Raw genomic sequence first — 57671 nt, forward strand, 5'->3', positions numbered from 1 at the left:
CGTTTGAGGACACCGTGCGCAGCGCGGTGCTGCGAACCGGCGCGCCCGCGCCCGGCCCCCGCGCCCGGGCCGGGCCGGTCCCGGGCCGAGGCCGCCCGAGCCCCGGAACCCGTGCCCGCGCCCACCCCCGGTGGGCCCTCACACTGACCCCCATGAGACTCTTCACCGCCCTCCTCCCCCCACCCCCCGCCGTCCACGAGCTCTCCCTCGCCGTCGAGCGGCTGCGTGACCTCCCGGGCGCCGGGCGGTTGCGGTGGACGGGGCGGCCCGGGTGGCACTTCACGCTGGCGTTCATGGGCGAGGTGGACGACTCCCTCGTACCCGAGCTGCGTGAGCGCCTCGCCCGCGCCGCCCACCGGACGACCGCGTTCCCGCTGCGTCTGCGCGGCGGCGGGCGGTTCGGGCGGCGGGCGCTCTGGGTCGGCGCGGCCGGCGGCCTCGACGAGATGCGGCGGCTGGCCGACCGCGCCGACGCCGCCGCCCGCCGGGCCGGCATCGCCATGGACGAGCACCGCCGCTACGTCGCCCATCTCACGATCGCCCGTGCCCGCGAGGACACCGACCTGCGCCCCTGCGTCGAGGCGCTCGCCGCGTTCGAGGGCACCGTCTGGCAGGCGGACCGCCTCTCGCTGGTGCGCAGCAACCTGCCCGTGCGCGGTGTGCCCGGCGAGCGTCCGCGCTACGAGGTGGCCGATTCCTGGCCGCTGAACCCCGCGGGTTAACCTCGGCGGGTGAACCCGAAGACCCGTAACCAGATCATGGCCGCCGTGCTGGTGCTGCTGTTCGCGATCATCGCCATCGCCTCCGCCGTCGGCTGACCCTCCCGCGAGCGCCCCCGGCACCCTCTCCCACGCCCCCGGCACCCCCCGCGCTGCGAGCGACCCTCCCGCGCTCCGAGCGCCCCACCCGCGCCGCTCCCGGCGCACGCGTGCCCACCGGCGCCCACTCCACCCGCCCCCGGCCCCCCGCCCCGGCACTCTCCGCAACGGTCCTCCGCACTCCCCGCCCCGGCGCGGGCGCGCACATCACCCCCCTGGGGTATTGAGTTGACTACGCAGAGTTGCGATCTTGGTGCCGAGGGTCGCGACCTGGGTGCCTCCGGGGGGTGGTCGCGGTCTGCCGTGCCCCGGACCACCTCAGGGAGAGATCCGTGTCACGTCTCCGTTTCCGCAGGGGCATCGCCGTGCTCGGCGCCGCCGTCGCCCTGGCCGCCACCGCCGTCGCCCCGACGCAGGCCGCCCCCGGCGGCTCCGGCGCCCCGGGCAGCCCCGGCGCCCGTGCGCAGGCATCCCTGGAGTGGGTCGCCCTGGGCGACTCGTACACCGCGGGCGTCATCCAGGCGTCCGGCGACGAGTTCGAGACCCCGCGCGACGGCTGCGCCCGCACCACCGGCTCGTACCCGGAGGTCGTCCGCCGCGACCTCGGCTCCCTGGTCGACCTGCGCAACGTGAGCTGCGGAGCCGCCCAGATCCAGCACATCGCGCTGGAGGAGCAGGAGCCGCTGGGCCGCCCGCAGCCGCTCCTCGGCCCCGACCCGGACGCGCCCTTCCCCAAGGTCGCCCCGCAGCTCGACGCCGTCTCCCCGGCGACGGACCTGATCACCGTCGGCATCGGCGGCAACTCCGCGGGCTTCGGTCCCGTCCTGAAGCGCTGCGTCGAACTCGGCCTCGCCGTCGGCAACAACGGCGCCCCCTGCGAGGAGGAGCTGGGCGCAACGCTGCCGGCCACGCTGGCGAAGGTGCGCCGCGACTACGACGCCATGCTGACGGCGATCCACGCCAGGGCGCCCTTCGCCCGGGTGCTCACCGTCGGTTACCCGCACGTCGTCCCCGAGGACTCCACCCGCTGCACCTGGGGCGACCTCCGCGAGTTCGCCAGCATCACCCACGGTGACCTGACCTGGGCCCGCACCGACCTCCTGGAGCCGCTGAACCGCATCATCAGCGAGGTCACCGCCGCCCACGGGGACACCTTCGTGGACGTGTACGCGGGCGGCGAGGACCACAGCGTGTGCGACCGCACCGGCGGCCGGAACTGGGTGGACGGCGTCTACACCAGCCTCGTCCCTGCGGTGCCGGCCCTGGTGCACCCCAACGCCAGGGGCCACGAGCACGTGGCGCAGCGCCTCGAGGACGCCATCCTCGCGGGCTGACGCGCCCCGCACCGGCCGCCCGGGGCACGCCCCCGGGCGGCCGGGCCCACGACGCACCGACGCCCTTGCTTCGAGCGTGCTCGAAGGCGTTGGCTAGGGACTCATGAAGTACACGCAGCTCGGACGCACAGGACTCAAGGTCAGCCGGCTCGTCCTCGGCACGATGAACTTCGGGCCCCAGACGGACGAGGCCACCAGTCACGAGATCATGGACTCCGCGCTCGGCGCGGGCGTCAACTTCTTCGACACGGCCAACGTCTACGGCTGGGGCGAGAACAAGGGCCGCACCGAGGAGATCATCGGCTCCTGGTTCGCCAAGGGCGGCGACCGCCGGGACAAGGTCGTGCTCGCCACCAAGGTGTACGGCAACATGGCCGCCGACGGCGACCCGTGGCCCAACCACGACCGCCTCTCCGCCCTCAACATCCGCCGCGCGGTGGACGCTTCGCTGAAGCGGCTCCAGACGGACTACATCGACCTCTACCAGTTCCACCACATCGACCGCCGGACCCCGGTCGAGGAGATCTGGCAGGCCATCGACGTCCTGGTGAAGCAGGGCAAGATCCTCTACGCCGGCTCGTCCAACTTCCCCGGCTGGAAGATCGCCCAGGCCAACGAGGCGGCGCGGCGCGTCGGTTCGTACGGCCTGGTGAGCGAGCAGTGCCTCTACAACCTCGCCGAGCGCCGCGCGGAGATGGAGGTCCTCCCGGCCGCGCAGGAGTACGGGCTCGGCGTGATCCCCTGGTCGCCGCTGCACGGCGGGCTCCTCGGCGGTGTCCTCAAGAAGGAGAACGAGGGCTCCCGGCGGGCGAGCGGCCGCAGCGCGGACGCGCTGGCGAACACCGCCGTCCGCGACAAGGTGCAGGCGTACGAGGACCTGCTCGACAAGCACGGCCTGGAGCCCGGCGAGGCGGCCCTGGCATGGCTGCTCACCCGCCCTGCCGTGACGGGCCCGATCGTCGGCCCGCGCACCCAGGAGCAGCTCGACTCCGCCCTGCGGGCCGTCGAACTGGAACTGGGCGACGAGGTCCTCACCGCCCTCGACGAGATCTTCCCGGGCCCTGGCCCCTCCCCGGAGGCCTTCGCCTGGTGACCCACCCCGCCGCCGCCCCGTCACCACCGCCCCGGTGGCGGCGGGGCGGCGGCGTGTTGTTCGGGTATCTGCGGTCGGGTGGCGGCGGGGCGGCGGCGCGCTGTTCCGGCACCCGCGGCCGGGAAGCCCGCACCCACGGCCCTCAGCAGGCGCGCGGCCGGGAACACATGGCCCGCGTGCGCGACGCGGGTCTCCCCGCGGGCGCACGCCCGCGCGGAGACCCGTCCGCGCTCCCGGGGCCGTCAGGCCCCACCCCCCAGCCACCCCGCCGCGTCCAGACGGAAGCTCTCCGGCGGGGTCACGGTGCGCAGGGCGGCCTCGATGTCGTCGAGGCGCCCGGGGCCCAGCACCCGGGCCCACTCCGCGCGGAGTTCGTCGAAGACCGCGGCGGACCGGGCGAGCGCGTCCAGGCCGTGCGGCGTGAGCCGGATCAGCTTGCGGCGCGCGTCGGCGGGGTCGTCCGCGCGCTCCGCGTAACCCAGCGCGACCAGGCGGTCGACGGTCTTGCCCGCCGCCTGCTTCGACACCCCGAGCCGCCGCCCGATGTCACTGGCGCTCGCCCCGCGCACGCCGATCGCCTGCATGGCGAACCCGTGTGCCGGGCGTACGCCGGGATGTCCCTCCTCGGCCAGGCGCGCGTGCAGCGCGTCGATCAGCGACCGGAAGCCCGCGAACAGCAGCAGCGGCAGCTCATAGCCCGGCGTCGCCCCACCGTGAGCCCCCGCGTCGCGAGCCCCGCTCCCGGAAGCCCTCGCGCCGGAGGGATCCCCGGAACCACCCGCCCCGGTAGGCGCCCCACCGGAAGTCCCGCTCCCGGGCCCCGCCCCGGAAACCTCCTTGCGGCGTTCGACAACCTGGTTTACCTTTTTGGAGTCGTCAACCATGTTGTCCATTCTAGGAGCATGCCGTGTTCGTGACCCACACCCTGGACACCGCCCCGGCCGACTCGCGCCCCGCCATGGAGACCACCGCCCGCCGCCTCGGCGGACTGCCGCCCGCGGTCGCCAGGCTCGCCACCTCCCCGCATCTGCTGAACGGATTCCTCCAGCTCAGCGCGGCCTTCGAGCAGACCACCCTCGACCCCCTGGCCAGGGAGACGGTCGTGATGACGGTCGCCGTCCGCAACGGCTGCCATGTCTGCGTCGAGATGCACACCGCGAAACTGCGGCGGCTCGGTGCCGACGCGGGTCTCGTGGACGCGCTCCACGAGCAGCGCCCGCTCCCCGATCCCCGTCTGGAGGCGGTGCGCTCGTTCGCGCTGGACGTGCTGCGCACCGCGGGCGCCGTCGAGGACGAGCGGATCCACGCCTTCCTGGAGCACGGGTTCACCGAGCAGAACGCCCTGGAGGTGGTCATGGGCATCGGCACGTACACGATGTCCACGCTGGCCAACCGGCTCGTGCGGGCGTGAGACGGCCGCGCCGCGCGGCACGGGGCCGTCCGGGTCCGTCACCGGCCCGCGGCCCCCGGCGCGCGCGACGCGGCCGGTGGTCCTGCCGGTCTACGCCTCCGCGTAGACCCGGGTCGCGAACTCGGCGATCTGCGCGTCGCTGAGGTTCTTGGCGACGTTCGCCTCCGTGATCATGCCGACCAGGCGGTGCCCGCCCTGGACGTCGATCACCGGCAGGCGCTTGACGTGGTTGCTCTCCATGATCTCCAGGACGTCCGAGGCGCTCGCCTCCGCGTCCACCCAGTGCAGCTCGCCGGAGAGCGTCCCCGCCTGCACGGAGGCCGGGTCCACCCCGTCGGCGCAGCAGCGCACGACGATGTCCCGGTCGGTGATCAGCCCGGTGAGGCGGTTGTTGTCGCCGCAGATGGGCAGCGCGCCCACGTCGAGGTCCCGCATCATCCTGGCGGCGTCGTGCAGCGACTGGTGGGCGCCCACACATGCGGCGCCGCTCGTCATGATGTCCTTGGCACGCAGCTCGTGGGTCATCGGACACCCCTTTCTCGGCAGTGCTTTCGGTCGGCCCGCGACGGGTGCCCGCGCGGCGCGGATTCAAAAGCGCGTGCCCGGAATGCGGGGACCGACCGCGCCGTTGCGCTGGTCATGACCTTCTTCACGGACGTGACGGTGCGCGGCTACGAACTCGACACCCAGGGGCACCTCAACCAGGCCGTCTACCTCCAGTATGCCGAGCACGCGCGCTGGGAACTCCTGCGCGCGGCCGGGCTCTCCCAGGAGAAGCTGCTGGCCGGCGGCGTGGGGCCGGTCGCCCTCGAAGTGAACGTGAAGTACGCGCGCGAACTGCGCGGCGGCGACCGGGTGCGGGTGAGCTGCCGGTTCGTCTACGGCGAGGGGAAGACCTTCCGGGTGGAGCAGCGCATCGTCAAGGAGGACGGCACGACCGCGGCGGAGATCACCGGCGTGGCGGGGATGCTCGACCTGTCGAGCCGCAGGCTGATCGCCGACCCGGCGGGCCATCTCGCCCAACTCGCCGACCACCCCGAGCTGCTGGAGGGCTGAGCGGCCCCGCCGGCCCCGGGGGGCGTCAGGCGTGTCGGGCGGGCGCCCCGGCGGATGCCGGGCGGACGACGCCGGGCGGGCATCTTGGTGGATGCCGGGCGCGCCGGGCGGGCGTCAGGCGGACGTCGGGCGGGCGTCAGGCGGACGTCAGGCGGCGACTTCGTAAGCCCGCCCCAGGGCCCACGCCCGGTGCATGGTGTCGGCGAAGGCGCCCGCCAGCTTGATCTCGCCGGTGGGGCCGGGGTGGGTGCCGTCGTAGGTGTCCGTGTGGATGTCGTACGCGGCCGGGCGCGCGGCGAGCAGCAGGGGCGACGCGGGAGTGTCCAGGTCCGCCACCGCCTCGGCGAGCAGCGTGTTGAACCGGGCGCACTCCTCGGCGAACGGGGCGTCCGACTCGGCCCGGACATTGGGTATGACGGGGAGCAGCACCATCCGGATGCCCGGATTCGCCGCCCGCGCGCCCTGGACGAACGCGCGCACGTTGGCGGCGGTCTGGGCGCTGTCCGTGTAGAAGCCGAGGTCGATCAGCCCGAGCGAGACCAGCAGGACGTCGGGCCGGTGGGCGGTGACGGCGTCGCCGATGACGGGCGCCATGTGCAGCCAGCCCTCGCCCCAGCCCGCGAGATGGCGCCGGGCGTCGGCCGGGAAGGCGGGGTCCGCGTAGCGCGTGGAGACGGGCGCGTCCGCCGCGGTGTCGTAGAGGGTGTGGCGCGGTCCGACGATCGCGAACGGCTCACCCGTGGCCGCGAGGTGCTGCCACATCCGGTAGCGCCAGCTGTAGTCGCCGGCCCGTCCGATGGTCATGGAGTCGCCGACGAACATGAAGCGCATGGCCGTCATCATCCCCGAACCCGCCGGTAACCCGGCAGTGATCGTCGATGTGAGGCTGAACACGGCGCCGCCGGCCCCGCGCTCCTCTCCTCGGCCCGGCCCGCGCCCTCTTCCGCGGCCGGCCCCGTGCACCCTCTTCCGTGGCCCGGCCCGCACCCTCTTCCGCGCCCGGCCCGCACCCTCTTCCGCAGCCCGGCCCGCACCTTTGCCTCGGCCCGCCCCGCACCCCCGGGGTGCCCATCCGTCACCCCCTTCCTGTCGTTCCCGTCGCTCCCTTTCACCCCTTCCATCCCTTCATTCCCTTCATTCCCTTCATTCCCGCGTCAGCGTCGTCACCAGGCGCTCCATCTGGGCGGCCGGGTCCGGGGTGGCCGGGTCGGCGGTCATCAGCAGGTGGTGGGCGGTGGCCACCAGGGCGAGCGCGGTGGACCTCGCGTCCAGTGAGGCCGGGACGCGGCCCAGCGGCTGCTCGGCCCGCAGATAGGCGGCGATCGCGTCCTCGATCGCGGTGAAGCCGGGAGCGCCGGTGGTCATCGCCTCGCGGAAGCGCTCGGTCGCCCCCGGCCGGGTGATCACCAGGGCCGACAGCGCGGGGCCGCCCGAGGCGAGCAGCGCCGACGTCACCTCGGTGAGGTTGCCGCTCACGGTGTCCTGCCCGGCCCGGGAGGGGAGCGCCGCCGCGAGCGCCGATGCGCGGGAGAAGCGGTCGAGGACGAGCTCGGCCACGAACTCGTCGAGCCCGCCCGCGAAATGGGCGTGCAGCAGGCCCTTGGAGCAGCCGGCCTCGTCGGTGACCGCCCGGCTGGTCAGGGCGCCCGGGCCGCCCTTCGCCACGACGCGCTCGGCGGCGGCGAACAGCATTTCGCGGGCGTTGGGTACGGCCACTCCACGGGGTGACATCAGGGACCTTCCGGACAGGGGGTGGACAGGTATGGGCGCTTGCCCATACTCTTTGGGCATACGCCCATTCTAGACGGGGGACGTCTCGTGCACATCGTCGACCACATCAGCAGTCGCACCGGCAACCACATCGCCAACACCGAGCAGGCCCAGGCGTGGAACGGCTACGAGGGCGCCCACTGGGCGCGGCAGCAGGCCCGCTGGGACGAGATCAACGCGGGGTTCACCGCCCCTCTGCTCGACGCCGCGCACATCCGCTCCGATGACGCGGTCCTCGACATCGGCTGCGGCGCCGGAGCGACCACCCGCGCCGCCGCCCGCAGAGCGGTGGATGGGCGGGTCACGGGCGTCGATCTGTCCGGCCCGATGCTGGAGCGCGCCCGGGCCTCGGCCAGGGCGGAGCGGCTCGGCAACACGACCTTCGAGCACGGCGACGCCCAGGTCCACCCGCTCGCCGGGCGGGGCTTCGACGCGGTGATCAGCCGCTACGGCGTGATGTTCTTCGCCGATCCGGTGGCCGCCTTCGCCAACATCCGCAGCGGGCTGCGGCCCGGCGGCCGTGCCGCCTTCGTCGTCGCCGCCGACGGCGCGGGCAATGAATGGCTCCGGGCGCTCGGCGCCCTCGGCTCCGATCTGCCGCTGGGCGGATTCGGCGCCACGGGCGGGCCCGGCATGTTCTCCCTGGCCGATCCGGCCCGCGTCGAGGAGGTCCTGGCCGCCGCCGGTTTCGCGCGGATTCGGGTCACCCGTGCCGAGGCCCCCGGCCGATGGGGCGACGACGCGGAGGACGCGGCGGCCTTCCTGATGGACACGGGCCCGGCGCAGCACCGCTTGAGCCTGCTCGGTGAGGGGGCGGGCATACGGGCGCGGCGGGCGCTCGTCGAACTGCTGCGCCCCGCCGAGCGCCCCGGTGGTGTGCTGCTGCGCGGCACCGCCTGGCTGGTCACCGCCGTGCGTCCCTGACGGGGATGGCAGGCTTGGGGCATGCGCCCGCTCCCCAGCCTCGCCGGCCTCGCCGCCGCCGTCGTCCTGATCGTCTCCGCGTCCGCGGCGCCCGCCGCGGCCGACGACGGCTCCGGGTTCACTCTCAAGGACCCGCGGATCACCGAGTCCAGCGGTCTCGCCGCCAGCCGGGCGCACCCGGGGATCTACTGGACGCACAACGACCAGGACAAGCCAAGGGTGTTCGCCGTCGACTCGGAGACGGGGGAGACCGTCGCCACGATCACCCTGCGCGGCGTGGGCACCCCGCGCGACATGGAGGCCATTTCCGTCGGCGCCGACGGTCACGTCTACGTGGGCGACATCGGTGACAACCTCGACGGCGGCTGGGACCATGTGTGGATCTACCGCTTCCCCGAGCCCGAGCGCCTGCGCGACCAGACGGTCGACGCCACGCAGTTCGACGTCGAGTACGCCGACGGCCCGCGCAACGCCGAGGCGATGATGGTGCATCCGGTGACGGGCCGCGTCTACATCGCCTCCAAGAACGAGGACGGCGGCGGCCTCTACGAGGGCCCCGAGAAGCTGACGGCCAAGGGCACCAACGTCTTCCGGCGGATCGGCGAGGTGCCGTGGGTGACGGACGGCGCCTTCTCGCCCGACGGCGGGGAGCTGACGCTCCGCTCGTACTTCAGCGCCCGCGCGTGGGTGTGGGAGAACGGCCGCCTCGGAGCCGACCGCCGGGTGCGGGCGCCGATCCAGGGGCAGTCCGAATCGGTCACGTACACGCCCGACGGGAAGACGCTCCTGTTCGGCACGGAGGGGGAGCAGAGCGAGGTCGTCGCGGTGGAGGTCGCGCCCCGCGAGGACGGCGGCGGGGGAGCGGGCGGCGGTACGGACGCCGGCTCGGGCCCGGGCGCCGGCAAGACCGCGGGGGAGGAGGGCGAGGGGCGCCTGACGACTTACGGCCTGCTGGTCCTCGGCGGCGGCGCGCTGCTGGTCTTCGCCCTCCGCCGGCGACGCGGCGCCTGACGCCCCGCCCGTCAGGCCGCTCCGGCGCGGGCGGAGACAAGCGCCTGGAAGCCCTCGACGAGGCGCTCCAGCCCGAAGGTGAAATGGTCGAACTGCGAGGAGAAGGCGTCCTCCGAGAGCTCGGCCAGTGACGGGTAGTCCCCGCTGAGCATCGCCTTCGACAGATACGGCTCCTGGCTGCGCCAGAAGTCCTCCTCGGACTGCCCGGTCTGCTGGGCCGCCTCGGCCGACTCCAGCTCCATGCGGGCGATCCCCGACACGAAGCTCTGCACGGCGATGATCACGGAGATCGTCTCCGGGTCGGTCAGCCCCATGCCCCGCAGGGCGGAGAGCGAGACGTCGAGGCCCCGTACCGCGCTCGGGCCGAGGACGGTGCGGGACTGATTGACCTTCAGCAGCCAGGGGTGCGAGCGGTAGAGGGCGAGATGGGCGGCGGCCATCTCGCGGACGGCGTCCGGCCACGCCTCGGGGTCGGTCTGCCCGGGGTCGTCCTCCAGGGGCTCGCCGATGACGCGGTCGAGCATCAGGTCCAGCAGTTCGGCCTTGCCGGGGACGTACCGGTAGAGCGACATCGTCCCGGTGCCCAGCTCGGTGGAGAGACGGCGCATCGACACCGCGGGCATGCCCTCCGCGTCGGCGACCCGGACGGCCGCCGTCACGATCCGGTCGAGCGTGAGCCCGGGCTTCGGGCCGCGGGAGGGGCGCTCACCGGTGCCCCAGAGAAGTTCGAGGCTGCGCGAGACGTCGCCGCTGCCGCTCGTATCGGTCGTCGTCATGACCTCACTTTAATCCGGCATCCTCAAACTGAGTACGGTGTACTCTCTTGTGGGTACGGTGTACTCAGTTGACGTTCGTGAACGCTGGAGGGGCTGTGGAGCAACACGCCGTAGTGGCCGAGGGCATCGAGAAGAGGTACGGGGACAAGCACGCGCTCGACGGCTTCGACCTCACCGTCCGCCAGGGCACGGTGCACGGCCTGCTGGGACCGAACGGCGCCGGCAAGACCACCGCCGTGCGCGTCCTCGCCACGCTGCTGCGCTTCGACGCGGGCCGTGCGGAGGTCGCCGGGCTGGACGTGCGCCGCGATCCCCGCGGCGTCCGGGAGCGCATCGGCCTCACCGGTCAGTACGCGGCGGTCGACGAAGTGCTGACCGGCCGGCAGAACCTGGAGATGTTCGGGCGGCTGTTCCACCTCGGCGGGCGGCGCGCCAAGCTGCGGGCGACCGAACTGCTGGAGCAGTTCGACCTCGTCGAGGCCGGCGGCAAGGGCGTCGGCACCTACAGCGGCGGCATGCGCCGCCGCCTGGACCTCGCCTCGTCCATGATCCTCGCCCCCCGGGTGCTCTTCCTCGACGAGCCGACCACCGGGCTCGACCCGCGCTCCCGCGGCGAGGTGTGGGACGCCGTGCGCCGGCTGGTCGCCGAGGGCACCACCGTCCTGCTCACCACCCAGTACTTGGAAGAGGCCGACAAGCTCGCCTCCCGGATCACCGTCATCGACCGCGGCCGCGCCATCGCCGACGACACCCCCGACGGGCTGAAGGACCGGGTCGGCGGCGACCGTCTCGAAGTGGTCGCCCGCGACGCCGCCGACGTCCCGGCCGTCGTCAGGACGGTGGCCCGGGTCACCGCCGGCGAACCCGCGGTGGACGAGGCCACGCGCCGCGTCCACGCGCCCGTCTCCGACCGGGTCGCCGCCCTGACGGAGGTGGCCCGCACACTCCAGGACGAAGGGATCCCCGTGGAGGACATCGGCCTGCGCAGACCGAGCCTGGACGACGTCTTCCTGCGTCTGACCGGCCACGCCACCGATGAGGAGTCCGGCCTGAAGACCCGCGCCGCGCTGACGGAGGCCATGGCATGAGCGCCGTCGACACCGCCGGCCTGCCCGGGGCACCCGCCACCCACGGCCGCGCCTACTGGGCCGTCGCCGACTGCTGGAACGTCGTCCGCCGCGGGCTCACCTACTACCAGCGCCAGCCCGTGCTGATCGCCTGGCAGCTCGGCTTCCCGATCATCTCCGTGCTGCTCTACGGCTATGTCTTCGGCGGCGCGATGAAGTCCCCCGACGGCGGCAGCGTCCGCGACTTCCTGATGCCCGGGATGTTCGCCATGACCATGGCCTTCGGCTTCATGAACACGGCGATAGCGGTCGTCACCGACGTCGCCAAGGGAGTCGTCGACCGCTTCCGCTCGATGCCGATGGCCCCCTCGGCCGTCGTCACCGGCCGGGGCGTCAACGACCTGATCGTCGCCTGCGCCGAGCTCGCCATCCTCGCGGCGACCGCCTTCGCGATGGGCTGGCGCACCGACTCCGGACTCGCCGCCTCCCTGGGCGCGTTCGGGCTGCTGCTGCTCCTGCGCTTCTGCCTGATCTGGGTCGGCATCCTGCTCGGCCTGCTCGTCCCCAGCCAGGAGGCCGCCGGCGGGCTGTACGCGGTGGCCTTCCCGCTCACCATGATCTCCAGCGTCTTCGTCCCGCCGTCCACCATGCCGGACTGGCTGGGCACGGTCGCCGAGTGGAACCCGATCTCCTCGACGGCCACCGCCGCCCGCGAGCTGTTCGGCAACCCCGTCGCGAGCGACGGAAGCTGGATCCAGGAGAACGCCCTGCTGATGGCGGTGGTCTGGCCCCTCGTCATCACCGCGGTCTTCGCCCCCCTGGCGGTCCGCCGCTTCCAGCGCCTCAGCCGTTGAGGCCCCCGCCGGGGGCCTGTTCCTGCTGAGCCTCTTCCCGTGACGCCCGGCGCCGCCCTGCCGCCAGCAGCCGGGTGGCGTCGAGCTTCACCTCGGCGCCGACGGAGGAAGGAAGCACGATCTGCTGTCCCGGGGCGTAGACCTCATGGCTGTCGTAATCGTTCGTCAGGGGGCTCGTCAGGACATGGACCCGGGTGTGCCGACGGTCGACGATCACATAGACGGGGATCTTGGCCTGGGCGTACGCGACGACCTTGTTCCGCAGGTCGTTCCGGTAGTTGCTCGACGTCACCTCCAGCACGAGCCGGAAGGCGGCGGGGTCGTAGCAGTTGAACTCGATCAGATGCTCGTCGAGGTCGGCGTCGACGACGGCGAGATCGGGGATGGCGTAATCCTCCGGGCCGTCGGGAAGCCACAGCCCCACTCCCTGGAGCACGTGCGACTCTCCGCCGTGCAGGCCGGCGGAGAGGAAGGGAATCATCACATCCGTCAGCACGGCGGCGTGGGCACTGTCGGGGGGTGGGGCCACGGTGATGACGCCTCCGATGATCTCGACGCGGTGGCCGGGAAGCTGCTCCATCAGGCGGTCGGCCTCTTCGAGCAGGGTGGGCGGCTCGCCGTCACCGGGCTCACAGGGGTGCTCGACTGCTGCGGCAGACATGCGGGCCTCCTGGGTGCTGGTGTCGAGAGCATCATCGTAGGGCGCGCGGTTCGCAGGAGTCCGGGAAGCGGAGCCTCACACCATCGGGTGACCACACGCGCGCGGGGCGCCGACCGTGATCGGTCGGCGCCCCGCGGGCCGGTGCTTCCGGGTGGGTCAGAGCTTCTCGATGACGTGGTCGATGCACGCGGTGAGCGCCTCGACGTCCGACGGCTCGATCGCCGGGAACATCGCCACGCGGAGCTGGTTGCGGCCCAGCTTGCGGTAGGGCTCGGTGTCCACGACGCCGTTGGCGCGCAGCACCTTGGCGACCGCGGCGGCGTCGATCTCGTCCGCGAAGTCGATGGTGCCGATGACCTGCGAGCGCTTGGCCGGGTCGACGACGAACGGGTTCGCGTACTTGGAGGCCTCGGCCCAGCCGTAGAGGGTGCGCGAGGAGGTGGCCGTGCGGCGCACCGCCCAGTCCAGACCGCCCTGGCCGTTGATCCACTTGAGCTGCTCGTTGAGCAGGAAGAGGGTGCTCAGCGCGGGGGTGTTGTACGTCTGGTTCTTGCGGGAGTTGTCGATCGCCGTCGGCAGGCTGAAGAACTCCGGGACGTGCCGGCCGGAGGCGTGGACCCGCTCGGCGCGCTCGATCGCGGCCGGGGAGAACACCGCGATCCACAGGCCGCCGTCCGCGGCGAAGGACTTCTGCGGGGCGAAGTAGTAGACGTCCGACTCGGTGATGTCGACGGGCAGGCCGCCGGCGCCCGAGGTCGCGTCGACCAGGACGAGCGCGCCCTCGTCGGCGCCCGCGACCCGCTTGATCGGGGCGGCGACACCGGTCGAGGTCTCGTTGTGGGTGAGGCCGTACACGTCGACACCGGCCTCCGCCCGCGCCTCGGGGTGGGTGCCCGGGTCGGAGGAGATCACGGTCGGCTCGGCCAGCCAGGGCGCCAGCTTGGCGGCCTTGGCGAACTTGGAGGAGAACTCGCCGAACGACAGGTGCTGGGACTTGTTCTCGATCAGCCCGTGGGTCGCGACGTCCCAGAACGCGGTGGAGCCGCCGTTGCCCAGGATCACCTCGTACCCCTCGGGCAGCGAGAACAGCTCGCGCACACCGTCGCGCACCTCGCCGACCAGGTTCTTGACCGGGGCCTGGCGGTGGGAGGTGCCGAGAAGGGAGGTACCGGTGGCGGCCAGGGCGTCCAGCGCCTCGGTACGCACCTTGGAGGGGCCCGCGCCGAAACGGCCGTCGGCGGGCTTGATGTCAGCGGGAATCTGGATATCAGCCACGAGCCGGAGGGTATCGCCTCCGGTGGCCCTGCGGTGACGCGGTCCGTTCCATGAGACGCCCGTCCGGCCCGGGCGCACCTCTCTGAGCTGGGTGATCTTGGCCGGATCAGGAGGTGCCGGCCGAGACGGTGTGCAGATGCTCCATGAGGGCGATGAGGACGAACTTGCTCGACGAGTGGTCCCGCGCGTCGAACTCCACCAGCGGCACCCGGTCCGGCAGCCCGAGCTCGCCGCGGATCTCGTCCTCCGAACGGAACGGCCCGCCGAAGTCGTTGACGGCCACGATGTACGGGGTGCCGTGGTGCCCCAGCAGCTCGACGGCGAACCGGGCGTCGTCCACGGCCCGGGTGTCGACGAGCACCACCGCGCCGATGGTGCCCTTCAGCAGCCGGTCCCACAGGAAGCGGAAGCGCTCCTGACCAGGGGTGCCGAACAGATAGAGAACCGTTTCCTCGTCGAGGGTGATCCGCCCGAAGTCCAGGGCCACCGTCGTCGCCGTCTTGGCGGGGAACGACACGGCCGGCAGGGCGCCGGTGATCGTCTCCTCCGTGTGCAGCGAGCGGATCTCGCTGACCGAGCGCACCATCGTGGTGCGGCCGGTGCCGTGCCCGCCGACCACGACGATCTTCGTCGCGCTGAGCTGCGCCCCGGCGCGGGTCATCGTTCCTCGGGGGTTCCGGTCATCGGGCGATGCCTTCCGCGGGTGCGAGGGGCGCAGCCGGAGCCGCTGGTCTCTGATCACGTTTCCGGTCAATCCGTGGTCACTATAGGAGAGTTGACGATCAGTTGGGCAAGGGCCCTGACGCTCCCGGCTCATGGTTGTGCCCGCAACGTTCCCAACCGACCCGCTTTACGCACGTGTACCGGGCGGTAGCACGGGCCATCCTGGGAGACATGGCGCACGAGGAGCACGAGCGGGACCGCGGGCGGGTTCGCGGACGGAGCCGGCGGAGCGGGCGGACGCCCGCCGCGGGCCCGGAAGAAGATCGGCACCCAGGGGATACGGACGAACTGGCCCGCGCGCTCACCGCCGCCGTCCGCGGCGAGGTCGACTTCTCCGCCGCGGCCCGCGCCCTGGTGACGATGGACGCCTCCAACTACCGCCGCGTCCCCGCCGGAGTCGTCGCCCCGCGCGACGCGGACGACGTGGCCGCCGCCCTCGCCGTCTGCCGCGAGGCCGGGGTGCCCGTCGTCCCCCGGGGCGGCGGCACCTCGATCGCCGGCCAGGCCACCGGCACCGGCGTGGTCCTCGACCTCACCCGCCATCTGCGGGACGTCGTCCGGCTGGACCCGGAGGCCCGCACCGCCGTCGTCGGCCCCGGGGTCGTCCTCGACCGGCTGCGGGAGGCCGCCGCCGTCCACGGCCTCACCTTCGGACCCGACCCGTCCACCCACAGCCGCTGCACCCTCGGCGGCATGATCGGCAACAACGCCTGCGGCTCCCACTCGGTCGCCTGGGGCACCACCGCCGACAACGTCCGGAGTCTCGACGTCGTCACCTACGACGGCCGCCGGCTGCGCCTCGGCCCCGACTGGGCAGGCGCCCCCGACGGACTGCGGGAGTTCACCCACGCCCACCTCGCCGCCCTGCGCACCGCCTACCCGCCCGGTCTGCCCCGCCGCATCTCCGGCTACGCGCTCGACGCCCTGCTCCCCGAGCGCGGCGCCGACGTGGCCCGCGCCTACTGCGGCAGCGAGGGCACCCTCGGCGTGCTGACCGAGGCCACCGTGCGGCTCGTCCCCGCGCCCGCGCACCGCGCCCTCGCCGTGCTCGGCTACCCCGACGAGAGCGCCGCCGCCGACGCCGCCCCCGGCCTGCTCGCCCACACCCCGCTGACCCTGGAGGGCATGGCCGAGGACCTCGTCCGCGACCCGGCCGCCCGCGCCGGCCTGCCCCGCGGCGGGGCCTGGCTGTTCGCCGAGACCGGCGGCGCGAGCGCCGCCGAGGCCCGCGCCGCCGCCACCGCCCTGGCCCGCGCCGCCGACGCCCTGGACACGGCCGTCGTCGGCGACCCGGCCGCCCAGCGGACCCTGTGGCGCATCCGCGAGGAGGCCGCGGGCACCGCCACCCGGATGCTCGACGGCGCCGAGGCATGGCCCGGCTGGGAGGACTGCGCCGTGCCGCCCGCACGGCTCGGCGCCTATCTGCGCGACTTCCGGGCCCTGCTCGCCCGGCACGGGCTGCGCGGCACCCCCTACGGCCACTTCGGGGACGGCTGCATCCATGTGCGGATCGACTTCGACCTGGTCTCCCCGCGGGGCGTCGCCGCCTTCCGCGCCTTCTCCGAGGAGGCCGCCGCCCTGGTGGTCGCCCACGGCGGCTCCCTCTCCGGCGAACACGGCGACGGCCAGGCCCGCGCCGAACTGCTGCCCGCGATGTACGGGGACGAACTGGTCCGCCTCTTCGGCACGTTCAAGGACCTCTGGGACCCCGACGGCGGCCTCAACCCCGGCATCCTCGCCCGCCCGGCCCGGCTCGACGAGAACCTGCGCTTCGAGGTCCTGCCCGCCGCTCCCGTCGACGTCGCCTTCGGCTACCCGCAGGACGACGGCGACTTCCGGCGCGCCGTCCGCCGCTGCGTGGGGGTCGCCACCTGCCGCACCACGGCCCCGGCGTCCGGCCCCACCGTGATGTGCCCCTCGTACCGGGCCACCGGCGAGGAACGGCACTCCACCCGCGGCAGGGCCCGGCTCCTCCACGAGATGCTCGCCGGCGAGGTGGTCACCGACGGCTGGCGGTCCACGGAGGTCCGCGACGCCCTCGACCTGTGCCTCTCCTGCAAGGGCTGCCGCAGCGACTGCCCCGTGGGCGTCGACATGGCCACCTACAAGGCCGAGTTCCTCCACCACCACTACGCCGGCCGGCGGCGGCCCGCCGCCCACTACTCCATGGGCCGGCTGCCGCAGTGGCTGCGCCTCGCCGGGCCGGTCGCCCCCCTCGTCGACGCCCTGGCCCGGGTGGGCCCGCTCGCGGCCCTCGCCAAGCGCCTGGCGGGCATCGCCCCCGAGCGCGAACTCCCGCGCCTCGCACGGCGCTCCTTCACCGCACTCGCCCGGGAACGGGCCCGCGGCCGGACCCGGGTGCTCGCCCCCGGCCGGTACACCGTCCTGTGGCCCGACACCTTCACCGACCGCCTCGCCCCCGCGGTGGGCACGGCCGCCCTGCGCGTGCTGGCGGACGCCGGGATCGAGGCCGTCCTGCCGCCCGGCCGGGTGTGCTGCGGGCTCACCTACGTCTCCACCGGCCAGCTCGACCGCGCCCGTGCCGTGATGCGCCGCACCCTCGACACCGTCGAACCGCTCCTCGACCTGGACGCCCCCGTCACCGTCCTCGAACCGAGCTGCGCCGCCGCGCTCCGCACCGACCTGCCCGAACTGCTCGGCGACGACCCCCGGGCCGCCCGCCTCGCGTCCCGGGTCCGCACCTTCGCCCAGACCCTCGCCGAACACGCCGCCCCCGGCTGGACCCCGCCGCGTCTGGACCGCCCCGTGGCGGGCCAGACCCACTGCCACCAGCACGCCGTCCTCGGCGACGCCGCCGAACGCGCCCTGCGGGACGCCGCCGGACTCACCGGCACCCTCAGCGGCGGCTGCTGCGGCCTCGCGGGCAACTTCGGCTTCGAGAAGGGCCACTGGGAGGTGTCCGTCGCCTGCGCCGAGGACCACCTGCTGCCCGCCGTCCGCGACGCCCCCGGGGGCGCCGAACTCCTCGCCGACGGCTTCTCCTGCCGCACCCAGCTCCACGACCTCGGCGGCCACCGCGCCCGCCACCTGGCGGAGGTCCTGGCACAGGCGCTGGACGGGCGCGACGGGGACGACGGGGAGCGGGGGCGCTGACCGGGCGCCCCGGCGGTCACCCCTCGGTGAACTCGACTCCGGGCGGCAGCGTGTAGCCGAGCTCGCCCAGCCGCGTGGCCACGTCCGCGGGAAGCCGGCCCGTCTCCGCCGCCGCAGCCAGGATGTGGGCGAGCCCGACAGGCCGGTCCGCCGTCAGCCACCCGGCCTCGTCCTCCGTCCGCAGCACCTCGACGTCGTTCGGCAGGATCCGTGCGGGCAGTGGAGTCGCGGCGGGCAGGTGGTGCCCGAACGCCGCCAGCCTGCTCGCGACCTCCGCCGGCTCACGGTCGGTGAGCACGGCGGCCTGCAGGACATGGCCGAGTGCCAGCGGCTTCCGGTCGTCGAGCCGGGGATCGTCGCCGTCCAGGTCCTTGCTGACGAGCAGCACGTCCTCCCGGTGCGCGGTGTCGGGGACGCTGATGCTCCCCGGTGCGACGAGGCCCCATTCCTCCCATACGGAGATCGCCTCGGACGGCGTGCAGTGCGCCCATGCCGCCGCCACGACGGCATGGGTGGGCCCGAGGCGGCCCCTGGGTGTCAGCCAGGGCGCCTTGCCGTCCCCGTGGCGGCTCAGCAGGGCCATCTCCAGCGACGTTGCGCCTTCGCGGGGGAGCGTCGACAGGTCCGGCACGTCGTGGCCCAGTTCGGTCAGGCGCGCCGCCACGGCCTCGACCGGGCGGCGGAGCCTTGCCGCGGCCAGGAGGAGGTGACCGACCGGGACGGTGTCCGAGGAGGAGAGCCAGGGGGCGTTGCTGTCGGCGTCGCTGCTGAGCAGGAAGACGTCGTCCGCCGTGACATCCGTCAGCGGAACGGCCGACGGCAGGACCGCCCGGCCGATCTCCTCGTAGGCGTGTGCCACGTCCTCTCTGCTCCGACCGAGCTCGGCGGCGACCTTGGCCACCTGGGCGACCGAGACGACGGCCTCCCGGTCCGACACGAGGACGGTCGCCGTATGGGCCTGGGTGATCCGCCGTGGAGCGCGGAACCAGTCGGGCACGGTGTATCCGTAACCCGCGAGACGCTGGACGACCTGTTCGGTGCTCTGCCGCAGGAGGCGCGCCAGGTGCATCACATGCGTGGGCTGCAGCGGCCGGTCGGGCAGGAAAAGCCGTTCCTGGTCGAAGAGTTCCAGGTCGCCGGGGCCGGCTCCCTCGGGCAGCCGGAGCCACTCGGGCGGCGGATGGCCCAGCTCGACGAGGCGCTGCCACACGGTGTCGGGCGGGAGCCCGTGCGCCTTGACGGCGCGGAGCACGGTCCTGATGAACGGAAGGCCGTGACCACGGACCAGACGGCTGCCCCCACCGTCCGAGTGCCCTTCGCGCTCGGGGAACACCACACCTCTCAGCAGGGAGTCGTCCAGGGGGTGGGCCAGCGGCACCGTCGTACCGGGGGCGAGGCGGACACCCGGATACGCGCCGGCGGCGGCCCAGGCACGCGTGCGCCACTCGGTCTCGGGGCTCTCCCGGTCGTTCGGCACCGGTCCCCAGGGAACCGAACGGTCCCTGGTGAAGACGTGCGCGTCCTCGGGGAAGCAGCCGATGACGTCCACCGGTCCTTCGTGGCCGTGCACGCCCCACGGTGTGAAGGAGCCCCGGGCCGCCGCGTCCATGACGGCGTCCGCCAGCTCGTGCCCGTGATGGACGGCCACGTCGCTGAGCCAGGACGCGGTGAGAATCGTCGCGTCGCTCCGGATCAGCGCGGGGATCTCCGCGTGGAGGAGCCGGCGCACATGGGGCTGGTCCCAGGTGATGCACCGCTTGCGGTCGACGGTCAGCTGGGGGGCGTGACGGCCCTTGAGGTCGACCACCGCGCCCCACAGGGGAGTTCCGGCCCACAGGCCGTCGCTCAGGACGGCTCCGGTCGTGCTGCACCACCACACCTCGGCCCGGTCGGTCGCCGACACGACGGCCTCCGGGTCGCGCACGGCACGGCCGGCGGTCACCTGCCGGTCGCCGAGCGGGGCGACGTCGGAGAGCGCTCCCGGGCTCCACACGAGGGGTTCCTCGTCCGGGCCGGCGCCGGTGTCCCCGGCGGTGACGCGGTAGTCGGAGATCCACAGCAGCCGGCGCAGGACCTCCTTCGCCGAGACCGCGGTGTCGGGATCGCGCAGCCAGAGCCGGACGGTGGTGCCGGCCTCGTGACCGCGTCCCAGGTCCTGGATGCGGAAGAGCGCGCCGGGCCCCGCGATGTCCACGCGCAGACGGTTCCCCGGGTGACCCTCGCGGTCCAGGCGGCAGGTGGTCACCTGGAGGTCGTCGGCGAGCATGAAGTAGCTCAGGACGCCGATGCCGAAACGGCTGTTGGGATGGAGCTCGATCCCCTCGGCCTGCCAGGCGGCCAGCTCGTCGATGTACTCCGGCAGATCGGCGAAGCGCATGCCGGCGTGCGAGAAGACCTCGCGGAGCTCGCGCTCGCCCATGCCGATGCCGTTGTCCGTGCACTGGATGTAGGGCCGGCCGCCCTCCTCGCCCTGGACGAAGTCGATCCGGCCCTCCCACCGCCCGGTGAAGCCGTGAGCCGTCCTGCGGAGGTAGGCGGTGCGGGCGTCGCGGTAGCGGCAGGCGTCCAGGGCGTTCTGGTAGAGCTCCCGGATGGCCAGGGCTGGGTCGCCGTACAGCTCCTCGCCCATCAGCAGTTCCTGGATCCGGTCGTCCGCGAGCCGGAACCGCAGGTCGGTCGACTCGTAGACGCGCTTGCCCCGGGAGTTGAGGGCGGGGACCACCTGATCCGCCGTGGCGTGCGCGGGCAGGTCCTCCAGCGGCGCGAGCTGGGGGTCGGAGCCCGCCCGGACGTCGACGGCGGCGAGGACGCCGTCCAGCACGGTGGCCTGCTGCTGCAGGGCCAGGCCCACCGCCGGGTGGCCGCAGACGGCGTGCAGCACCCGGGTACGGCCCCGCGGCTCCCACCGCGCCTTCTCCAGGGTCTCCTGGAGCTCGGGGAGGGAGACGGCGTAGCTGATGCCGAGATGGTCGACGACGATGTCCCCGAGCGTCCGGGGATCCATCGCCGAGCGGTGGGCGACCGCCAGCAGGGCGAAGACGAGCTGGCGGCGGACGCGCTGCTCGAAGCCGGACATGCCCGCCAGCTGGCGGGCCGGGCGGTCGGCGGTGAAGTCGGGAGTGGACTGGAGGGCCCGCACGAGGGAGGTCATGTCGTCGAGGTCGAAGACCTCCGAGACCAGCCGGGCGTCCGCGCCGGTGGCTCCCGGGGCCACCGGCGCCAGCAGCGCGGCGAGCGCCTGGTCCCCGCCCTTCTCCGGATGGCGTGTCAGCCAGTGGTGGAACAGCCACCACGCGATGCCCTCGGCGCCCTCGGCGTCCGACCGCCCGGCCCGGCGGACCAGCCGCGCGTACGCCGAGAAGTACTGCTCGTAGTCGGCCCTCAGGGCCGGCGCCCCCGGTGTGCGGCTCAGCCGGGTCGGCTCCGCGGAGAGCGCGCCGACGGCGGTCCGGTACCGGTGCGCGGTGTACAGGAAGGGGGCGGTGACCAGGCGAGCCGCCTCGGCCGGGGACAGTTCCAGCTTCTGCGGGTTGAGCACCTTCGACAGCAGCCAGGTCACCCGCTCCGTCATCCGCTCGGCCAGCCCCGCCGGCGACCAGGGGTCGCCGGACAGCAGCCGCCGGTCGGCCTCCGCCGTCCGGTGCAGCCGGTCCGCCAGCTCCTCGACGGCGTCCCGCAGCACCTCCGCCCCGGGGGCGTGCTCCACCTGCTGCCAGGCCGGATGCTCCCGCGCGAGCCTCGCCCAGGAGGTCTCGCCCGGTTCGAGCGGTGCGGCGCGCTCGGGGCGGGCGAAGACGACGAAGTCGTCGATGTCCGACTCCGTGCGCACACGGACCTGCTGGCGGCGGCACTCGTGCTCGGAGGTCAGCTGGTCGAGCGTCGTCTGGAGCCGCTCCTGGACCTCTCCCAGCGTGCTCGGGCCGCTCTCGTCCGCCACCAGTGTGCTCAGCGCCCGGGAGAAGAGGCTGAAGGTGACCTGCCCCGCCGTGGCGTACCGTGCGTACTCGCCCTTCGAGCAGGCGTAGACATGGCAGTGGTGCCGGTCGCCGACCCGGCGGACCTTGATCTCCGACCAGCCCAGCACATTGCCGAGTGCCTTCTCGCGCAGGTCGATGCCCTCGCGGCAGGCGTCGACGAACACCACGACGTCGCCCGCCGCACTGCGTTCCGCGTAGGCGCCGAAGTCGATCGGCACGCACTTGCCCGGGAAGTCGTGGACGCGGGTCAGCGCCCCCCGGGGCACCAGGTAGTCCGTGTCCCGGTGGTGGATGCCGTGGCCGCTGAGGAACAGCAGGAGTGTCTGTCCCGGCGCGGCCTCCTGGAAGAAGATCTCGATCGCCGACTCGATCTCGTCGCGCCCGGTCTGGGACACGTCGTGGACCTCGACCTCGTACCCGACGCCGTCGAGGGCCTGGGCGAGTTCCCGCAGGTCGTTCTCGACGAAGGGCAGGTCCGAGACGGCCGTGTCGCGGTAGGACGGCACGCCGACCAGCAGAGCCCGGTAGGACGGGTGGCTCATGGCAGCGGCCCCGTCAGGCCTCGAAGGTGAGGGTGATCGCGCCCTTGGCCGCGACCTGTGCCGAGGTGCCCACGAAGGCGATCCCGCCACTGGCCGTCACCTCGAAGGACACCTGCGCCTGCCGCAGGGCCATCCCGCCCTCGGGGACCGTGATCGAACCGAGCACACCCTGCAGACCGTCGACCGCGCGCTGGAGGCTGTCCCGCAGGACGGCCACCGGGATGTCGCGCAGCGAGCCGTCGCCCTCCTCGGCCGCCCGGCGGCCGAACAGGCCCTTGTCGCCGGCGGGGCCGGTGCTCGCGGCGGCCGGGGCGGTGTCGTCGATCGACACGATGAAGGGGAGCGTCTCCAGGGACCCCTCGTCCCCGCCCGCGGTCGCCTGACTGTTCTCGAACATCGTTCCCCCAGCGCCGTTCCGTGTGATGGTGCGTCAATTATGGTGCGGGGGAGTGACGGGGCGGGCCCGTTCCGCGGAGGCCGGCGGCGCGGCCCCCGCCCGGTCAGGTCGCGGCACCCGGCGTACGGCCGCCGGACGCCACCGCCCGGGCGAGGGCGACGAAGTCGGGGATCGCCGGGTGCGGGGCCGCCGCCCGCCAGGCGAGGAGTACCTGGACGGGCGGGGCGTCCGAGAGCGGGCGGTAGACCACGCCCGGATTGGTGTGCATCTCGGCGGTGGAGGCCGCGGAGACGCCGACGCCCCGGCCCGCGGCGATCGCGGTGAGCCAGTCGTCGGTGTTGCCGACCGTGAACGTGGCCGTCGGGCGGATCCCGGGCGGCCACAGGTCGAGCGTCGTCATGCCCGAGACGGTGTTCAGCACCACGGGCCCGGCGGCGAGGTCCGCGAGGGCGAGGCTCTCCCGGCGGGCGAGCGGACCGTCCGCGGTGACCGCGGCCACCCGCGCCTCGGTGAACAGCGGCGCGGTGACGAGGTCCGGCACGGCCACCCGGCCCCGGAGCACGGCCGCGTCGACCCGCCCCCGGGTGAGCCCGGCCGTCCGGTCGTCGATACGGAGCAGTTCCACCGGCGTCCCGGGGTGCTCGCGGGCCCAGCGGCGCAGCAGCGGGGTCGTGTACGGCCCGAGGGCCGACCAGGCGTGCCCGATGCGCAGCGGCGCGCGCAGCAGCCGGCTCGCGTCGAGCGCCTCGTCGAAGGCGGCGACCGCGGCGGCGGCCTTGTCGCGGAACGCCCGGCCCTCGGGGGTGAGCTCCAGATGATGCGTGGAACGGTCCACCAGCCGGGTGCCCAGATGGCGCTCCAGCGCCGCGAGCGACCGCGAGACGCTCGGCTGGGTGAGGTTCAGCCGGGCTGCCGCCCTGGTCACGCTGGATTCCTCGGCGATGGCGAGGAAGCAGCGGAGATGGCGCAGCTCGATGCTCATACGCCCGGAGCATAACCGCAGCGAGAAAGGCATTTCACGCAGGACGGGCCGGTCCGTAGCGTGGGAGGGGTGCGCAGGCCCCGAACGGGCCCGCGGCGGTGCGGCCGGACGACGCGGCCGCACGGCGGACGGCGGATGGGCGACGGAGCGAGGAGGCGGCCGGTGACGGCGGTGCGGGGTGCGGCGAGAGGTGGTCCGGAGCCCGGGCCCGGGGCGGGCGCGGCCGTGGTGCTTCCCGAGGCCGCGGGACCCGCCGCCGGCGCGGCCCCCGGCGGCCCGCCGGGCAAGCGGTCCCTGGGGCCCGTGTCGCTGGTGGTCGCCGGTGCGCTGTCCGTGCAGTTCGGCGCGGCGATCGCCGTCATGCTGATGCCCCGCACGGGGGCCCTCGGCGTGGTGACCCTGCGCCTGGTGCTCGCCGCGCTGGTGCTGCTCGTGGTCTGCCGCCCGAAGCTGCGCGGCCACTCGCGCGCCGACTGGGGCACGGTCGTGGCGTTCGGCGCCGCGATGGGCTCGATGAACATCCTCTTCTACCAGGCCGTCGACCGGATCCCGCTGGGCGCCGCCGTCACCCTGGAGGTGCTCGGCCCGCTCGCCATGTCCGTGATCGTCTCCCGCCGGCTGGTGAACCTGCTCTGGGCCGGGCTGGCCCTCGGCGGCGTCGTCCTGCTCAGCGGCGGCGGCTTCGACCGGCTCGACCCGGTGGGCGCCCTGTTCGCCCTCGCGGCGGGTGCGATGTGGGCGTTGTACATCATCTTCAGCGCCCGCACCGGGCGGCGGTTCCCGCAGGCCGACGGGCTGGCACTGGCCATGGCGGTGGCCGCGCTGATCAGCCTGCCGCTGGGGATCTGGGAGGCGGGCTCCAAGCTGGTGCAGCCGGCCACGCTCGGCCTCGGCCTGGCCGTCGCGCTGATGTCGTCGGTCCTGCCCTACACCCTGGAACTCCTGGCACTGCGCCGGCTGCCCGCGGCGACGTTCGCCGTCCTGATGAGCCTGGAGCCGGCGATCGCGGCGACGGCCGGGTTCCTGGTGCTGCACCAGGCGCTGTCCCTCGGCGACGCGGCGGCGATCGCGCTGGTGATCGCCGCCAGCATGGGCGCGGTCCGTACGCAGACGGCGGCGGCCCGCCCGCCCGCGGAGCCGGACCGCGGGAAGCCGGAGTCCGTGCAGTTGGACCGCGGGAAGCCGGGGCGCGCGCGGCCCGACCGCGGGTAGGGCGGCGCGGCGGCCCGCCCCGGCGCGCTCCGCCGTCACGGGCCTGCCGCGCCGCCCCGGGACCGGGCCCGGCCCCGCCCCGGCCCTGGGAAACGGGACCGGCCCCGGGGGCCGGTCCCGCCCCGACCCCGGTCAGTGCATGGTGTTCGTCGCCCAGATCGGCCTGTCCGCGGCCGTGTAGATCACGACGTTGCCGTCCGACTGCACCGACAGCTTCGCCCCCGGGTTGCCGCCGGTCCCGGTGGACCAGACCGGCTGGTTGTCGGGCGTGTAGACGACGAAGTCGCCGTCCTCCTGGAGGACCGCCCGCGCGCCGGGGGTCGGCGGGTTGCTGGAGGCCCAGCGCGGGTCGTCCATCTCGTCGAAGGCCACGAGCCGCCCGTCGTCCTGGAGCACCAGCTTCGCCCTGCCCGCGTCGACGACGTCACGGGCCTCGAACGTCGAGACGGCGAAGACATCGTGGTTGCCGGTGGGCGTCACCTTCACCTTGATCCTGGGGACGTCGTCCTCCAGCCGCCCGTCGGCGAGCCGGTCCAGCGTGGACATCGAGGGGGTGAAGGCGTAGACCGCGCCCTCCGTCCGCACGAACTGCTCGAAGCGGATCCGCCGGTTGTTGAACGAGACCTCGCTCTCCCGGCCGATCATCGGATCGCGGCCGACCGACGGCTTGCGTGAGGGGAAGTCCTCCGCGTCCACCCAGTCCCGCTGCATGAACTCGAACTGGGCCACCAGGTCGCTCTGGTAGCTGACGAAGACCAGTCCGCGCGCCGCGTCGGGGCCGTGGCCCGCCGGGCCCGCCGGGTCGAACGGCAGGCCGTAGGGGATGCCCCTCCGCATGATCCGCCGGCCGTCGAGGTCCCCCTTCTCCGGGACGACATGGCCGCCCTCCTGGAAGCGGAGACCGTCGCGCGGGTTGGTCTTGCGCAGGTGGGAGAAGAGGGGGGTGACGGCCCCCTCCAGGTCGTCGGCGAAGCTGATGTCGTTGTCGTTCGCCGACGCCGGGTCCGACGGCATGTCGGCGTGCGGGCACTTGGCCACCGGTGTGCCCGACCGCCAGCGGCCGACCATCCGCGCCGCCAGCCACTCCGTGGTGGCCTCCGGCGGTACGGCCTTCGCCTCCGTCAGCTCCTTCAGCCGCGCCCCGATCTGCGCCCACCAGCCGGGGACGTCCTGCCCGAGGCGGCGGACCACGTGGAACGAGCCGCCGCGGGCCCACTCGGGCATGCTGTACGGGCGGTCGGTGGCCCGCTCCTCGCCGACGACGAACTCGCCGGCGGGGACGATCCGGGTGCCGGGGTGATTCTTCTTCCACTCCGGGCGCCGAGGGTCGGGTTCGTCGAAGCCCGCGACCGCCGGCTCGCTGACGCCGTCCTTGAAGCCGAAGTGCTCCTTGCCGGCCCGTGCGCCGGGCAGCGTTCCGCCGTCCTGCTCGAAGACGATCACCACCTTGTGGACGGACGCCTCCTGGCGCTCCTCGGCGAGGGCGGCCCGCAGGTCCGCGACGGTGTCCGCGGCGAGGGTCAGCACGGCGTGCACCGGCTGGGCGTTGCTGTCGCCGAACAGCCAGTTCTCGGGGGAGTTGTCCCCGGTGTCGCCCAGCATCCCCGCGCGCAGGGCCGGGCCCTGCTTGAAGGCCAGCTGGGTCGTCTGCTCGGCGGCGCGCGGGAAGGGGTCCTTGCCGGTCAGGGTCTCGATGCCCGCGTGGGTGAAGCTGACGCTGCGCCACAGGGCCGTCAGAGCGCTGGGGTCGTCGCCGCCGCTGTTGCGGCGGGCCGCGCTGAAGGCGGTGTTGAAGGCGGCGACCTGCCTGGTCGTGGCGATCCGGGGCTTGAGGCGGCGCAGCCAGGTGCGCGCGCGGGTGGCGTCGTCGAACTTCAGGAAGAGCAGCTGGACGTTGTCCTTCTTGAATCCGGCGATCACGTCGCCCTGGATCTCGGTGCTGTCCCGCAGGGGGAGTTCGGTGGTCACGGTGACTCCGTCTCGTGAGGTCTCTCTCGTCTGTCGGCGCCGCCGCGGACCCCGGCCGGCCCGCCGGGGTCCGCGGCCGGTGTCACCGGGACTCGGGCGGGCCGAAGGACACGAACTTGGCCGTGCTGGGCACGCCCTCCGCGTCGAGAAGGAAGAGCATGTAGTAGCCGGGAGGTGCCGCCTTCGCCGAGGGCGGCGCCTGGAGTTCCAGCGATCCGCCCGCCCTGCTCCTGATCCGCAGGTCGAGGTGGCGCTGGCTGAAGTTCACCGAGTGGGTGGCCGTCGTGGGCGCCAGCAGCACCGCCCGGGCGACGTCCTGCGGTGCGGAGCTGAGCACCGTGAAGCGGCTGTCGTAGGTGAGGGTGCGGCCGGGTACGGCCGTGAGGTCGGGCCGCTCACCGCTGTGCAGGTAGGCCGGCTCGTAGATCTCGATCGAGCCGTCCATGTCGTCCTTGATGTCCGGGTCGTTGGCGATCTGCTGGGCCTCGTCGCCGGTGACCATGATCCGCCCGTCCGGGAGCACCACGGCGTTGGAGTGGTAGCCGCGCGGCAGGCGCTGGGCGGGGCCGAGCTTCCAGTTGCCGTCGGCGTCGCGCAGTTCGGTCTGCCGGTACTTCAGGTCGGCGTTGGGGTTGTAGACCCCGTTGCCGTAGTCGCGGATGTCGTAGGAGCCGTTGACGGTGAACAGGGTGCCGTCGGGCAGGATCAGGGTGTCGTCCTGCGTGCGTCCGAAGGCCCTGGGCTGCTGGGTCTTCCACTGGCCGCCGACGAGCTGGTACGTGTTCGGGTCGTCCCGGTCGCCGCCGAGGACGAGGACGGAGTCCGGGCCCCGGAACCCGGCGGGCAGCGGTACGGCGGAGCCGTAGTTGCGCATGAAGCCGTCGGGCCGGTCGGGCAGGGAGGCCCTGGTCTCGGTGACCGGGTCGAACGTCCACTGCTGGTCGTGGTCGCGGCCGAGGCCGTAGATCATGCCGTCGCGCAGGGAGAACAGGTGCGGGTAGTCGTGCCGGAACGGGGCCTCGGCCCCGAAGAGGTCCACGGGCGTGTCCTGCGGCAGGTCCCGTCTGTCGACCGGTACGGGACGCGAGCGCGCGGGGAAGCGTTCGACGACGGGGGTGGGCGTGCCCCAGCCGAGTTCCGACTGGCCCGACATGATGAGGATGCGGCCGTCGGAGCCGGTGACGGCGCTCGGGTACCAGCGGCCGACGGACATGTCCTTGTTGAGCGACCAGGTCTCGGTCCACGGGTCGAAGACGAGCGACAGCTTCGCGCCCGCGCCGTGGTTGCCGCCCAGGTTGCCGCCGAAGACGCCGAGCATGCCGTTGGGCAGGAAGGCGTGGCCGGCGCAGAAGAACGGCGCGGGCCGGGAGACGTTCCAGCCGTCCGGCATCACGACGGAGGGGGGAGTGACCTGGGTGAAGGCGGCCGTCCCGGTGCCCTTCGCGGGGTCCCAGAGGTAGGCCCGGCCCGCGTTCTCCCTGCCGGTGATCTGGGTCGGCGCGGTCTCCTTCGTCGGGTTGGTCTCGATCCTCTCGAACGAGAACAGCAGGACCTTGCCGGTGGGCAGCTGCGCGACGTGGACGCCGAAGTCGGGGGACGGGAAGTACTGCCGGAAGACGCCGAAGTCCGACGCGACGAACCGGGCGTTGTGCCTGGCCTGCGACGTGGTGAGGGACTCCAGCCGGGCCGTGCGCATGGGCTGCGGATAGTCGCCGGTGTCCTCGGCGCGCATCCGGGCACGGGCGTGTTCCTCGGCGTGCTCCTGGCCGAGGACGGCGGCCTCCTCCTTGTCGACCGGCGCCTTCGCCCGGCCGGAGGCGGCACCGCCGGTGACGGAGTGCGGTCCGGGCGGGGCGTCGTGCGCGGAGGCCGGCAGGGCGAGGACCGCGGGGACGGTCAGCGCCGAGATGACGGCGCAGGCCGAGAGCAGCCTGGACAGACGTGATCGTGACATGGGGCTCCTTGTGGGTGGCCCTGGGGCGGGCACGGCACCGTCGGCAGGGGCCGCACATGCGTGTGGCATACATCGACGATGACGCACGGTGGGATTCCGGGACAGGGAGTGACCGTGCGGTGCGGTGCGTCTGCCCGCCGCCGGGCCGGGAGGGTGGGGGGTCGCCCGCGGCCGGAGTGATCCGGGACCGGGCGGGATCAAGGTACGGGCGCGTGCGGGGACACTCCCAACCCCGCTCGGGGGAACCACTCGTGCGGTTCAGGAAGAATCAATTCTTCGTGCCCGAGCGGTTTGATCAGGGCCGGAAGCCGTACGAGGGCGGTGCCGCCGAAAAATCAAAGCAAGCACGCTTGCTTGTTTTCTTGCGCGCTGCCATGCTCCGGGGCACAGACCCGCCGTGCCCACGAGGGAGCGCCCCGTGTCCGACCCGTCCGCCGTACTCGACGACCTGCGCGACGAGAGCGACGCGCTCGACCGGCTGGTGGCGCCGCTGGAGGCCGGGCGGTGGGCGGCTCCCACGCCCGCCGAGGGCTGGAGCGTCGCCCACCAGATCGCCCACCTCGCCTGGACCGACCGCGCCGCGCATCTCGCGGTCACCGACGCCGAGGGCTTCGCCGCCGCCGTGACGGAGGCCCTCGCCGCGCCCGAGAGCTTCGTCGACGACGGCGCGGCCGAGGGCGCGGCCCTCCCGCCCGCCGAGTTGCTCGGCCGCTGGCGGCTCGGCCGCGAGCGCCTGCAGCGGGCGCTGCGCGAGGCCCCGCCCGGCGCCCGCTTCCCGTGGTTCGGCCCGCCGATGAGCACCGCCTCCATGGCGACGGCCCGCCTGATGGAGACCTGGGCGCACGGGCAGGACGTCGCCGACGCCCTCGGCGTCGAGCGCGCCCCCACCGCCCGCCTGGCGCAGGTCGCGCGGATCGGCTTCCGCACGCGGGACTTCGCGTACGGCGTGCACGGCCTCACCCCGCCCGCCGACCCGTTCCGCGTCGAACTGACCGGCCCCGGCGGGGAGCTGTGGGCGTACGGCCCCGAGGACGCCCCGCAGCGCGTGACGGGCCCGGCGCTCGACTTCGCGCTGCTCGTCACCCAGCGCGCCCACCGCGCCGACCTCGCGCTGCGCGCCGAGGGCGCGGACGCCGACCGCTGGCTGGACATCGCCCAGGCGTTCGCCGGCCTCCCCGGCAAGGGCCGCGCCCCCCAGGGGGACGCGTGACCCGTCCCGGCCACCCCGCCCCCGGGGCGGACACCCCCGACGACCGTGTCACCCCCGACGCGAACGCCCCCGGAACGGACAACGCCCCCCACGCGGACACCCCCGGCGGCGGGCGGGTGCTGCGGATCGGGAACGCGTCCGGGTTCTACGGCGACCGGTTCGACGCCGTGCGCGAGATGCTCGACGGCGGCCCCCTCGACGTGCTCACCGGCGACTACCTGGCCGAGCTCACCCTGCTCATCCTCGGCCGGGACCGGCTGAAGGACCCGCGCCTGGGGTACGCCAAGACGTTCCTGCGGCAGCTCGAGGACACCCTCGGGCTCGCCCGGGAGCGCGGGGTGCGGATCGTCGCCAACGCGGGCGGCCTCAACCCGGCGTCCCTCGCCGACGCCGTGCGGGAGCTCGGCGAGCGCGTCGGCGTCCCCGTCCGGGTCGGGCACGTGGAGGGCGACGACCTCACGGCACGCCACCCGGGGGCGCTCACCGCCAACGCCTATCTCGGCGGCGCCGGGATCACCGCCTGCCTCGCGGCCGGGGCCGACGTCGTCGTCACCGGCCGGGTCACCGACGCCGCGCTGGTCACCGGCCCCGCGGCCTGGTGGCACGGCTGGGGGCCCGGGGAGTACGACCGTCTCGCCGGAGCCGTCGTCGCCGGGCACGTCCTCGAATGCGGCACCCAGGCCACCGGCGGCAACTACGCCTTCTTCACGGGCCACGACGTCCGCCGCCCCGGCTTCCCGCTCGCCGAGATCCACCCCGACGGGACCGCCGTCGTCACCAAGCACCCCGGCACCGGCGGCGTCGTCGACACCGGCACCGTCACCGCGCAGCTCCTCTACGAGACGGCCGGCCCCCGCTACGCCGGGCCCGACGTCACCGCCCGGCTCGACACCGCCCGCCTGACACAGGACGGCCCCGACCGGGTCCGGATCTCCGGGGTGCGCGGCGAGGCGCCGCCGCCCGCGCTCAAGGTCGGGCTGAACCGCCTCGGCGGCTGGCGCAACGAGGTGGTCTTCGTGCTCACCGGCCTCGACATCGAGGCCAAGGCCCGGCTGGTGCGCGAGCAGGTGGAGGAGGCGCTCGGCGAGCGGCGTCCCGCCGAGGTCCGCTGGGAGCTGGCCCGGACCGAGCACCCGGACGCGGACACCGAGGAGCGCGCCAGCGCCCTCCTGCGGCTCGTGGTGCGCGACCAGGACGCGGAGAAGGTCGGACGGGCCGTCAGCGGCGCCGCGATCGAGCTGGCCCTCGGCAGCTACCCGGGCTTCCATGTCACCGCCCCGCCCGGGAAGGGCGCGCCCTACGGGGTGTTCGAGGCCGCGTACACCGGCGCGGCCGGGGTCCCGCACACGGCGGTGCTGCCGGACGGCACCCGGCGGGCGGTCCCCGCCCCCGGCGTGACGCTGCCCCTCGCGGACCTGCCCGAGCCGCCGCTGCCCGAGCCGCTGCCGCCGGGGCCCGTCCGGCGTGCCCCGCTCGGGCTGGTGCTGGGGGCCCGCAGCGGCGACAAGGGCGGCGACGCCAACGTCGGCGTCTGGGCGCGCGGCGAGGACGCCTGGCGCTGGCTCGCCCGTGAACTGACCGTGGAGCGGCTGCGCGAGCTGCTGCCGGAGACCGCCGGGCTCGCCGTCGAACGCCATGTGCTGCCGAACCTGCGGGCGGTGAACTTCCTCGTCCGGGGCGTCCTCGGCGAGGGCGTCGCCGCGCAGGCCCGGTTCGACCCCCAGGCCAAGGCGCTCGGCGAATGGCTGCGTGCCCGCCACACCGACATCCCGGAGGCCCTGCTGTGACCGTCCTCGGCTCGGCCGTCGACCCGACGAGCCCCGAACACGCCGCCCACCGCGCCGCCCTGCTGGACCGGCTCGCCGAGCTGGAGGGCGAGCACGCCAAGGCGCTGGCCGGCGGCGGCGAGAAGTACGTCTCCCGGCACCGGGGGCGCGGCAAGCTGCTCGCCCGGGAGCGCATCGAACTGCTGGTGGACCGGGACACCCCGTTCCTGGAGCTGTCGCCGCTGGCCGGCTGGGGGAGCGACTACCCGGTCGGCGCCTCGCTCGTCACCGGCATCGGCACCGTCGAGGGCGTCGAGTGCCTGATCACGGCCAACGACCCCACCGTGCGCGGCGGCGCCTCCAACCCGTGGACGCTGAAGAAGGCGCTGCGGGCCAACGAGATCGCGTTCGCCAACCGGCTGCCGGTGATCTCGCTGGTGGAGTCCGGCGGGGCCGACCTGCCGTCGCAGAAGGAGATCTTCATCCCGGGCGGCGCGCTCTTCCGGGACCTCACCCGGCTGTCGGCGGCCGGCATCCCCACCGTCGCGGTGGTCTTCGGCAACTCGACGGCGGGCGGCGCCTACGTGCCCGGCATGTCGGACCACACGGTGATGATCGAGGAGCGCTCCAAGGTGTTCCTCGGCGGGCCGCCGCTGGTGAAGATGGCGACCGGCGAGGAGAGCGACGACGAGTCCCTCGGCGGCGCCGGGATGCACGCCCGCGTCTCCGGCCTCGCCGACCACTTCGCCGTCGACGAGCAGGACGCCCTGCGCCAGGCGCGGCGGATCGTCGCCCGGCTCAACCACCGCAAGGCGCACCCCGATCCGGCGCCCGCCGAGCCGCCGAAGTACGCGGCCGAGGAACTGCTCGGCATCGTGCCGGACGACCTGAAGACGCCGTTCGACCCCCGCGAGGTGATCGCCCGGCTCGTCGACGGCTCCGACTTCGACGAGTTCAAGCCGCTGTACGGGGCGAGCCTGGTCACCGGATGGGCCCGGCTGCACGGCTATCCGGTGGGCGTCCTCGCCAACGCGCAGGGCGTGCTCTTCTCCGCCGAGTCGCAGAAGGCCGCCCAGTTCATCCAGCTCGCGAACCAGCGCGACATCCCGCTGCTGTTCCTGCACAACACCACCGGCTACATGGTCGGCAAGGAGTACGAGCAGGGCGGCATCATCAAGCACGGCGCGATGATGATCAACGCGGTGTCCAACTCCCGCGTCCCGCACCTGTCGGTGCTGATGGGCGCGTCCTACGGCGCCGGCCACTACGGCATGTGCGGCCGGGCCTACGACCCGCGGTTCCTGTTCGCGTGGCCGAGCGCCAAGTCGGCCGTGATGGGGCCGCAGCAACTCGCCGGCGTGCTGTCGATCGTGGCGCGCGCCTCGGCCGCCGCCAAGGGGATGCCGTACGACGACGAGGCCGACGCCGGACTGCGCGCGATGGTCGAGGCGCAGATCGAGTCCGAGTCGCTGCCGGCGTTCCTGTCCGGGCGGCTCTACGACGACGGGGTCATCGACCCCCGCGACACCCGGACGGTCCTCGGGATGTGTCTGTCCGCGATCCACACGGCACCGGTCGAGGGCGCCCGCGGCGGCTTCGGCGTCTTCCGAATGTGAGGCCCGACATGATCTCCACCGTCCTTGTCGCCAACCGCGGCGAGATCGCGTGCCGTGTCTTCCGCACCTGCCGGGAGCTGGGCATCGCCACGGTCGCCGTCCACTCCGACCCGGACGCGGACGCCCTGCACGTACGGGAGGCGGACGCGGCCGTCCGGCTGCCCGGCGCCACCCCCGCCGAGACGTATCTGCGCGGCGACCTCGTGGTGAAGGCCGCCCTCGCGGCGGGCGCCGACGCCGTGCACCCGGGCTACGGCTTCCTCTCCGAGAACGCCGCCTTCGCACGGGCCGTCACCGACGCCGGTCTGATCTGGATCGGCCCGCCCCCCGGGGCCATCGAGGCCATGGCGTCCAAGACCCGCGCCAAGGAGCTCATGGGCATCGCCCCGCTCGCCGCCGGCGACGTCACCGAGCGGGACCTGCCGCTGCTGGTGAAGGCCGCGGCGGGCGGCGGCGGCCGCGGCATGCGGGTGGTCCGCACCCTCGCCGGACTGCCCGGAGCGCTGGAGGCCGCGTCCGCCGAGGCGGCCTCGGCCTTCGGCGACGGGGAGGTCTTCGTCGAGCCGTACATCGAGCGCGGCCGCCATGTCGAGGTGCAGATCATGGCCGACGGCCACGGCACGGTGTGGACGCTCGGCACCCGGGACTGCTCGCTCCAGCGCCGCCACCAGAAGGTGATCGAGGAGTGCCCCGCGCCCGGACTCCCGCCGGAGACGGCCGCCCGGCTCCAGGAGTCGGCGCGCGCCGCCGCCGCGGCCGTGGACTACCGGGGCGCCGGCACCGTCGAGTTCCTCGTGGGCGACGACGGACGGGAGCACTTCCTGGAGATGAACACCCGCCTCCAGGTCGAACACCCCGTCACGGAGGCCGTGTTCGGCGTCGACCTGGTGGCCCTGCAGCTCGCCGTCGCGGAGGGCCGCCCGCTGCCCGCCGAGCCGCCCCGGCCCCGGGGCCACGCCGTGGAGGCCCGCCTCTACGCGGAGGACCCGGCCGCGGGCTGGGCCCCGCAGACCGGCACCCTGCACGCCCTCGACGTCCCGGGGACCGGCGCGGCTCCCGGGAGCGACACCGGCACCCGGGTGGACGCCGGCTACGCCGCGGGGGACACCATCGGCGTCCACTACGACCCGATGATCGCCAAGGTCGTCGCCTGGGCGCCCACCCGCGAGCAGGCCGTGCGGCGGCTCGCCCACGCCCTGCGGCGGGCACACGTCCACGGGCCCGCCACCAACCGGGCGCTGCTGGCCGCCTCGCTGGACCACGCCGGCTTCGCCGCCGACCGCCTGGACACCGGCTTCTACGACCGCCACCTGGAGGAGCTGACCGCGCCGGGCCCCGGCGAGCGGCACGCCGCCGTCGCCGCCGCCCTCGCCGCGGCCGCCGCCCGCGCCGGACGGTTCGGCGGCGCCTGGCGCAATCTGCCGTCCCAGGCGCAGACCGCGGCCTACGGGGAGCACGAGATCCGCTACCGGCCCACCCGCGACGGCGGTTACGAGCTCGAAGGGGAGCCCGGCACCCGGGTCGTCCGGGCCGAGCCGCACCGGGTCGTCCTGGAGACCGAGGGCGTGGCGCGCGCGTTCACCGTCCGCGCCCACGGCGACGGCCGGACCCATGTCGACGGCCCGCTCGGCGCCCACACCCTGACCGAGCGGCCCCGCTTCACCGACCCCACCGACCGGGCCGTGCCCGGCTCGCTGCTCGCCCCCATGCCCGGGACGGTCGTCCGCCTCGGCGACGGGGTCGTCGAAGGGGCCGCCGTCACCGAGGGCCAGCCCCTCATCTGGCTGGAGGCCATGAAGATGGAGCACCGGATCACCGCTCCGGCCTCCGGCACGCTCACCGCCCTGCACGCCGTCCCCGGCCGCCAGGTCGAGGTCGGCACCCTGCTCGCCGTCGTACAGGACGTCACGGAGACACAGGACGTCACCGGGACACAGGACGTCACCGAAGCACAGGAGGCCGCCGCATCATGAGCACCTTGGAGAGCCAGGACCACACGGACCTGCGCACCGCCGTCGCCGCCCTCGCCCGGCGCCACGGCCCCGGCTACGACCGCGCCACCCTCTGGGCCGAGGCGGGCAAGCTCGGCTACCTCGGCGTCAACCTGCCCGAGGAGTACGGGGGCGGGGGCGGCGGCATCGCCGAACTGTCCATCGTCCTGGAGGAGTCCGGCGCCGCCGGCTGCCCCCTGCTGATGATGATCGTCTCCCCGGCCATCTGCGCCACCGTCATCGACCGCTTCGGCACCGACGAGCAGCGCCGCGCCTGGCTGCCCGGGCTCGCCGACGGCAGCCTGACCATGGCCTTCGGGATCACCGAGCCCGACGCCGGCTCCAACTCCCACCGGATCACCACGACCGCCCGCCGGGACGGCGACGACTGGCTGCTCACCGGCCGCAAGGTCTTCGTCTCCGGCGTCGACATCGCCGACGCCACCCTGATCGTCGCCCGCACCGAGGACGCCAGGACCGGCAGCCTCAAGCCCTGCCTGTTCATCGTCCCGCGCGAGGCCCCCGGCTTCGGCCGCCGCGCCATCGACATGGAACTCCAGGCGGAGGAGCGGCAGTTCGAGCTCACCCTGGACGACGTCCGGCTGCCGGCCGACGCCCTCGTCGGCGAGGAGGACGCCGGGCTCCTCCAGCTCTTCGCCGGGCTGAACCCGGAACGCATCATGACCGCCGCCTTCGCCATCGGCATGGGCCGCCACGCCCTCGCCAAGGCCGTCGACTACGCGAAGACCCGCCAGGTGTGGAAGGCGCCCATCGGCGCCCACCAGGCCATCGCCCACCCGCTCGCCCAGGCCCACATAGAACTGGAGCTGGCCCGGCTGATGATGCAGAAGGCCGCCGCCCTGTACGACGCGGGCGACGACGTCGGCGCCGGCGAGGCCGCCAACATGGCCAAGTACGCCGCCGGCGAGGCCTGCGTGCGGGCCGTCGACCAGGCCGTGCACACCCTCGGCGGCAACGGCCTCACCCGCGAGTACGGCCTGGCGAAGCTGATCGCCGCCTCACGGGTCGCCCGGATCGCGCCCGTCAGCCGGGAGATGATCCTGAACTACGTGTCCCACCAGTCCCTGGGTCTCCCCAAGTCCTACTGACAGACGTCATTCTGGCCGTCCACAACAGCAGGGAGGGCAGTCATGGTGTTCCGCAGCAGCTACGCCGACGTCCCGGCCGTCGTCGAACCCATCCACGAGGCCGTACTCGGCCGCGCCGGGGAGTACGGCGACACCGTCGCCCTGGTCGACGGCGTGAACGGCACCACCGTCACCTACCGGCAGCTCGACCTCTTCCACCGCAGGATCGCCGCCGCGCTCGCCGCGGCGGGCCTGCGCAAGGGTGACGTGCTCGCCCTGCACAGCCCCAACACGGTCGCCTACCCCGTCGTGTTCTACGGGGCGACCCGCGCCGGGGCGTCCGTCACGACCGTCCACCCGCTGGCCACGGCGGAGGAGTTCGCCAAGCAGCTCCGCGACTCCTCCGCCCGCTGGATCGTCACCGTCTCGCCGCTGCTGGAGGTCGCCCGCCGGGCCGCCGAGATCGCCTCCGGCATCGAGGAGATCTTCGTCTGCGACCGGGCCGAGGGCCACGTCAGCATCACCGACATGTTCACCTCGACCGCCCCCGAACCGGACGTGGCCATCGACCCCTCCGAGGACGTCGCGGCCCTCCCGTACTCCTCCGGGACGACGGGGGTGCCCAAGGGGGTGATGCTCACCCACCGCTCCATCGCCTCCAACCTGGGGCAACTGGAGCCCTTCGTGCCGCTGGGGCCCGGCGACAAGATCCTCGCCGTGCTGCCGTTCTTCCACATCTACGGGCTGACCGCCCTGATGAACGCCCCGCTGCGCACCGGCGCCACCGTCGTCGTGCTGCCCCGCTTCGAACTGGACACCTTCCTCGGCGCCATCCAGGAACACCGCATCAACGGCCTGTACGTCGCCCCGCCGATCGTCCTCGCGCTCGCCAAGCACCCCGCCGTCGACGGCTACGACCTCTCCTCGCTGGAGTACATCGTCTCCGCCGCCGCACCGCTGGACGCGAGCCTCGGCGAGGCGTGCTCCCGGCGCCTCGGCCTGCCGCCGGTCCGCCAGGCGTACGGCATGACCGAACTGTCGCCCGGCACCCATGTGGTGCCGCTGACGGTGGAGAACCCGCCGCCCGGCGCGGTCGGCCTGCTGCTGCCGGGCACCGAGATGCGCATCCTCGCCCTCGACGGGTCCGGCGACCTCGGGCCGGGGGAGGAGGGCGAGATCGCCATCCGCGGACCGCAGGTCATGAAGGGCTACCTCGGCCGGCCCGACGCCACCGCGGCCATGATCGACGAGGACGGCTGGGTGCACACCGGCGACGTCGGCCGCGTCGACGAGGAGGGCTGGCTCTTCGTCGTCGACCGGGTCAAGGAACTCATCAAGTACAAGGGGTTCCAGGTGGCGCCCGCCGAACTGGAGGCCCTGCTGCTCACCCACCCGTCCGTCGCCGACGCCGCCGTCATCGGGGTGCTCGACGACGACGGCAACGAGATCCCCAAGGCGTACGTCGTCCGGCAGCCGGGCCACGACGCGCTGACGGCGGACGAGGTGACGGCCTTCGTCGCCGAGCGGGTGTCCCCGTACAAGAAGGTCCGCCGGATCGAGTTCACCGGGGGCATCCCCCGCGCCGCGTCGGGGAAGATCCTCCGCCGGGAGCTGCGGGACCGGGAGAGCGCGGCCGCCGGTCCGGCAGCCCCCGAAGCCAAGGCCCCCTGACCACCACGGAGGAGCGCATGACCGTCGTCACGGCCCACGAGCGGGGCGTCACCACCCTCACGCTCGACAACCCGGCCAACCGGAACGCCCTCTCGGGGGCGCTCGTCGGCGAGCTCGCCGACGCCCTCGCCGGGTGCGCCGGCGACCCCGGCGTGCGGGCGGTGGTCCTCACCCACACCGGGACGACGTTCAGCGCCGGCGCGGACCTCAAGGCGCCGCCCAGCCCCTACGCGTTCGTCGCACTGCTCCGGCAGATCGTCGCCCTGCCCAAGCCCGTCGTCGCCCGCGTCGCGGGACACGTGCGGGCCGGCGGCCTCGGCCTCGTCGGGGCGTGCGACATCGCGGCGGCCACCACCGGGTCCGACTTCGCCTTCACCGAGGTGCGCATCGGGGTCGCCCCGGCCGTCATCTCCCTGCCGCTGCTGCCCCGGATGCAGCCCCGGGCCGCCGAGCGCCTCTACCTCACCGGGGAGCGCTTCGACGCCGCCGAGGCCGCCCGCTGCGGGCTGCTCACGCTCACCGCCGACGACGTGGACGCGGCGCTGGAGCCCGTGCTCGACGCCCTGCGCAAGGGCTCCCCGCAGGGCCTGGCCGCGTCGAAGGAGCTGGTCACGGCTAGGGTGCTGGAGACCTTCGACCGGGACGCCGAGGACCTGGTGCAGCGTTCGGCGACGCTGTTCGCCTCGGCCGAGGCGCGCGAGGGGATGACGGCCTTCCTCGAACGACGGGATCCCGCATGGGTGTTCTGACTCCGCCCGGCGCGGCGCACGGCCCGAAGCAGGACCGCAGCCGGGCCACCCGGCAGCGGCTCCTGGAGGCGGCGGTGGCCTGCCTGGCAGAGGTCGGCTGGGCCGGCTCCACGGTCTCGGTGGTCGCCGAGCGGGCCGGCGTCTCGCGGGGGGCCGCCCAGCACCACTTCCCGACCCGGGAGGACCTGTTCACCGCCGCCGTCGAGTACGTCGCCGAGGAACGCTCCCAGGCCCTGCGGGAGCTGCCCCCGCAGAGCCGCCCCGAGGTGGTCGCCGCCCTCGTCGACCTCTACACCGGCCCGCTCTTCCGGGCGGCGCTCCAGCTCTGGGTGGCCGCCTCCAACGAGGAGCCGCTGCGGCCCCGGGTCACCGAACTGGAGGCCCGCGTCGGCCGGGAGACCCACCGGATCGCGGTCCGGCTGCTCAAGGCCGACGAGTCCGTCCCCGGCGTGCGCGAGACCGTCCAGGGCCTGCTGGACATGGCCCGCGGCCTGGGCCTCGCCAACGTCCTCACCGACGACACGGCCCGCCGCCACCGGGTGGTCGCCCAGTGGGCCGCCCTCGTCGAGCACGGCCTGGGCTGACCCCACCCCACCTGCGATCCGGGCGTGTGTGAGCTGGGTCACCTTGAAAAGGGTGGGTCCGCAGTACCCTGGACGCATGATTCCGCTCGTTCGCCGCCGCCACGTGGACTACGTCCGCGTCACGAGCACGAGCTGTCGCCGCCCCGCCTGACCGGTGATCCGTGCGGCCCCGCCGCCCCACCGCAGGCCGTGCCGCGCCCCACCACCGCCGTCCCGGCGACACCCGGCCCCGCCCCACCCACCGGCGGCCCCGGGCCCCTGCTCACCCAGCGGATGTCACCATGTCGCACACCACTTCGTCGTACCCCGCGTCGCACCCCGGCCACCGCCGGCTGCCCGTCATCGACCTCTCCGCGGCCGACCGCGGCCCGGACGAGCGCGCCGCCCTCCACGACCGGCTGCACGCCGCCGCCCACGAGGTCGGCTTCTTCCAGCTCGTCGGCCACGGCGTCACCGGCGCCGAGACCGCCGCCCTCGACCGCGCCATGCGGGCCTTCTTCGCCCTGCCCGAGGCCGACCGCCTCGCCCTCGACAACGTGCGCTCGCCCCACTTCCGCGGCTACACCCGCACCGGCGACGAACGCACCGGAGGCAGCCGCGACTGGCGCGACCAGCTCGACATCGGCCTCGAACGCCCCGCCCGCGTGCCCGCGCCCGGCGAGGAGCCCTACTGGTGGCTCCAGGGCCCCAACCAGTGGCCCGCCGCCCTCCCGGAGCTGCGCACCGCCGCCCTCGGCTGGATCGACCGGCTCTCCGCCGTCGCCGACCGCCTGCTGCGCGAACTCCTCGCGGCCATCGGCGCGGACCCCGCCTTCTACGACGCGGCCTTCCGCGACGGCGCCCACCCGCACCTCAAGCTCGTCCGCTACCCGGGCAGCGCCGGCGACGGCAGCGCCCAGGGCGTCGGCGCCCACAAGGACTACGGCTTCCTCACCCTGCTGCTCCAGGACACCGTGGGCGGCCTCCAGGTCGAGCGCGAGGACGGCCGCTTCCACGACGTCCCGCCGATGCCCGGCGCCTTCGTCGTCAACCTCGGCGAACTGCTGGAGGTCGCCACCGACGGCTACCTCAAGGCGACCCACCACCGGGTCGTCAGCCCGCCCGGCGCCCGCGAGCGCTTCTCGGTGCCCTACTTCCACAACCCGCGCCTCGACGCCCGGATCGCCCCGCTCGTCTTCCCGCACGCCCGGCTCGCCCCCGGCGCCACGGCCGACCCGGCGAATCCGCTCTTCGCCGAGTACGGCCGCAACGAGCTGAAGGGCAAGCTGCGCGCCCACCCCCTGGTGGCCGCGCGCCACCACGCGGACCTGGTGCTCCCGCGGGCTCAGGCCCCGGTGGCCGCGATGTCGTCGTAGCCCGCGATGTCCCGCGGATCGCGGGTGCCGGGGCCGGTGTAGCGGGCCGACGGGCGGACCAGCCGGCCGGTGCGCTTCTGCTCCAGGATGTGCGCCGACCAGCCCGCGGTGCGGGCGCAGGTGAACATCGAGGTGAACATGTGGGCCGGCACCTCGGCGAAGTCCAGCACGATGGCCGCCCAGAACTCCACGTTGGTGGCGAGCACCCGGTCGGGGCGGCGGTTGTGCAGCTCCTCCAGCGCGGCCTTCTCCAGCGCCTCGGCGACCTCGAAGCGGGGCGCGGCCAGCTCCTTCGCGGTGCGGCGCAGCACCCGGGCGCGCGGGTCCTCGGCCCGGTACACCCGGTGCCCGAAGCCCATCAGGCGCTCGCCCTTGTCGAGCGCCGTGCGGACGTAGGCGGCGGCGTCGCCCGTCCGCTCGATCTCCTCGATCATGCCGAGCACCCGCGAGGGGGCGCCGCCGTGCAGCGGCCCCGACATCGCGCCCACCGCGCCGGAGAGCGCGGCGGCGACGTCGGCGCCGGTCGATGCGATCACCCGGGCGGTGAAGGTGGAGGCGTTCATGCCGTGCTCGGCGGCCGACGTCCAGTAGGCGTCGACGGCCTTGACGTGCCGCGGGTCCGGCTCGCCGCGCCAGCGGATCATGAAGCGCTCCACCACGGAGGCGGCCTTGTCGATCTCGCTCTGCGGCACCATCGGCAGTCCCTGCCCGCGCGCGGACTGCGCGACGTAGGACAGGGCCATCACGGCCGCCCGCGCCAGGTCGTCACGGGCCTGCGCCTCGTCGATGTCGAGGAGCGGTTTGAGCCCCCACACCGGGGCGAGCATCGCCAGCGCCGACTGCACGTCCACCCGGATGTCGCCGGAGTGGACCGGGATCGGGAACGGTTCGGCGGGCGGCAGACCGGGGTTGAACGCCCCGTCGACCAGCAGGCCCCAGACGTTGCCGAACGAGACGTGACCCACGAGGTCCTCGATGTCGACGCCCCGGTAGCGGAGGGAGCCGCCCTCCTTGTCCGGTTCGGCGATCTCCGTCTCGAACGCGACGACTCCTTCGAGTCCAGGTACGAAGTCGGACATCAGGCGGCTCCTCACGATGGGTACGGCGGCGCAGATCGGTCACCCCGGTGATTCCCCGTACGGGCGGTCGTCACCCCGGCCCGTCCCGGACCAGGAACGATATCCGTCGCTGTAGGGAGGCCACAGAGGCCCCACCCCGGATTTTGGCGGGTTCCCCAGATGCGGGGAAGCGTGACGTCCGGCACACTGCCCCGTTCCGCCGGAGCAGGGTTGGCGGCACCGGGTGCCGGGAAGACTGGCGCAGCCCCGCCGCCCGCGGGACGGTCCGCTGCGGCAGGATGTCCCCGTGACCGACCACGCCGCCGACGAGGCCGACGCCCGCGCCACCGACCCCGCGCCCGGCTCGGGCACGGGCGCCTCCTCCGCGGAGGACGCCCGCCCCGCGGTGACCGTGTCCGGCCTGAGGCTGCCCGACCCCGCCGAGACGGAGCTGGTCGTCCCCGACCCCGCGGTCATGCGCGAGCAGTACCGGTCGACCGAGCTCGACGAGGAGGCGCTCGCGGCCGGGCCCATGGAGCAGTTCGCCCGCTGGTTCGCCGAGGCCGCCGCGGCCAGGCTGCTCGAACCGAACGCCATGGTCGTCTCCACGGCCACACCCGACGGCCGGCCGTCCTCGCGCACGGTGCTGCTCAAGCGGTACGACGACCGCGGCTTCGTCTTCTTCACCAACTACGGCTCCCGCAAGGGGCGCGAGATCGACGCCAACCCGTACGTCTCGCTGCTCTTCCCCTGGCACCCGCTGGCCCGCCAGATCGTGGTCACCGGCAGCGCCTCCCGGGTCGGCCGCGAGGAGACGGCCGCCTACTTCCGCACCCGGCCGCACGGTTCTCGGCTCGGGGCCTGGGCCAGTGAGCAGTCGTCCGTCATCGGCTCCCGCCAGGAGCTGGTGCGGCGCTACGACGAGCTCGCCGCCCGCCACCCCGAGGACGGCCCGCTGTCCGCACCGCCGCACTGGGGCGGCATCCGGGTCGTGCCGGAGACGGTGGAGTTCTGGCAGGGGCACGAGAACCGGCTGCACGACCGGCTGCGCTACGTCCGCACGGACACCGGCTGGCGCGTGGAGCGTCTGGCGCCCTGACGCGGGGCGGGGCCCGCCGGTCCGCCGGGCGCCCGGAACGATCCGCGCGACGAGCCGCGCCGGGACCGCCCGCAGACGCAGACGACCCGTGGGCCTTTGGTCCCTCCGTCCGGACGGAGGGAGCCGGCCGGACTTACCGGCGGCCCACGGGTCGGGTGACTGCTTGGGTTTCGGCAGGCGGCCTGCCGAGGTGCACAGAGTGCGACGGCAGGCCGTTAGCCCGCAGTCACCTCACGAGTCCGAAAAGAAACCATTTTTTCGGATCACCTCCTTTCGCGTGTACCCACACCCTAGGAAGCCTCCGGCGCCGGTTCAAGCGATTTAACGCGCCGCTTTCCCACCCGCTTTCCGGGAACCGTGTGTGTTCCGGGTCACGTTGACGTTCAATGAATTCAAGGGGATCTGTGCACATGGACGCGTCCTGCCAGGGGGTGCCGGGATGACTGCTGCCAGGAGTGGGATCACCGACGACATCGGGGCCGGCGGAGTGCCGTCCGGGCCCGGACCGGGCGGCGCGGAGCTGCTCGCCGCGCTGCTGGACGGCATGGACGCCGCCCTGTGCGCGCTCGACGCGGACGGCACGGTCACCCACTGGAACCGCGAGGCGGAGCGCATCCTCGGGTGGACCGCCGCCGAGGCCGTGGGGCGGCACGGCTTCGAGGGCTGGGCCGTGCGCCGGGCGGACGCGGGCGACGTGCGGGAGCGGCTGCTCGCGGCCATGGACGCACCGGGGCGGCAGGTGCACGAGTTCGCGCTGCTGCGCAAGGACGGCGGCCGGGTCCTGGTGCGGACCCAGTCCGCCCGGGTGCTGGGCGCCGACGGCGAGCCCGCCGGGGTGTACTGCGCCTTCAGCGAGGTGCACGCCCAGATCGACCTGGAGCGCTCCATCGCGCTGAGCGAGGCGCTGTTCGACGACGCGGCCTGGGCCGTCGTCCTCGTCGACGTGGACCTGCGGGCGGCCGTCGTCAACGCCGAGGCCACCCGCATGCTCGGCGTCCCCCGGGCGCAGGTGCTCGGGCGTCCGCTGGGCGAGCTGGCCGGGCAGGGCGTCGAGGAGCTCGAAGGCGCCCTCCACCACGTGCTGGCCGAGGGCGCGCCCCGGGGCCTGGTCGACCTGTGGGTGACGGTCGCGGGCCCCGGCGGCGAGCAGCGGCGCTGCTGGCGCAGCGGATTCCTGCGGCTGGCGTCCCCGCTGGCCCAGGAGCCGGTGCCGCTGGGCGCCGCGTGGGTGTTCCACGACGTCACCGACGCCCGGCTCGCCGAGCAGGAGGCCGACCGGCTGCGCTTCCGGGCCGGGCAGCTCCACCGGGCCGGACGGGCCGCGGCCGAGTGCGAGGACCCGATGGAGGCGGCGACGGTCTGCATGGACTTCGCGCTGGCCGGATTCGCGGACCACGCGCTGATCGACCTGGCGGAGGGCGGGGGCCGTCTGGTGCGGGCGGCGGCCTCGCCGTCCGGCGCGCCGGGCCCGGTGGCGGGCGTCGCCGGCGGCGGCTTCCCCGTCCGGTACGAGCCGGGCCACCCGGCGCTCCAGGCCGCCGAGCGCATCGGTTCGGTGCGGGCGAGCGCCGCGGCCGAAGGGGCGCCCGGCGACTGGGCGGGCCGCCGCCAGTGGCCCGCGGACGCGGCGCACGCGCTGTGCACCGTGCTGCGCGGCCGGGGCAGGACGCTGGGCGTGCTGACGTTCCTGCGCGGGGCGAGCCGCCCGGCGTTCGAGCGCCCGGACGCGGTGTACGCGGAGAGCATGGCGGTGCTGGTGGCGGCGTCGCTCGGACAGGCGCGGCCGGATCCCGGCCCGTGAGGACGCCCCCACCGGGGGCCGGTGCTCAGTGCCGGAAGAAGATCCGGTCGCGGTACTCGGTCATCACCCGGCCGTTCCACTCGTGGCCGCCGTCGACGTTGCCCGAGCGCAGCAGCGGGGGCTCGATGCCGCGCTCGGCGAGGCGCTCGGCGGCGGCGGCCATGGTCGCCTGCATCAGGGCGCTGGTGACGACGGTGGACGCGGGGGCGAAGGGCGCCTCGATGCCGTCGTGGGTGAGCTCGGCGTCGCCGACCGCGATCTTGGAGTCGAGGACGATGTCGCAGTGGTCCTTGAGGAAGGTGCCCGAGGTGTGCCGGGACCTGGTCTCGTGCGCGTAGGCGACCGAGGTCACCCCGATCACGGTGAGGCCGAGCGCGCGGGCGTTCATGGCCATCTCCACGGGCAGGGCGTTGCGGCCCGACAGGGAGATGATCACGAGAACGTCGCCTGCGGCGGCGGGACTGGAGTCGAGGACGGCGCCGGCCAGTCCGTCGACCCGCTCCAGCGCGGAGCCCAGGGTGGCGGGCATGACGTCGACACCGACGACGCCCGGCACGGCCAGCAGGTTCATCAGGGCGAGTCCGCCCGCCCGGTAGACGACGTCCTGCGCGGCGAGGGAGGAGTGGCCGGCGCCGAAGGCGAACAGCCGGCCGCCGTCGGCGACGGCGTCGGCCATGGCGGTGCCCGCCGCCGCGATGTTCGCGGACTCCTCGTCCCTGACGCGTTGCAGCAGACCGATCGCGGCGTCGAAGAACAGACCGGCCAGCTTGCTCTCGCTCATCGTCCAGCCCTTTCGGAGGTGGTTACGAGGGTAGTTCGCTGAAATGACGGGACGGGGGGAACATCCGTGCCGCGGATCACGTTGAGGTCTGGACCATTGGTCTGTCAATACAGGCTCCGGCCGATGCGGGCGATGCCGTGCCGGGCACGGTTGTCGGCGCGATGCGCAAGAATTGAGGCGGGGCCACGTACGACTGTTTTCCACGCCACAGCATCGAGGGGCACGTATGTCCGGACTGATCGACACGACGGAGATGTATCTCCGCACCATCCTCGAGCTCGAAGAGGAAGGTGTGGTGCCCATGCGGGCCCGAATCGCGGAGCGGCTGGACCAGAGCGGTCCCACGGTCAGCCAGACCGTCGCCCGGATGGAGCGCGACGGTCTGGTGACCATCGCGGGCGACCGTCACCTGGAGCTGACGGCGGAGGGGCGGCAGCTCGCGACGCGGGTGATGCGCAAGCACCGGCTCGCCGAGTGCCTGCTGGTCGACGTGATCGGTCTCGAGTGGGAGCACGTCCACGCGGAGGCATGCCGCTGGGAGCACGTGATGAGCGAGGCGGTGGAGCGGCGCGTGCTGGAGCTGCTGCGCCACCCCACCGAGTCCCCGTACGGCAACCCGATCCCGGGCCTGGAGGAGCTGGGCGAGAAGGCGGAGGCCGACCCGTTCCTCGACGACAGCATGGTGTCGCTGGCCGAGCTCGACCCGGGCGCCGAGGGCAAGACGGTCGTGGTGCGGCGGATCGGCGAGCCCATCCAGACGGACGCCCAGCTCATGTACACCCTGCGCCGCGCGGGCGTGCAGCCCGGATCCGTGGTGAGCGTGACGCAGTCGCCGGGCGGTGTGCTGGTGGGCAGCAGCGGCGAGGCGGCGGAGCTGGAGGCGGAGATCGCCTCGCACGTGTTCGTGGCGAAGCGCTGACCGAGCTCGACCGAGCGTGCGGTCGCCGGCATGGGCCGGCACGCGGGCGGTTCCCGGGGCCCAGTCCCCGCGGGACCGCCCGCGCCGCGTTGCGGAGCCGGGCGGGGGCGGGGCGGTAGGCGGCGGGGCCGCCTCGCGGGCAGAGTCGCGGCGGCGGGGCCGTCTGCTGGGCCCGGGGGAACGGGCGGCCGGAGAGCGTCGCGGGCAGGGAGCGACGGGCCGCGGGGGCCGTCTGCTGGGCCCGGGTGGAGGCGGCGGGGGCCGTCTCCTCGGCCGGGGCGGCAAGCGGCAGCGGGGGCTGCCTCGCAGCCCGGGGCGGAGGGCGGTGGGGGCCGTCTGGTGGGCTCGGGGGAACGGGCGGCCGGGCTGCGTCGCGGGCAGGGAGCGGCGGGTGGTCGGGGGCCGTCTCCTGGGCCCGGGTGGAGGCGGCGGGGCCGCTTCCGGGGCGCGTCGGGCATCGATCCGCGCCGCCTTTCGCGCCGGGGCGCGTTTCCGGCCGGAATGGCAGCGGCCGGGAGCCGTCCCGTGCCACCCTGAAGCCGAGGCATATGACTCGGGACCGGGAGGGGAGCCACGGTGACGCGTCGCCCGTCGTACCGCCGTGTGCCGGCGCCGCCTGCGCGCGGGGCCCTCGCGTGGAGGAGTCCCGGCGCCCGAGGGCGCCGGGACCTGTCCTCCCCGGTGCCGACCCGGAGCCCCGAGCTCCCAGGGTCGGCCCCCTGTCGGACCCCTGTCCCCGAGCGGTCCGCCTCCCGCAGGAAATCTCCCCCCGCCGACCCCGTCCAATCCCGGGCGGTGGTCACTCGAACGAGGGGTGTTGCGTGGCAGATCGGCTTTTTCGAATGCGAGTTCGATAGTCTGGCGTGACTCGACACGAGCCACCGATCCGGGGGAGACAAGGGGGTGCCAGGCCAGATGGTGCGGCGCATCGATGTGACCGGAGCCGACGGCGTACGCCTGGCGGCCTGGGAGTTCGCGGACCCGCCCAAGGGGCGCGGCGAGCACGAGACGGCGCCCGGCGTCTTACTGCTCCACGGCCTGATGGGGCGCGCGTCCCACTGGGCGCCCACGGCCCGCTGGCTGGCCGAACGGCACCGCGCCGTCGCCCTCGACCAGCGCGGGCACGGCCGCAGCGACAAGCCCGAGGGCCCCTACACGCGGGACGCCTACGTGGCCGACGCGGCGGCCGCCGTCGAGCAGCTCGGGCTGGGCCCGGTGACCCTGATCGGCCACTCCATGGGAGCGCTGACGGCCTGGCAGCTCGCCGCCAGGCGGCCGGACCTGGTGCACGCCCTGGTCATCTGCGACATGCGGGCCTCCGCGCTGGGGGCCGCCTCGCAGCGCGAGTGGGCGGACTGGTTCAGCTCCTGGCCGGTGCCGTTCGCGACCCTCGCGGACGTGCGCAAGTGGTTCGGCGAGGACGACCCCTGGGTGGAGCGCCCCAACCCGGCCCGCGGCGAGTTCTTCGCCGAGGTGATGGCCGAGCAGGCCGACGGCTGGCACCCGGTCTTCTCCTACGGGCCGATGCTCACGTCCCGCGAGACCTGGGTCCTCGAATCGCACTGGGACGAACTGGCCCAGGTCCACTGCCCGACCCTCGTCGTGCGCGGCCTCGACGGACAGCTCGGCCGCGCCGAGGCCCAGGAGATGGTCCGCGTCCTGCCGCGCGGCGAGTACGGCGAGGTCGCCGACGCGGGCCACCTCGTCCACTACGACCACCCCGACGGCTGGCGCTCAGCGATCGAGCCCTTCCTGGAGGGCGTGCTCACCGCCTGAGCCGCGGCACCGCCTGAGCCGCGGCACCGCCTGAGCCGCGGCACCTCCCGAGCCGCAGCGCCGTCCGCCCCCCCCGCCTCCGGGGGGCGGACGGACCCGCCGCCGCGCGTGCGCGGCCCCGGACCGGTCCCGGGCCGCGCACGCACGCCGGGGCGGGCGGGGGCGGTTCAGCCCTTGCTCACCGCCGTGAGGATCTCCGGGAGACGGCCGGCCGTCCGCGGCGCGGCGATCCGCAGCCCCGCCCAGGTGATCAGCGCCCCGTACGCGGTGCCCACCGGGAGGATCAGCCACAGCCCGCCCGAGCCGGAGGCGTGCAGCCACACCGTCAGGACGATCACCGGCGCGCACAGCAGCGCGGAGGCCAGCACGCCGCCGATGATCGACATCCAGGCCAGACCGCCCTGCCCCGGCGCCACGTTCTTGTACGCGCTGTCCTGCGGGATCGAGTACGGGAAGAGCGCCGAGGCCACCGCACCGGTCGAGAGCATCGCGCCGAGCAGGGCGAACGACAGGCCCAGCACCTCGGGCAGGTCCGCCCAGCGGTCCAGCATGCCCGTGGTCACGGCGCACACCAGCGTCATGTACGGCAGGGTGATCACCAGCAGCGCCAGGGTGCGCGCGAGCAGTTCCGCGTAGGCGTCCCGGGTCGAGGAGATCGTCAGCGCCACCATCCAGAACGCCGAGGTGTCCTGGCCGAACTGGTTGTACATCAGCATGCCGAGCATGGCCGCGGCGAAGCAGGCCAGATACACCGAGCCGGTGCCCTGGAGGGCGTTGAACACCGGCACGATCAGACCGATCGCCAGCGACGTCACCCAGGCGCCCTTGGTCTTGGGGTCGCGCCACACGTAGCGCAGGAAGCGCATCATGACCGTGCCCGTGCGGCCCTCCGGCAGCAGCCGGTGCAGCCCGCCGGACGCGGACCCCTCCCGGCTCGGCTCCGACGCCGCCGCGAGCGTCGAGCCGTCGGGTGCCGTCATGAGCTTCGTCAGGCTGCGCTGCCACCACCACAGCAGCGCACCCAGCGCGGCCGCCGACAGGGCGAACTGGGCCGCCGCCGTCGCCCAGGAGCCGGCCGAGGCCGAGTCCACCGCGCCGATCGCCGAGGCCGGCGGGATCCAGCGCATCACGTCGGCGGCCGGGTCCAGCGCCGACAGCCCGCCGGACCTGCTGAGGCTCTGCACACCGAAGTTGACGAACTGGATGCCCACCGCGATGAGCAGACCGCTGAGCACCGCCAGGTCCCGCCCCTTGCGGGAGGTGAGCAGCCGGATGTTGGCGGCGGCCACCGCCCGCGCCAGCGCCACGCACACCAGCAGCGTGAGCGGGACGGCGGCCACGGCGAGGGCGGTCGCCGCCGCGCCGCGCGCCGGGGCCAGGGCGGCGCCGACGACGAGGCAGAGCGTGAACAGCGGACCGATGCCCACCACCGAAGCGCCGAGCAGCGCCCCCACCAGCGGTGCCGGCCGCAGCGGCAGCATCACCAGCCGCGTCGGGTCGAGGGTCTCGTCACCGCTGGGGAAGAACAGCGGCAGCACCGCCCAGCCGAGCGCCACGACCCCGGTCAGCAGCACCACGACCGTCGCCGCGTGCTCGTCGCCGCGCAGCAGGAGCAGGCCGACGAGCTGGGCGGCCGCCAGCAGCACGGCGAACACGACCGAGACGACGAAGACCGCGGTGCGGCCGGACGACTGGCGCAGCCCGTTGCGCAGCAGCGACAGCTTCAGCCGGACGAAGATGCCGGTCAGCGCCGCGGTGCTCACCGCGCACCGCCGCCGAGCCAGTCCAGCGACTCGCCGGAATCCCGTCCCTGCGCCCCGACCAGTTCGAGGAAGGCGCTCTGCAGCGTCGGCGCCGTGCCCCGCACCTCCGCGAGGGTGCCCTGGGCCCGGATGCGGCCCGCGGCCATCACCGCGACCCAGTCGCACAGCGACTCGACGAGCTCCATCACATGGCTGGAGAACACCACGGTCGCGCCCGAGCCGGTGTAGCGCTCCAGCACCCCGCGGATGGTCTGCGCGGAGACCGGGTCGACGCCCTCGAACGGCTCGTCCAGGAAGAGCACTTCGGGGTTGTGCAGCAGCGCGGCGGCCAGGCCGATCTTCTTGCGCATGCCGGTCGAGTAGTCGACGACCAGCTTGTGCTGGGAGCCCGCGAGGTCGAGGACGTCCAGGAGCTGGGTGGCGCGCTTGTCCACCTCGTCACCGGGCAGACCGCGCAAGCGGCCGTTGTAGGCGAGCAGTTCCCGGCCGGACAGCCGCTCGAACAGCCGCAGGCCCTCCGGCAGCACGCCGATACGGGACTTGACCCGGACCGGGTCGCCCCAGACGTCGTGCCCGGCCACCAGCACCCGCCCCTGGTCGGGCCGCAGCAGGCCGGTGACCATGGAGAGCGTGGTCGTCTTGCCCGCCCCGTTGGGGCCGACGAGGCCGATGAACTTCCCCGCGGGAAGCGCCAGATCGATCCCGGCGACCGCGATCTGCTCGCCGAAGCGCTTCCACAGCCCTTCCACCTGGACGGCGGGCGGCGGCACGGCCGCACCGCCCGCCGCGTCGACGCTCTGCTCCGGCATGGTCGTGCCTCCCGTGTTCCCCGTCGTGGTCGGGAACAGCCTACGAAAGGCCCGGGCCCGGCGGGCAGGTGCCGACCGGGCAGTCACCGCTGGTCAGCGTTGCCGGGATCCGGCGGAGCACGGCGCCGAATCGCCCGGCCGCGCGTCACCGCACCGGGTGCCGTCGGCAGCCGCCGTCACGGGAGCGGCCCCGAACGCGGGGGCGTCACCGCGCCCGGACGCGGGCCGCGGCGGCCTCCCGGCCGCAGGCGTACGCCAGCGGGCTGATCAGCTCCTCGGCGTCGGGCAGCCAGCGGTTGGCGGGGGTGGGCCTGCGCGCCCACTGGACGGCGCCCCGGCCGCCGATCCGGGTCGGCGGGGCGGCCACCCAGTGGCCCTCGCCCCGGGTGACCAGATCGATGGCCGACGGCATCCACCCGAGGTCGCGGATGAGTTCGGGGGCCTTGAGGGAGGCGCCGGGAAGGACGAAGAAGAGCATCCGGCGGTCGGGGGTGAACGTCACCGGGCCCAGCGGCAGTTCCATGCGCTCCAGTCGCGCCAGCGCCAGGAAGCCCGCCGACTCCGAGACCTCCAGCGCGTCGAAGGTGCGCCCGGTCGGCAGCAGGATCGACGACCTGGGCTGCTTCGACCACAGCCGGCGGGCCGCCGAACCGCTGCCGGTCGCCTGGTTCGCCCAGTCGCCCGGGCCGGGGTGCGCGCCGGGCGAGGCGCAGCCGGTGTCGCCGCAGGAGCAGCGCTCCGTGCCGTCCACGGGCTCCAGCCAGGTGCCGGGAAAGACGTCCCAGTGCCGCTCGTCGGCGTACCGCACGGCCGCGTCCAGCAGTTGTTCGCCGCGCTGCCCGGGGATCTGAGCGGCTTCCGTGACTCCCATGGTCTCATCCACGACACACTCAACTACCGCCGCAACCTCGGGTTACGGCCCGCCCCGTGCCCGTGTTCGGCGCATCGATCCTGCATATGGGGCGCACGGGTGCACGGCCGGGGGCGCGCGTGGGGCCGTGCCGTCGGGGGCGGGTAGCCAAGGCGGGGGGCGGGCACCGGAGGGCCGTCAGGTCACCCGGCCCAAAAGGAACCAACCCGACCAACTCTGCATTTCCCGTATATCAGCCGGGCAGTGAACAGTGATCGGTGATCAGTGACCAGTGATCGCCGGACCAGTGACCGACAGAACGATCACCGCGGCATCAGGGGGTAGTCCATGGCAGCCAGGCCTCTCGTCGCCCGACAGCCGAACGAACGGCTGCAGGCGCTCATCCAGGAAGCCGGGTGCTCCAACGCCGGGCTCGCACGCCGGGTCAACATGGTCGGCGCGGAGCGCGGCCTCGACCTGCGGTACGACAAGACGTCCGTCGCCCGCTGGCTGCGCGGCCAGCAGCCGCGCGGCCGGGCGCCCGGCATCATCGCCGAGGCGCTGGGCCGCAAGCTCGGGCGCACCGTCACGATCGACGAGATCGGCATGGCGAACGGGAAGAACCTGGCCACCGGGGTCGGGCTCCAGTTCTCGCCGACCGTCCCCGGGGCGATCGAGCAGGTCTGCGAGCTCTGGCGGTCGGACGTGGGCCGCCGGGACTTCCTGTCCGGCTCCGCCGTCGCCGCGTCCGCGCTCGTGGAGCCGAGCCGCGACTGGCTGATCACCGGCGCCGACGCGCAGGTCGCGCGGACGGCGGGGGCGCGGGTGGGCGCCTCGGACGTCGAGGCGGTCCGCGCGATGACCGCCGCGCTCACCGAGCTCGACCACCGCTTCGGCAGCGGACATGTGCGGCCGGTGCTCGTCCACTACCTCAACAGCGTGGTCTCCGGCCTGCTGTCGGGGTCCTACCGGGAGGCGGTGGGCCGCGAACTCTTCGCCGCCGTCGCCCGGCTGACCGAACTGGCCGGCTACATGGCGGTCGACACCGGGCAGCCGGGGCTCGCCCAGCGCTACTACATCCAGGCACTGCGGCTCGCGCAGGCCGCGGGCGACCGGGCGTACGGGGGCTATGTGCTCGCCGCCTCCATGAGCCACCTCGCCGCCGAACTCGGCAACCCGCGCGAGATCGCCCAGCTCGCCCGCGCGGCCCAGGAGGGCGCCCGCGGCCGGGTGACGCCCCGCGCGGAGGCCATGTTCCACGCGGCGGAGGCCCGGGGCCACGCCCTGCTCGGCGACGCCCGCACCTGTCATGACGCCGTGTCGCGCGCGGTCGCCGCGCTGGACCGGGCCGAGCCGGAGTCCGGTGACGACCCGGCGTGGATCGCCCACTTCGACCACGCCTACCTCGCCGACGAACTGGCGCACTGTCACCGCGATCTGGGCGAGGCCGAGGAGGCCGCCCGGCAGGCCGGGGAGGCGCTGGCGGGGCATCCGGCGTCCCGGGCGCGGCGCCGCGCGATCGGTCTGGTGCTGCTCGCGTCGGCACAGGTCCAGCAGCGTGAGGTGGAACACGCCTGCCACACGGCGACGCGCGCCGTGGAGCTGCTGGACACCCTGCGCTCCAGCCGGGGCGCGGAGTATCTCGACGACCTCCGGCAGCGGCTGGAGCCGTACGCGGAGGAGCCCCCGGTCCGCGACTTCTCCGCCCGGCTCGACCTGCGGGCGGCGTGAGGGGCGGGCCGGCGGCGGGGCCGCGCGGACGCCGTCCCCCTCAACTGCGTTCTGTGTCCGCATCTTGTCACTGCTGTGGCACGTGTGTGCGGAGGACTTCGGGCACCCGGTAGCGTGAACCGACGATTCCGTAGGTCCACATGTAGGAGTCCCGGTGACGCACAGCGGACAGGGTGACGAGCAACGGCCCCCGGCCGCGCGGCCCGCGCACGAAGGCGTCGTGCTGCCCGCCGACGGCAGTGAGCCCCTCATACCCGGAACCCAGGGTGCGCAGGCGACCCCGGCGGGCGGACAGCCGTGGGGCGCGCCCTGGGGCCCCCAGCAGCCGGGCGGGCAGCAGCCCCCGGCGGCACCCGGCCACGGCGGGCAGCAGCAGCCGCCCGCCGCCTACGGCTACCCGGCTCCCGGGGCGCCGGACGCCCCCGCGGCACCCGGTTACGGCTACCCGGCCCCGGCGGGCCCCGGCGGGTACGGCGCCTACGGCGACCACGGCACGGGTGCCCCCGCGGGCACCGGCGGCTACGGCTACCCGGCGCCCGCGCAGGCCGGCGGGTACGGGGAGCAGCCCCCGGCGGTCAGCGGTTACGGCGCCCCGCAGCAACCCCAGGCGGGCGCCGGTTACGGCGCCCCGCAGGGCCTCCCGGCGGAGTCCGGCTACGACGGCCGGCAGCAGCCCGGTCACGGCTACCCGGGCGGGCCCGCCCCCCAGGGCCACGGCCACCCCGGCGCGGCCCTGCCCCCGCAGCAGACCGCGCCCGGCGGCGCCTACGAGGACCGGACCCGGATGCTGCCGCCCCAGGGCGGCTACCCCGTCCCGGGTGGTCAGGTTCCCGGTGGGTCGGCGGACGCGACGCAGTACATCGCTCCCGTCCCCGGCGGTCAGGCTCCCGGTGGGTCGGCGGACGCGACGCAGTACATCGCTCCCGTCCCGGGTGGTCAGGTCCCCGGTGGGTCGGCGGACGCGACGCAGTACATCGCTCCCGTCCCGGGTGGTCAGGTCCCCGGTGGGTCGGCGGACGCGACGCAGTACATCGCTCCCGTCCCGGGTGGTCAGGTCCCCGGTGGGTCGGCGGACGCGACGCAGTACATCGCCCCCGTCCCGGGCGGTCCCGGCCCCGGCGCCCTGCCGCCGGAGGCGCCCGCCGAGTCGACCACGTTCCTCGGGACCGGACCGCTCGGCCAGGGCGGCGCCCCCGCGGGCGGCGTGCCCGGCGGCGACGCGGACGCCACGCAGTACATCGCGCCCGTGCCGCCCGAGCCCGCCGCGGCTCCCTTCGGCATCCGGCCCGGCGCCCCCGGCGACCGGCAGCCGCCCGCCGAGTTCGACAGCCTCTTCCGCTCGGACGCGCCCCCCTCGCACGGCGGCGTCGCCGACTCGACGCAGCAGATGCCGCGCTTCGCGGGACAGGGCCCCGGCCGCCCCGGCGCCGACGCGCCCCACGGGGGCTTCCAGGAGCCGGGCCGGCCGCACTCCTCCTACGACGACGAACCGCCCGCCCGGCGGCGCTCCCTGGTGCCCGTGGTCGCCGCGCTCGTCGTCGGCTGCGCCGTGCTCGGACTCGGCGTCAGCGCCGTGGTCTTCGGCGGCGGGGACGACAAGAAGTCCGAGACCCCCGACAAGAACGTGGCCGGCACCTCCGCCGCGCCGACCCCGAGTGCCTCCGAGGAGCCGGAGAACCCGGCGAAGCCGCAGGCCGAGGCGCTGGACAAGCTGCTGGCCGACAGCAACGACAGCCGTGCCGCGGTGATCCGTTCGGTCGAGAACATCAAGACCTGCAAGAACCTGGACGCGGCCGTCAAGGACCTCAAGGACGCCGCCGCCCAGCGCCGCAGCCTGGTGACCAGGCTCGGCGAACTCGAACTGGACAAGCTGCCGAAGCACGCCGAGCTGAACTCGGCCCTGAAGAAGGCGTGGCAGGCGTCGGCGTCCGCCGACGACCACTACGCGGCCTGGGCGCAGCAGGCCAAGAGCAAGAAGGTCTGCAAGGACGGCAAGGCCCGCTCCACCTCGCACACCGCCCAGGGCAACAAGGCCAGCGGCGACGCGACCAGGGCCAAGAACCAGGCCGCGGGGATGTGGAACGCCATCGCCCGCGACCACGGCCTCACCGAGCGGCGCAGCGAGCAGCTCTGATCCGGCCGCCCGGGGCGGACGCCTCACGACGCGGCGGCCAGCGTCTGCGACACGTCGACGAAGTCCTTGTGCTGGGCCACCAGCCGGCCGTCCCGCACGACCTGGAAGGTCACGCTGCTGTTGACGATGCGCGGATAGTTGGGCGCGCCGAGCATGTCCTCGTAGCCCCAGCGCAGGTCGGGGGTCAGCCCGTCGGTCGACACCTGGAGCCCCTGGTCGAGGACGTGGGCGAGGCGGGCCGGGGTGACCGCGTCCCGGCCGAGCGCGCGGACCGCCTTCTCCAGGACGGTGTACGCGATCCAGGTCGTCTGCACGCCCGCGTCGGCGGGGTCGAGGGTGTTGTCGCCGAAGGCGTGCTCGGTGATCACCTTGCGCATCGGGTCCCAGCGGCTGTCGCCCGCGTCCGGGTACCAGCCGGTGACGTAGGCGCCCTCGAAGGGGCCCCGGCGGCCGCCGGTGCGGTCGACGAGCGGCTGTCCGACGCTGCCCATCACGGACGAGATGCGGATCTCCTCCCCGTCGTCGGGCAGCCGCCGGAAGGAGTCGAAGAAGGTCTCGGTGCGGTCGCCCAGGGCGGCGGTGACGCACCCCGGGCGCTCGCCCGGCGCCGTCGAGCCGGCCGGGTGCTCCGAGGCACGGCTCCGGGCGGAGCCCGCCTGCTCGGTGTAGTCGGTGGCGTCGTCGGCCGCGAGGATGTCGGCGGTCTTCGCCTCGCTCCGGCCCTTGCGCAGGCCGGAGTTGAGGAGCTGGGACAGGTCGTCGCCGGCCAGGGTGTCGGGCCGGACGAGGGCGACGCCGTCGCAGGAGCCGGCGAGCTGCTGGCCGTTGCCGGCGAGCAGCGCGGGCTGCCCGCCGTTGACGGGATAGGACAGATAGCTGGTGAACTCCTCCTCGGAGATGCCGAATCCGCCGATGAAGGGGATGCCGGCGGCCTCCAGCGGCGCCATGAAGGAGCCGTGCTGGCTGTAGGAGCCGACCACCGCGACGGCGTTCTCCTGCACGGCGCGCCGGGCGCAGGCGGCCGAGCCCTGCGGGGTGTTGTCGCTGTTGCAGGTCAGCACGCGCAGCTCGTGGCCGTCCAGACCGCCGCGGGAGGCGGCCCAGCGCGCGTAGGCCTTCGCCATCGACGGCATGCCGGGCATGTTGGTGGCCGGGGTGTCCACGGGTGCGAAGGTCATCACCGTGACGGGCTCCCTGGAGCCCCCCGGGTCTCCAGGGAGGACGCCGCAGCCGGCGACGAGGGACGCTCCCGCCGCCACGGCCGCCGTCCACACGGCGCGGACGCGGAGCACAGCGATCGAGGGGCGGGAGGAGGAGGAACGACGCCAACCGGTCATGGTTCTGCACAGTTCCTCCTCCTGGGGAACGGCACAGTGAGCGTTCTTCAACGCACGGTGACCGGGAGGTGAATTGCAGGGGCGGATCCGGGTGATCGAAAAGGGAACGTACGATCGAAGACGTGCAGCAAGGTTCGGTCAACCCTTCCCGTCGCGGCCGTCGCTCCTCCACCATGGGCGGCATGCCGCTCAATGACATGCCCTGGTGGCGCTGGCGCAGCAACGTGCGCTCGGCGCTGCACATGCTTTCCGATCCGGTCTTCCACCAGGAGTGCTGGCTGGCCGGCCGGGAGGGGTACGGCGACATCACGGACGCCGTGTACCGCCTGGTCGAGGACACCTGGCTGGACAACTGGTCGGCGGAGAAGTACGTCGGGACGATCTTCCGGGACTCCGGCGAGGCCGCCCTGGTGGACGTCGCCGTGCTGCGGGTGCTGCGCATCATGCACCAGGTCGGCCCCGACGCCCCCGTCTCCGCCTACCTGGAGCACCACGGCTGGCCCGAGGCCGTGCGGGCCGCCCGCGAGGCGCATGTGCGCCTCGCGTCCGCCGACGGCGAGGACCCCGACGCCCCGCCGCGCTCCCTGGACGTCCTGCGGATCATGACGAACAGCGCGTGACCGCCGCGGGGCCGCCCGCGGTCCGCTGGGTGGACCGTGTTCGG

Annotated in this window: 46 protein-coding genes; 27 read left to right on the plus strand and 19 right to left on the minus strand. The window is 74.2% G+C overall.

The window, feature by feature from the left end:
* The first annotated feature begins 152 nt into the window (after positions 1-152).
* The 3 genes from thpR (at position 153) to JE024_RS19580 (ending at position 3245) form a co-directional block, all read left to right on the plus strand.
* Positions 153-722: an RNA 2',3'-cyclic phosphodiesterase gene (gene thpR, locus JE024_RS19570; RefSeq protein WP_205374820.1), complete on the plus strand. Its 570-nt coding sequence runs from the start codon at positions 153-155 to the stop codon at positions 720-722.
* Positions 723-1150: 428 nt separating this feature from the next.
* On the plus strand, positions 1151-2152 hold the full coding sequence (locus JE024_RS19575) for an SGNH/GDSL hydrolase family protein (protein ID WP_244882981.1): 1002 nt from the start codon (positions 1151-1153) through the stop codon (positions 2150-2152).
* A gap of 103 nt (positions 2153-2255) precedes the next feature.
* Positions 2256-3245: an aldo/keto reductase gene (locus tag JE024_RS19580; RefSeq protein WP_205374821.1), complete on the plus strand. Its 990-nt coding sequence runs from the start codon at positions 2256-2258 to the stop codon at positions 3243-3245.
* A gap of 242 nt (positions 3246-3487) precedes the next feature.
* On the opposite strand, the gene JE024_RS19585 is transcribed toward JE024_RS19580, so the two are convergent.
* Positions 3488-3934: a MarR family winged helix-turn-helix transcriptional regulator gene (locus JE024_RS19585; RefSeq protein ID WP_205376623.1), complete on the minus strand. Its 447-nt coding sequence runs from the start codon at positions 3932-3934 to the stop codon at positions 3488-3490.
* A 218-nt stretch (positions 3935-4152) separates the two neighbouring features.
* Here JE024_RS19585 and JE024_RS19590 point away from each other — a divergent pair, with 218 nt between their 5' ends.
* Entirely contained in the window at positions 4153-4656 is a 504-nt protein-coding gene (locus tag JE024_RS19590; protein WP_244882982.1) for a carboxymuconolactone decarboxylase family protein, read from the plus strand.
* A 90-nt stretch (positions 4657-4746) separates the two neighbouring features.
* Here the strand turns inward: JE024_RS19590 and JE024_RS19595 are convergent, their stop codons facing one another.
* On the minus strand, positions 4747-5181 hold the full coding sequence (locus JE024_RS19595; RefSeq protein WP_205374822.1) for a CBS domain-containing protein: 435 nt from the start codon (positions 5179-5181) through the stop codon (positions 4747-4749).
* 114 nt (positions 5182-5295) lie between these two features.
* On the opposite strand from JE024_RS19595, the gene JE024_RS19600 reads away from it, so the two are divergent.
* Positions 5296-5712: an acyl-CoA thioesterase gene (locus JE024_RS19600; protein WP_205374823.1), complete on the plus strand. Its 417-nt coding sequence runs from the start codon at positions 5296-5298 to the stop codon at positions 5710-5712.
* 147 nt (positions 5713-5859) lie between these two features.
* Here the strand turns inward: JE024_RS19600 and JE024_RS19605 are convergent, their stop codons facing one another.
* Both JE024_RS19605 and JE024_RS19610 read right to left on the minus strand, forming a co-directional pair.
* A complete protein-coding gene (locus JE024_RS19605) occupies positions 5860-6543 on the minus strand; it encodes a GDSL-type esterase/lipase family protein (protein WP_205374824.1) in 684 nt (227 codons plus the stop codon).
* A gap of 312 nt (positions 6544-6855) precedes the next feature.
* The gene (locus JE024_RS19610) at positions 6856-7443 is read right to left on the minus strand and encodes a TetR family transcriptional regulator (RefSeq protein WP_205374825.1); all 588 of its coding nucleotides are present in this window, start codon (positions 7441-7443) and stop codon (positions 6856-6858) included.
* 87 nt (positions 7444-7530) lie between these two features.
* Here JE024_RS19610 and JE024_RS19615 point away from each other — a divergent pair, with 87 nt between their 5' ends.
* Together JE024_RS19615 and JE024_RS19620 are read left to right on the plus strand one after the other, a co-directional pair.
* On the plus strand, positions 7531-8406 hold the full coding sequence (locus tag JE024_RS19615; RefSeq protein WP_244882983.1) for a class I SAM-dependent methyltransferase: 876 nt from the start codon (positions 7531-7533) through the stop codon (positions 8404-8406).
* Between the two features lie 21 nt (positions 8407-8427).
* Positions 8428-9417, plus strand: a complete 990-nt coding sequence (locus tag JE024_RS19620) for a WD40 repeat domain-containing protein (protein ID WP_205374826.1) — start codon at positions 8428-8430, stop codon at positions 9415-9417.
* A gap of 11 nt (positions 9418-9428) precedes the next feature.
* On the opposite strand, the gene JE024_RS19625 is transcribed toward JE024_RS19620, so the two are convergent.
* On the minus strand, positions 9429-10193 hold the full coding sequence (locus tag JE024_RS19625; RefSeq protein ID WP_205374827.1) for a TetR/AcrR family transcriptional regulator: 765 nt from the start codon (positions 10191-10193) through the stop codon (positions 9429-9431).
* Positions 10194-10288: 95 nt separating this feature from the next.
* Here JE024_RS19625 and JE024_RS19630 point away from each other — a divergent pair, with 95 nt between their 5' ends.
* Both JE024_RS19630 and JE024_RS19635 read left to right on the plus strand, forming a co-directional pair.
* Positions 10289-11281, plus strand: coding sequence for an ATP-binding cassette domain-containing protein (locus JE024_RS19630; protein WP_205374828.1), 993 nt, complete (start codon positions 10289-10291; stop codon positions 11279-11281).
* Positions 11278-12114 (plus strand): ABC transporter permease, encoded by an 837-nt coding sequence (locus tag JE024_RS19635; RefSeq protein WP_205374829.1) that lies wholly within the window; start codon positions 11278-11280, stop codon positions 12112-12114. The genes JE024_RS19630 and JE024_RS19635 overlap by 4 nt, the downstream gene beginning before the upstream one ends.
* Here JE024_RS19635 and JE024_RS19640 read toward each other — a convergent pair.
* The 3 genes from JE024_RS19640 to JE024_RS19650 form a co-directional block, all read right to left on the minus strand.
* Positions 12104-12775: a Uma2 family endonuclease gene (locus JE024_RS19640; RefSeq protein ID WP_205374830.1), complete on the minus strand. Its 672-nt coding sequence runs from the start codon at positions 12773-12775 to the stop codon at positions 12104-12106. The genes JE024_RS19635 and JE024_RS19640 overlap by 11 nt on opposite strands.
* Before the next feature lie 156 nt (positions 12776-12931).
* Entirely contained in the window at positions 12932-14050 is a 1119-nt protein-coding gene (gene serC / locus JE024_RS19645) for a phosphoserine transaminase (RefSeq protein ID WP_205374831.1), read from the minus strand.
* Between the two features lie 106 nt (positions 14051-14156).
* A complete protein-coding gene (locus JE024_RS19650) occupies positions 14157-14711 on the minus strand; it encodes a GTP-binding protein (RefSeq protein ID WP_205374832.1) in 555 nt (184 codons plus the stop codon).
* Positions 14712-14944: 233 nt separating this feature from the next.
* On the opposite strand from JE024_RS19650, the gene JE024_RS19655 reads away from it, so the two are divergent.
* Positions 14945-17887, plus strand: coding sequence for an FAD-binding and (Fe-S)-binding domain-containing protein (locus JE024_RS19655; RefSeq protein ID WP_205374833.1), 2943 nt, complete (start codon positions 14945-14947; stop codon positions 17885-17887).
* A gap of 16 nt (positions 17888-17903) precedes the next feature.
* On the opposite strand, the gene JE024_RS41950 is transcribed toward JE024_RS19655, so the two are convergent.
* From JE024_RS41950 to JE024_RS19670, 3 genes are all read right to left on the minus strand, one after another.
* Positions 17904-22406, minus strand: coding sequence for a wHTH domain-containing protein (locus JE024_RS41950; protein ID WP_205374834.1), 4503 nt, complete (start codon positions 22404-22406; stop codon positions 17904-17906).
* Positions 22407-22419: 13 nt separating this feature from the next.
* Entirely contained in the window at positions 22420-22803 is a 384-nt protein-coding gene (locus JE024_RS19665) for a Pepco domain-containing protein (protein WP_205374835.1), read from the minus strand.
* Between the two features lie 103 nt (positions 22804-22906).
* Positions 22907-23785 (minus strand): LysR family transcriptional regulator, encoded by an 879-nt coding sequence (locus JE024_RS19670; protein WP_205374836.1) that lies wholly within the window; start codon positions 23783-23785, stop codon positions 22907-22909.
* A 171-nt stretch (positions 23786-23956) separates the two neighbouring features.
* Here JE024_RS19670 and JE024_RS19675 point away from each other — a divergent pair, with 171 nt between their 5' ends.
* Positions 23957-24997, plus strand: a complete 1041-nt coding sequence (locus tag JE024_RS19675; RefSeq protein WP_372449871.1) for an EamA family transporter — start codon at positions 23957-23959, stop codon at positions 24995-24997.
* Between the two features lie 132 nt (positions 24998-25129).
* On the opposite strand, the gene JE024_RS19680 is transcribed toward JE024_RS19675, so the two are convergent.
* Both JE024_RS19680 and JE024_RS19685 read right to left on the minus strand, forming a co-directional pair.
* Entirely contained in the window at positions 25130-26965 is a 1836-nt protein-coding gene (locus JE024_RS19680) for a Dyp-type peroxidase (protein ID WP_244882986.1), read from the minus strand.
* Positions 26966-27047: 82 nt separating this feature from the next.
* Complete coding sequence (locus JE024_RS19685; protein WP_205374838.1) at positions 27048-28919, minus strand: galactose oxidase early set domain-containing protein; 1872 nt, start codon at positions 28917-28919, stop codon at positions 27048-27050.
* A gap of 418 nt (positions 28920-29337) precedes the next feature.
* Here JE024_RS19685 and JE024_RS19690 point away from each other — a divergent pair, with 418 nt between their 5' ends.
* The 9 genes from JE024_RS19690 to JE024_RS19730 all read left to right on the plus strand — a co-directional run bounded on the left by JE024_RS19690 (position 29338) and on the right by JE024_RS19730 (position 40949).
* Positions 29338-30129 (plus strand): TIGR03084 family metal-binding protein, encoded by a 792-nt coding sequence (locus JE024_RS19690; protein WP_205374839.1) that lies wholly within the window; start codon positions 29338-29340, stop codon positions 30127-30129.
* A 116-nt stretch (positions 30130-30245) separates the two neighbouring features.
* The gene (locus tag JE024_RS19695) at positions 30246-31916 is read left to right on the plus strand and encodes an acyclic terpene utilization AtuA family protein (RefSeq protein WP_205376627.1); all 1671 of its coding nucleotides are present in this window, start codon (positions 30246-30248) and stop codon (positions 31914-31916) included.
* Positions 31913-33511: an acyl-CoA carboxylase subunit beta gene (locus tag JE024_RS19700; protein ID WP_205374840.1), complete on the plus strand. Its 1599-nt coding sequence runs from the start codon at positions 31913-31915 to the stop codon at positions 33509-33511. The genes JE024_RS19695 and JE024_RS19700 overlap by 4 nt, the downstream gene beginning before the upstream one ends.
* An 8-nt stretch (positions 33512-33519) precedes the next feature.
* Complete coding sequence (locus JE024_RS19705; protein WP_205374841.1) at positions 33520-35484, plus strand: acetyl/propionyl/methylcrotonyl-CoA carboxylase subunit alpha; 1965 nt, start codon at positions 33520-33522, stop codon at positions 35482-35484.
* On the plus strand, positions 35481-36611 hold the full coding sequence (locus tag JE024_RS19710; RefSeq protein WP_205374842.1) for an acyl-CoA dehydrogenase family protein: 1131 nt from the start codon (positions 35481-35483) through the stop codon (positions 36609-36611). The genes JE024_RS19705 and JE024_RS19710 overlap by 4 nt, the downstream gene beginning before the upstream one ends.
* Positions 36612-36653: 42 nt before the next feature.
* The gene (locus tag JE024_RS19715; protein ID WP_205374843.1) at positions 36654-38261 is read left to right on the plus strand and encodes a 4-coumarate--CoA ligase family protein; all 1608 of its coding nucleotides are present in this window, start codon (positions 36654-36656) and stop codon (positions 38259-38261) included.
* Positions 38262-38278: 17 nt separating this feature from the next.
* Positions 38279-39010: an enoyl-CoA hydratase family protein gene (locus JE024_RS19720; RefSeq protein ID WP_205374844.1), complete on the plus strand. Its 732-nt coding sequence runs from the start codon at positions 38279-38281 to the stop codon at positions 39008-39010.
* Entirely contained in the window at positions 38998-39594 is a 597-nt protein-coding gene (locus tag JE024_RS19725; RefSeq protein ID WP_205374845.1) for a TetR/AcrR family transcriptional regulator, read from the plus strand. Before JE024_RS19720 ends, JE024_RS19725 begins: the two co-directional genes overlap by 13 nt.
* Positions 39595-39875: 281 nt before the next feature.
* Positions 39876-40949: an isopenicillin N synthase family dioxygenase gene (locus JE024_RS19730; protein WP_205374846.1), complete on the plus strand. Its 1074-nt coding sequence runs from the start codon at positions 39876-39878 to the stop codon at positions 40947-40949.
* On the opposite strand, the gene JE024_RS19735 is transcribed toward JE024_RS19730, so the two are convergent.
* On the minus strand, positions 40919-42028 hold the full coding sequence (locus JE024_RS19735; protein ID WP_205374847.1) for a citrate synthase 2: 1110 nt from the start codon (positions 42026-42028) through the stop codon (positions 40919-40921). The two genes, JE024_RS19730 and JE024_RS19735, sit on opposite strands and share 31 nt — an antisense overlap.
* A gap of 454 nt (positions 42029-42482) precedes the next feature.
* Here JE024_RS19735 and pdxH point away from each other — a divergent pair, with 454 nt between their 5' ends.
* Positions 42483-43106, plus strand: a complete 624-nt coding sequence (pdxH, locus tag JE024_RS19740; RefSeq protein WP_205376628.1) for a pyridoxamine 5'-phosphate oxidase — start codon at positions 42483-42485, stop codon at positions 43104-43106.
* A gap of 439 nt (positions 43107-43545) precedes the next feature.
* On the plus strand, positions 43546-44907 hold the full coding sequence (locus JE024_RS19745; protein WP_205374848.1) for a PAS domain-containing protein: 1362 nt from the start codon (positions 43546-43548) through the stop codon (positions 44905-44907).
* Between the two features lie 25 nt (positions 44908-44932).
* On the opposite strand, the gene JE024_RS19750 is transcribed toward JE024_RS19745, so the two are convergent.
* Complete coding sequence (locus JE024_RS19750) at positions 44933-45688, minus strand: SIS domain-containing protein (protein ID WP_205374849.1); 756 nt, start codon at positions 45686-45688, stop codon at positions 44933-44935.
* A 226-nt stretch (positions 45689-45914) separates the two neighbouring features.
* On the opposite strand from JE024_RS19750, the gene JE024_RS19755 reads away from it, so the two are divergent.
* Together JE024_RS19755 and JE024_RS19760 are read left to right on the plus strand one after the other, a co-directional pair.
* Positions 45915-46607 (plus strand): iron-dependent transcriptional repressor DtxR, encoded by a 693-nt coding sequence (locus JE024_RS19755; protein WP_205374850.1) that lies wholly within the window; start codon positions 45915-45917, stop codon positions 46605-46607.
* 915 nt (positions 46608-47522) lie between these two features.
* Positions 47523-48383, plus strand: coding sequence for an alpha/beta fold hydrolase (locus tag JE024_RS19760; RefSeq protein WP_205376629.1), 861 nt, complete (start codon positions 47523-47525; stop codon positions 48381-48383).
* A 167-nt stretch (positions 48384-48550) separates the two neighbouring features.
* Here JE024_RS19760 and JE024_RS19765 read toward each other — a convergent pair whose 3' ends face one another.
* From JE024_RS19765 to JE024_RS19775, 3 genes are all read right to left on the minus strand, one after another.
* Complete coding sequence (locus JE024_RS19765; RefSeq protein ID WP_244882988.1) at positions 48551-50146, minus strand: transporter; 1596 nt, start codon at positions 50144-50146, stop codon at positions 48551-48553.
* Positions 50143-50955 carry an ABC transporter ATP-binding protein gene (locus JE024_RS19770; protein WP_205374851.1) on the minus strand — a complete coding sequence of 271 codons (813 nt, stop codon included), beginning with the start codon at positions 50953-50955 and terminating at the stop codon, positions 50143-50145. The genes JE024_RS19765 and JE024_RS19770 overlap by 4 nt, the downstream gene beginning before the upstream one ends.
* Positions 50956-51160: 205 nt before the next feature.
* Positions 51161-51826, minus strand: coding sequence for a bifunctional DNA primase/polymerase (locus JE024_RS19775; RefSeq protein ID WP_205374852.1), 666 nt, complete (start codon positions 51824-51826; stop codon positions 51161-51163).
* A 327-nt stretch (positions 51827-52153) separates the two neighbouring features.
* Between JE024_RS19775 and JE024_RS19780 the strand changes: the two genes are divergently transcribed.
* Positions 52154-53536: an NsdA family TPR-like regulatory protein gene (locus JE024_RS19780; RefSeq protein ID WP_205374853.1), complete on the plus strand. Its 1383-nt coding sequence runs from the start codon at positions 52154-52156 to the stop codon at positions 53534-53536.
* Positions 53537-53690: 154 nt separating this feature from the next.
* The gene (locus JE024_RS19785; protein WP_205374854.1) at positions 53691-55670 is read left to right on the plus strand and encodes a hypothetical protein; all 1980 of its coding nucleotides are present in this window, start codon (positions 53691-53693) and stop codon (positions 55668-55670) included.
* A gap of 23 nt (positions 55671-55693) precedes the next feature.
* Here JE024_RS19785 and JE024_RS19790 read toward each other — a convergent pair whose 3' ends face one another.
* Positions 55694-57007 (minus strand): ABC transporter substrate-binding protein, encoded by a 1314-nt coding sequence (locus JE024_RS19790; RefSeq protein WP_205374855.1) that lies wholly within the window; start codon positions 57005-57007, stop codon positions 55694-55696.
* Positions 57008-57180: 173 nt separating this feature from the next.
* Between JE024_RS19790 and JE024_RS19795 the strand changes: the two genes are divergently transcribed.
* On the plus strand, positions 57181-57627 hold the full coding sequence (locus JE024_RS19795) for an SCO4402 family protein (protein WP_205376631.1): 447 nt from the start codon (positions 57181-57183) through the stop codon (positions 57625-57627).
* The last annotated feature ends 44 nt before the right edge of the window (positions 57628-57671 follow it).

It is taken from the genome of Streptomyces zhihengii (genome assembly GCF_016919245.1).
Lineage (GTDB): Bacteria > Actinomycetota > Actinomycetes > Streptomycetales > Streptomycetaceae > Streptomyces > Streptomyces zhihengii.

Coding starts and splice junctions, on each gene's coding strand:
- JE024_RS19710 (WP_205374842.1), top strand. CDS start 35,481: ATGAGCACCTTGGAGAGCCAGGACCACACGGACCTGCGCACCGCCGTC.
- JE024_RS19670 (WP_205374836.1), bottom strand. CDS start 23,785: ATGAGCATCGAGCTGCGCCATCTCCGCTGCTTCCTCGCCATCGCCGAG.
- JE024_RS19735 (WP_205374847.1), bottom strand. CDS start 42,028: ATGTCCGACTTCGTACCTGGACTCGAAGGAGTCGTCGCGTTCGAGACG.
- JE024_RS19755 (WP_205374850.1), top strand. CDS start 45,915: ATGTCCGGACTGATCGACACGACGGAGATGTATCTCCGCACCATCCTC.
- JE024_RS19595 (WP_205374822.1), bottom strand. CDS start 5,181: ATGACCCACGAGCTGCGTGCCAAGGACATCATGACGAGCGGCGCCGCA.
- JE024_RS19795 (WP_205376631.1), top strand. CDS start 57,181: ATGGGCGGCATGCCGCTCAATGACATGCCCTGGTGGCGCTGGCGCAGC.
- JE024_RS19620 (WP_205374826.1), top strand. CDS start 8,428: ATGCGCCCGCTCCCCAGCCTCGCCGGCCTCGCCGCCGCCGTCGTCCTG.
- JE024_RS19705 (WP_205374841.1), top strand. CDS start 33,520: ATGATCTCCACCGTCCTTGTCGCCAACCGCGGCGAGATCGCGTGCCGT.
- JE024_RS19790 (WP_205374855.1), bottom strand. CDS start 57,007: ATGACCGGTTGGCGTCGTTCCTCCTCCTCCCGCCCCTCGATCGCTGTG.
- JE024_RS19720 (WP_205374844.1), top strand. CDS start 38,279: ATGACCGTCGTCACGGCCCACGAGCGGGGCGTCACCACCCTCACGCTC.
- thpR (WP_205374820.1), top strand. CDS start 153: ATGAGACTCTTCACCGCCCTCCTCCCCCCACCCCCCGCCGTCCACGAG.
- JE024_RS19770 (WP_205374851.1), bottom strand. CDS start 50,955: ATGCCGGAGCAGAGCGTCGACGCGGCGGGCGGTGCGGCCGTGCCGCCG.
- JE024_RS19715 (WP_205374843.1), top strand. CDS start 36,654: ATGGTGTTCCGCAGCAGCTACGCCGACGTCCCGGCCGTCGTCGAACCC.
- JE024_RS19655 (WP_205374833.1), top strand. CDS start 14,945: ATGGCGCACGAGGAGCACGAGCGGGACCGCGGGCGGGTTCGCGGACGG.
- JE024_RS19730 (WP_205374846.1), top strand. CDS start 39,876: ATGTCGCACACCACTTCGTCGTACCCCGCGTCGCACCCCGGCCACCGC.
- JE024_RS19665 (WP_205374835.1), bottom strand. CDS start 22,803: ATGTTCGAGAACAGTCAGGCGACCGCGGGCGGGGACGAGGGGTCCCTG.
- pdxH (WP_205376628.1), top strand. CDS start 42,483: ATGCGCGAGCAGTACCGGTCGACCGAGCTCGACGAGGAGGCGCTCGCG.
- JE024_RS19650 (WP_205374832.1), bottom strand. CDS start 14,711: ATGACCCGCGCCGGGGCGCAGCTCAGCGCGACGAAGATCGTCGTGGTC.
- JE024_RS19685 (WP_205374838.1), bottom strand. CDS start 28,919: ATGTCACGATCACGTCTGTCCAGGCTGCTCTCGGCCTGCGCCGTCATC.
- JE024_RS19605 (WP_205374824.1), bottom strand. CDS start 6,543: ATGCGCTTCATGTTCGTCGGCGACTCCATGACCATCGGACGGGCCGGC.
- JE024_RS19775 (WP_205374852.1), bottom strand. CDS start 51,826: ATGGGAGTCACGGAAGCCGCTCAGATCCCCGGGCAGCGCGGCGAACAA.
- JE024_RS19750 (WP_205374849.1), bottom strand. CDS start 45,688: ATGAGCGAGAGCAAGCTGGCCGGTCTGTTCTTCGACGCCGCGATCGGT.
- JE024_RS19780 (WP_205374853.1), top strand. CDS start 52,154: ATGGCAGCCAGGCCTCTCGTCGCCCGACAGCCGAACGAACGGCTGCAG.
- JE024_RS19635 (WP_205374829.1), top strand. CDS start 11,278: ATGAGCGCCGTCGACACCGCCGGCCTGCCCGGGGCACCCGCCACCCAC.
- JE024_RS19600 (WP_205374823.1), top strand. CDS start 5,296: ATGACCTTCTTCACGGACGTGACGGTGCGCGGCTACGAACTCGACACC.
- JE024_RS19745 (WP_205374848.1), top strand. CDS start 43,546: ATGACTGCTGCCAGGAGTGGGATCACCGACGACATCGGGGCCGGCGGA.
- JE024_RS41950 (WP_205374834.1), bottom strand. CDS start 22,406: ATGAGCCACCCGTCCTACCGGGCTCTGCTGGTCGGCGTGCCGTCCTAC.
- JE024_RS19625 (WP_205374827.1), bottom strand. CDS start 10,193: ATGACGACGACCGATACGAGCGGCAGCGGCGACGTCTCGCGCAGCCTC.
- JE024_RS19580 (WP_205374821.1), top strand. CDS start 2,256: ATGAAGTACACGCAGCTCGGACGCACAGGACTCAAGGTCAGCCGGCTC.
- JE024_RS19640 (WP_205374830.1), bottom strand. CDS start 12,775: ATGTCTGCCGCAGCAGTCGAGCACCCCTGTGAGCCCGGTGACGGCGAG.
- JE024_RS19610 (WP_205374825.1), bottom strand. CDS start 7,443: ATGTCACCCCGTGGAGTGGCCGTACCCAACGCCCGCGAAATGCTGTTC.
- JE024_RS19725 (WP_205374845.1), top strand. CDS start 38,998: ATGGGTGTTCTGACTCCGCCCGGCGCGGCGCACGGCCCGAAGCAGGAC.
- JE024_RS19760 (WP_205376629.1), top strand. CDS start 47,523: ATGGTGCGGCGCATCGATGTGACCGGAGCCGACGGCGTACGCCTGGCG.